This is a genomic window from Pseudoalteromonas arabiensis (assembly GCF_001550155.1).
Taxonomy (GTDB): Bacteria; Pseudomonadota; Gammaproteobacteria; order Enterobacterales; family Alteromonadaceae; genus Pseudoalteromonas; species Pseudoalteromonas arabiensis.
On sequence record NZ_LRUF01000005.1, the window covers coordinates 173,015 to 230,685 of the forward strand.

Annotated in this window: 57 protein-coding genes and 1 tRNA gene (2 of these 58 running past the window's edge); 43 read left to right on the top strand and 15 right to left on the bottom strand. The window is 41.4% G+C overall.

Annotation, left to right across the window (positions count from 1 at the left end; genetic code table 11):
* Positions 1-910, top strand: the 3' portion of a protein-coding gene (locus tag PAARA_RS01505; RefSeq protein WP_167346328.1) for an EAL domain-containing protein. Its footprint begins 746 nt before the window's first position; the window shows 910 of its 1,656 coding nt (coding positions 747-1,656); its start codon lies beyond the left edge, outside the window; it ends in the stop codon at positions 908-910.
* Between the two features lie 6 nt (positions 911-916).
* Here the strand turns inward: PAARA_RS01505 and PAARA_RS01510 are convergent, their stop codons facing one another.
* Positions 917-1,813, bottom strand: coding sequence for a 1-aminocyclopropane-1-carboxylate deaminase/D-cysteine desulfhydrase (locus PAARA_RS01510; RefSeq protein ID WP_062567317.1), 897 nt, complete (start codon positions 1,811-1,813; stop codon positions 917-919).
* Between the two features lie 236 nt (positions 1,814-2,049).
* Between PAARA_RS01510 and PAARA_RS01515 the strand changes: the two genes are divergently transcribed.
* From PAARA_RS01515 to PAARA_RS01565, 11 genes are all read left to right on the top strand, one after another.
* Positions 2,050-4,074 (top strand): SUMF1/EgtB/PvdO family nonheme iron enzyme, encoded by a 2,025-nt coding sequence (locus PAARA_RS01515; RefSeq protein WP_062567318.1) that lies wholly within the window; start codon positions 2,050-2,052, stop codon positions 4,072-4,074.
* A gap of 129 nt (positions 4,075-4,203) precedes the next feature.
* Entirely contained in the window at positions 4,204-5,247 is a 1,044-nt protein-coding gene (locus PAARA_RS01520; RefSeq protein ID WP_036973172.1) for a rod shape-determining protein, read from the top strand.
* The gene (mreC, locus tag PAARA_RS01525; RefSeq protein ID WP_193988248.1) at positions 5,247-6,089 is read left to right on the top strand and encodes a rod shape-determining protein MreC; all 843 of its coding nucleotides are present in this window, start codon (positions 5,247-5,249) and stop codon (positions 6,087-6,089) included. Before PAARA_RS01520 ends, mreC begins: the two co-directional genes overlap by 1 nt.
* Positions 6,082-6,561 carry a rod shape-determining protein MreD gene (mreD, locus tag PAARA_RS01530; protein WP_062567319.1) on the top strand — a complete coding sequence of 160 codons (480 nt, stop codon included), beginning with the start codon at positions 6,082-6,084 and terminating at the stop codon, positions 6,559-6,561. The genes mreC and mreD overlap by 8 nt, the downstream gene beginning before the upstream one ends.
* Positions 6,561-7,130 carry a Maf family protein gene (locus tag PAARA_RS01535; protein ID WP_062567320.1) on the top strand — a complete coding sequence of 190 codons (570 nt, stop codon included), beginning with the start codon at positions 6,561-6,563 and terminating at the stop codon, positions 7,128-7,130. Before mreD ends, PAARA_RS01535 begins: the two co-directional genes overlap by 1 nt.
* A gap of 1 nt (position 7,131) precedes the next feature.
* Positions 7,132-8,604 carry a ribonuclease G gene (rng, locus tag PAARA_RS01540; RefSeq protein ID WP_062567321.1) on the top strand — a complete coding sequence of 491 codons (1,473 nt, stop codon included), beginning with the start codon at positions 7,132-7,134 and terminating at the stop codon, positions 8,602-8,604.
* On the top strand, positions 8,604-12,464 hold the full coding sequence (locus PAARA_RS01545; protein ID WP_062567322.1) for a YhdP family protein: 3,861 nt from the start codon (positions 8,604-8,606) through the stop codon (positions 12,462-12,464). The genes rng and PAARA_RS01545 overlap by 1 nt, the downstream gene beginning before the upstream one ends.
* 1 nt (position 12,465) lies before the next feature.
* Positions 12,466-13,284 (top strand): carbon-nitrogen hydrolase family protein, encoded by an 819-nt coding sequence (locus PAARA_RS01550; protein WP_237128031.1) that lies wholly within the window; start codon positions 12,466-12,468, stop codon positions 13,282-13,284.
* On the top strand, positions 13,281-14,720 hold the full coding sequence (gene tldD / locus PAARA_RS01555; protein ID WP_062567324.1) for a metalloprotease TldD: 1,440 nt from the start codon (positions 13,281-13,283) through the stop codon (positions 14,718-14,720). The genes PAARA_RS01550 and tldD overlap by 4 nt, the downstream gene beginning before the upstream one ends.
* 219 nt (positions 14,721-14,939) lie before the next feature.
* Positions 14,940-15,434, top strand: a complete 495-nt coding sequence (locus tag PAARA_RS01560) for a DUF2799 domain-containing protein (protein WP_228074393.1) — start codon at positions 14,940-14,942, stop codon at positions 15,432-15,434.
* 18 nt (positions 15,435-15,452) lie between these two features.
* A complete protein-coding gene (locus PAARA_RS01565; protein ID WP_228074395.1) occupies positions 15,453-15,707 on the top strand; it encodes a hypothetical protein in 255 nt (84 codons plus the stop codon).
* A 53-nt stretch (positions 15,708-15,760) separates the two neighbouring features.
* Here the strand turns inward: PAARA_RS01565 and PAARA_RS01570 are convergent, their stop codons facing one another.
* The 3 genes from PAARA_RS01570 to PAARA_RS01580 form a co-directional block, all read right to left on the bottom strand.
* Positions 15,761-16,495, bottom strand: coding sequence for a glutaredoxin family protein (locus PAARA_RS01570; protein WP_062567326.1), 735 nt, complete (start codon positions 16,493-16,495; stop codon positions 15,761-15,763).
* Between the two features lie 125 nt (positions 16,496-16,620).
* The gene (locus tag PAARA_RS01575) at positions 16,621-18,402 is read right to left on the bottom strand and encodes a hypothetical protein (protein WP_157066147.1); all 1,782 of its coding nucleotides are present in this window, start codon (positions 18,400-18,402) and stop codon (positions 16,621-16,623) included.
* A gap of 91 nt (positions 18,403-18,493) precedes the next feature.
* The gene (locus PAARA_RS01580; RefSeq protein WP_157066148.1) at positions 18,494-19,540 is read right to left on the bottom strand and encodes a helix-turn-helix domain-containing protein; all 1,047 of its coding nucleotides are present in this window, start codon (positions 19,538-19,540) and stop codon (positions 18,494-18,496) included.
* A 244-nt stretch (positions 19,541-19,784) separates the two neighbouring features.
* Between PAARA_RS01580 and PAARA_RS01585 the strand changes: the two genes are divergently transcribed.
* Entirely contained in the window at positions 19,785-20,375 is a 591-nt protein-coding gene (locus tag PAARA_RS01585; protein ID WP_157066149.1) for a hypothetical protein, read from the top strand.
* Between the two features lie 107 nt (positions 20,376-20,482).
* Here the strand turns inward: PAARA_RS01585 and gorA are convergent, their stop codons facing one another.
* The gene (gorA, locus tag PAARA_RS01590; RefSeq protein ID WP_062567330.1) at positions 20,483-21,844 is read right to left on the bottom strand and encodes a glutathione-disulfide reductase; all 1,362 of its coding nucleotides are present in this window, start codon (positions 21,842-21,844) and stop codon (positions 20,483-20,485) included.
* Positions 21,845-21,980: 136 nt separating this feature from the next.
* Here gorA and prlC point away from each other — a divergent pair, with 136 nt between their 5' ends.
* The 4 genes from prlC (at position 21,981) to PAARA_RS01610 (ending at position 28,161) form a co-directional block, all read left to right on the top strand.
* Positions 21,981-24,032 carry an oligopeptidase A gene (prlC, locus tag PAARA_RS01595; protein ID WP_062567331.1) on the top strand — a complete coding sequence of 684 codons (2,052 nt, stop codon included), beginning with the start codon at positions 21,981-21,983 and terminating at the stop codon, positions 24,030-24,032.
* 110 nt (positions 24,033-24,142) lie between these two features.
* Positions 24,143-25,321, top strand: coding sequence for a response regulator (locus PAARA_RS01600; RefSeq protein WP_062567332.1), 1,179 nt, complete (start codon positions 24,143-24,145; stop codon positions 25,319-25,321).
* A gap of 43 nt (positions 25,322-25,364) precedes the next feature.
* On the top strand, positions 25,365-26,120 hold the full coding sequence (locus PAARA_RS01605; protein ID WP_062567333.1) for a class I SAM-dependent methyltransferase: 756 nt from the start codon (positions 25,365-25,367) through the stop codon (positions 26,118-26,120).
* Between the two features lie 115 nt (positions 26,121-26,235).
* Positions 26,236-28,161, top strand: coding sequence for a methyl-accepting chemotaxis protein (locus tag PAARA_RS01610; RefSeq protein ID WP_062567334.1), 1,926 nt, complete (start codon positions 26,236-26,238; stop codon positions 28,159-28,161).
* Positions 28,162-28,330: 169 nt separating this feature from the next.
* Here the strand turns inward: PAARA_RS01610 and PAARA_RS01615 are convergent, their stop codons facing one another.
* Together PAARA_RS01615 and PAARA_RS01620 are read right to left on the bottom strand one after the other, a co-directional pair.
* Positions 28,331-28,714: a VOC family protein gene (locus PAARA_RS01615; protein WP_062567335.1), complete on the bottom strand. Its 384-nt coding sequence runs from the start codon at positions 28,712-28,714 to the stop codon at positions 28,331-28,333.
* Complete coding sequence (locus PAARA_RS01620; protein WP_062567336.1) at positions 28,707-29,348, bottom strand: RNA polymerase sigma factor; 642 nt, start codon at positions 29,346-29,348, stop codon at positions 28,707-28,709. The genes PAARA_RS01615 and PAARA_RS01620 overlap by 8 nt, the downstream gene beginning before the upstream one ends.
* A 100-nt stretch (positions 29,349-29,448) precedes the next feature.
* On the opposite strand from PAARA_RS01620, the gene PAARA_RS01625 reads away from it, so the two are divergent.
* The gene (locus tag PAARA_RS01625) at positions 29,449-29,922 is read left to right on the top strand and encodes a peroxiredoxin (RefSeq protein WP_062567337.1); all 474 of its coding nucleotides are present in this window, start codon (positions 29,449-29,451) and stop codon (positions 29,920-29,922) included.
* Positions 29,923-29,984: 62 nt separating this feature from the next.
* On the opposite strand, the gene PAARA_RS01630 is transcribed toward PAARA_RS01625, so the two are convergent.
* Complete coding sequence (locus PAARA_RS01630) at positions 29,985-32,129, bottom strand: S8 family peptidase (protein WP_062567338.1); 2,145 nt, start codon at positions 32,127-32,129, stop codon at positions 29,985-29,987.
* Between the two features lie 322 nt (positions 32,130-32,451).
* On the opposite strand from PAARA_RS01630, the gene PAARA_RS01635 reads away from it, so the two are divergent.
* Positions 32,452-33,636: a BaiN/RdsA family NAD(P)/FAD-dependent oxidoreductase gene (locus PAARA_RS01635; RefSeq protein WP_062567339.1), complete on the top strand. Its 1,185-nt coding sequence runs from the start codon at positions 32,452-32,454 to the stop codon at positions 33,634-33,636.
* Between the two features lie 114 nt (positions 33,637-33,750).
* Positions 33,751-34,344 (top strand): hypothetical protein, encoded by a 594-nt coding sequence (locus tag PAARA_RS01640; RefSeq protein ID WP_062567340.1) that lies wholly within the window; start codon positions 33,751-33,753, stop codon positions 34,342-34,344.
* Positions 34,345-34,503: 159 nt separating this feature from the next.
* Here PAARA_RS01640 and katG read toward each other — a convergent pair whose 3' ends face one another.
* From katG to coaBC, 4 genes are all read right to left on the bottom strand, one after another.
* On the bottom strand, positions 34,504-36,717 hold the full coding sequence (gene katG, locus PAARA_RS01645) for a catalase/peroxidase HPI (RefSeq protein ID WP_062567341.1): 2,214 nt from the start codon (positions 36,715-36,717) through the stop codon (positions 34,504-34,506).
* Positions 36,718-36,906: 189 nt separating this feature from the next.
* Positions 36,907-39,660 carry a S9 family peptidase gene (locus PAARA_RS01650; protein ID WP_062567342.1) on the bottom strand — a complete coding sequence of 918 codons (2,754 nt, stop codon included), beginning with the start codon at positions 39,658-39,660 and terminating at the stop codon, positions 36,907-36,909.
* A 207-nt stretch (positions 39,661-39,867) separates the two neighbouring features.
* Positions 39,868-40,455 (bottom strand): nucleoid occlusion factor SlmA, encoded by a 588-nt coding sequence (slmA, locus tag PAARA_RS01655; protein ID WP_062567343.1) that lies wholly within the window; start codon positions 40,453-40,455, stop codon positions 39,868-39,870.
* Positions 40,456-40,567: 112 nt separating this feature from the next.
* Positions 40,568-41,761, bottom strand: coding sequence for a bifunctional phosphopantothenoylcysteine decarboxylase/phosphopantothenate--cysteine ligase CoaBC (gene coaBC, locus PAARA_RS01660; protein ID WP_062567344.1), 1,194 nt, complete (start codon positions 41,759-41,761; stop codon positions 40,568-40,570).
* Between the two features lie 141 nt (positions 41,762-41,902).
* Here coaBC and radC point away from each other — a divergent pair, with 141 nt between their 5' ends.
* The 17 genes from radC to alr all read left to right on the top strand — a co-directional run bounded on the left by radC (position 41,903) and on the right by alr (position 53,370).
* Complete coding sequence (radC, locus tag PAARA_RS01665) at positions 41,903-42,577, top strand: RadC family protein (RefSeq protein ID WP_062567439.1); 675 nt, start codon at positions 41,903-41,905, stop codon at positions 42,575-42,577.
* Positions 42,578-42,850: 273 nt separating this feature from the next.
* Positions 42,851-43,087 carry a 50S ribosomal protein L28 gene (gene rpmB, locus PAARA_RS01670; protein WP_036973115.1) on the top strand — a complete coding sequence of 79 codons (237 nt, stop codon included), beginning with the start codon at positions 42,851-42,853 and terminating at the stop codon, positions 43,085-43,087.
* A gap of 11 nt (positions 43,088-43,098) precedes the next feature.
* Entirely contained in the window at positions 43,099-43,254 is a 156-nt protein-coding gene (rpmG, locus tag PAARA_RS01675) for a 50S ribosomal protein L33 (RefSeq protein ID WP_022946036.1), read from the top strand.
* 229 nt (positions 43,255-43,483) lie between these two features.
* Positions 43,484-43,825: a 30S ribosomal protein S6 gene (rpsF, locus tag PAARA_RS01680; protein WP_036973113.1), complete on the top strand. Its 342-nt coding sequence runs from the start codon at positions 43,484-43,486 to the stop codon at positions 43,823-43,825.
* Between the two features lie 67 nt (positions 43,826-43,892).
* Entirely contained in the window at positions 43,893-44,195 is a 303-nt protein-coding gene (gene priB / locus PAARA_RS01685) for a primosomal replication protein N (RefSeq protein WP_062567440.1), read from the top strand.
* Positions 44,196-44,207: 12 nt separating this feature from the next.
* On the top strand, positions 44,208-44,435 hold the full coding sequence (gene rpsR, locus PAARA_RS01690) for a 30S ribosomal protein S18 (RefSeq protein WP_002962753.1): 228 nt from the start codon (positions 44,208-44,210) through the stop codon (positions 44,433-44,435).
* A 35-nt stretch (positions 44,436-44,470) separates the two neighbouring features.
* Entirely contained in the window at positions 44,471-44,923 is a 453-nt protein-coding gene (gene rplI / locus PAARA_RS01695) for a 50S ribosomal protein L9 (protein ID WP_062567345.1), read from the top strand.
* Between the two features lie 238 nt (positions 44,924-45,161).
* Complete coding sequence (locus PAARA_RS01700) at positions 45,162-45,593, top strand: type IV pilin protein (protein WP_062567346.1); 432 nt, start codon at positions 45,162-45,164, stop codon at positions 45,591-45,593.
* A gap of 5 nt (positions 45,594-45,598) precedes the next feature.
* Positions 45,599-46,048 carry a GspH/FimT family pseudopilin gene (locus PAARA_RS01705; RefSeq protein WP_083515232.1) on the top strand — a complete coding sequence of 150 codons (450 nt, stop codon included), beginning with the start codon at positions 45,599-45,601 and terminating at the stop codon, positions 46,046-46,048.
* Positions 46,045-46,446 carry a type IV pilus modification PilV family protein gene (locus PAARA_RS01710; protein WP_062567347.1) on the top strand — a complete coding sequence of 134 codons (402 nt, stop codon included), beginning with the start codon at positions 46,045-46,047 and terminating at the stop codon, positions 46,444-46,446. Before PAARA_RS01705 ends, PAARA_RS01710 begins: the two co-directional genes overlap by 4 nt.
* Positions 46,443-46,967, top strand: a complete 525-nt coding sequence (locus tag PAARA_RS01715; RefSeq protein WP_062567348.1) for a prepilin-type N-terminal cleavage/methylation domain-containing protein — start codon at positions 46,443-46,445, stop codon at positions 46,965-46,967. The genes PAARA_RS01710 and PAARA_RS01715 overlap by 4 nt, the downstream gene beginning before the upstream one ends.
* Positions 46,960-48,708, top strand: coding sequence for a DUF7305 domain-containing protein (locus PAARA_RS01720; protein ID WP_245219862.1), 1,749 nt, complete (start codon positions 46,960-46,962; stop codon positions 48,706-48,708). Before PAARA_RS01715 ends, PAARA_RS01720 begins: the two co-directional genes overlap by 8 nt.
* A 132-nt stretch (positions 48,709-48,840) precedes the next feature.
* A complete protein-coding gene (locus PAARA_RS01725; protein ID WP_062567350.1) occupies positions 48,841-49,392 on the top strand; it encodes an RNA polymerase sigma factor in 552 nt (183 codons plus the stop codon).
* Positions 49,379-49,864 (top strand): hypothetical protein, encoded by a 486-nt coding sequence (locus PAARA_RS01730; RefSeq protein WP_193988286.1) that lies wholly within the window; start codon positions 49,379-49,381, stop codon positions 49,862-49,864. Before PAARA_RS01725 ends, PAARA_RS01730 begins: the two co-directional genes overlap by 14 nt.
* A gap of 11 nt (positions 49,865-49,875) precedes the next feature.
* A complete protein-coding gene (locus PAARA_RS01735) occupies positions 49,876-50,817 on the top strand; it encodes a DUF4097 family beta strand repeat-containing protein (protein WP_062567351.1) in 942 nt (313 codons plus the stop codon).
* Positions 50,818-50,911: 94 nt separating this feature from the next.
* Positions 50,912-52,291 (top strand): replicative DNA helicase, encoded by a 1,380-nt coding sequence (gene dnaB / locus PAARA_RS01740; protein ID WP_062567352.1) that lies wholly within the window; start codon positions 50,912-50,914, stop codon positions 52,289-52,291.
* A complete protein-coding gene (gene alr, locus PAARA_RS01745; protein WP_062567353.1) occupies positions 52,291-53,370 on the top strand; it encodes an alanine racemase in 1,080 nt (359 codons plus the stop codon). The genes dnaB and alr overlap by 1 nt, the downstream gene beginning before the upstream one ends.
* A 7-nt stretch (positions 53,371-53,377) precedes the next feature.
* On the opposite strand, the gene PAARA_RS01750 is transcribed toward alr, so the two are convergent.
* The gene (locus tag PAARA_RS01750; protein WP_062567354.1) at positions 53,378-53,617 is read right to left on the bottom strand and encodes a DUF2960 domain-containing protein; all 240 of its coding nucleotides are present in this window, start codon (positions 53,615-53,617) and stop codon (positions 53,378-53,380) included.
* Between the two features lie 115 nt (positions 53,618-53,732).
* Between PAARA_RS01750 and PAARA_RS01755 the strand changes: the two genes are divergently transcribed.
* The 3 genes from PAARA_RS01755 to PAARA_RS01765 are packed head-to-tail and all read left to right on the top strand — an operon-like array spanning position 53,733 to position 55,442.
* Positions 53,733-53,990: a hypothetical protein gene (locus tag PAARA_RS01755; protein WP_062567355.1), complete on the top strand. Its 258-nt coding sequence runs from the start codon at positions 53,733-53,735 to the stop codon at positions 53,988-53,990.
* 22 nt (positions 53,991-54,012) lie between these two features.
* On the top strand, positions 54,013-54,636 hold the full coding sequence (gene pnuC, locus PAARA_RS01760) for a nicotinamide riboside transporter PnuC (protein ID WP_062567356.1): 624 nt from the start codon (positions 54,013-54,015) through the stop codon (positions 54,634-54,636).
* Positions 54,636-55,442: a phosphotransferase gene (locus PAARA_RS01765; protein ID WP_062567357.1), complete on the top strand. Its 807-nt coding sequence runs from the start codon at positions 54,636-54,638 to the stop codon at positions 55,440-55,442. The genes pnuC and PAARA_RS01765 overlap by 1 nt, the downstream gene beginning before the upstream one ends.
* On the opposite strand, the gene PAARA_RS01770 is transcribed toward PAARA_RS01765, so the two are convergent.
* The gene (locus tag PAARA_RS01770) at positions 55,439-55,621 is read right to left on the bottom strand and encodes a hypothetical protein (protein WP_062567358.1); all 183 of its coding nucleotides are present in this window, start codon (positions 55,619-55,621) and stop codon (positions 55,439-55,441) included. The genes PAARA_RS01765 and PAARA_RS01770 overlap by 4 nt on opposite strands.
* Before the next feature lie 219 nt (positions 55,622-55,840).
* On the opposite strand from PAARA_RS01770, the gene PAARA_RS01775 reads away from it, so the two are divergent.
* The 3 genes from PAARA_RS01775 to PAARA_RS01785 all read left to right on the top strand — a co-directional run bounded on the left by PAARA_RS01775 (position 55,841) and on the right by PAARA_RS01785 (position 57,287).
* Positions 55,841-55,915, top strand: a tRNA-Arg gene (locus tag PAARA_RS01775).
* A 332-nt stretch (positions 55,916-56,247) separates the two neighbouring features.
* On the top strand, positions 56,248-56,907 hold the full coding sequence (locus tag PAARA_RS01780; protein ID WP_062567359.1) for a hypothetical protein: 660 nt from the start codon (positions 56,248-56,250) through the stop codon (positions 56,905-56,907).
* Between the two features lie 158 nt (positions 56,908-57,065).
* Positions 57,066-57,287, top strand: a complete 222-nt coding sequence (locus PAARA_RS01785) for a Rho-binding antiterminator (RefSeq protein ID WP_062567360.1) — start codon at positions 57,066-57,068, stop codon at positions 57,285-57,287.
* 6 nt (positions 57,288-57,293) lie between these two features.
* On the opposite strand, the gene zntB is transcribed toward PAARA_RS01785, so the two are convergent.
* On the bottom strand, positions 57,294-57,671 hold the 3' end of the coding sequence (zntB, locus tag PAARA_RS01790) for a zinc transporter ZntB (RefSeq protein ID WP_062567361.1). Its footprint extends 594 nt past the window's final position; 378 of the gene's 972 nt are visible here — the last part of the coding sequence; the start codon falls outside the window, past its right edge; the stop codon is at positions 57,294-57,296.

The following is a 57,671-nucleotide window of genomic DNA, read 5'->3' on the forward strand; positions in this document are numbered from 1 at the left end:
CAGTGACTTGTCCCGCAGTGATGTAAAAATAGGGGTGTGTAATTACCGCACTGGGGCGGATCAAGCGGTTGTTTATCAGTTGACTAAATCGGCCCTTGCGCTAGCAAAACAAAGTGCCTGGCAACATATTCATCGCTTGCCGTTTGGGCACACGCAATCGAGTGTGCTTGCTGATAGCAAAGAACACTTATTTGAATATATAAAGAAAAAGCACTTTATGCTTTTTTTCCAACCATTATTCGATTTGCAGACCGGCGATATCCTTCAGCATGAAGCGTTAATCCGTATTCGTCATAAAAGCCTCGGACTTTTGGCGGCGCGTCATTTTATCCCGCAAATGAGTAGCAAGAAGGATGTACTTTTGCTTGATCAAACGGTTGTTTTGCAGGTAAAAAAAATACTGTTGAGTGAAAGAGGCGCAATGGCCGTTAGTATCAACTTACATGCCCTGAATTGGTTTAATAAAGAGTTTTGGCAGTGGTTGAAAGGTGAGATGCAAAGCTGTGATACGGTCAGTAAGCTGCAATTTGAATTAAATGAGGATGACTTTTTAAAGCGGCGCCACCGATTAGCAGGGCAGTTAGATTGTTTGGGTAAATTGTCGGCAGGAGTGGTTATCGATAATGTACGCAGTGCAGAGCACTTGCCCCTTTACCGTGAGCTTGCTAATTTTTGCGCTATAAAGCTCGCGTTTGAGTTAATACACAATATTGATACTAACAAGCAGCAACAAAAGATCGTGAAGGAAATTATCGCAAAAGGGCATGAATTAAGTTGCCCTGTTTATGCTGTGGGTGTTGAGACACAAAATGAGTTAGCAACGCTGAAAAATTTAGGAGTGGTTGCTGCACAAGGGTTTTATTTTGCTGAACCACTGCAAAAGTTGGCGGATATTACCCCATATAGCTGACCGTCGCTAAATTAAGCCTCTGTACTTTAACCCATTTAGACCTTGTAACCCGCCTGTGTGGATGGCGGTTATTACACTTCCAGATGCAAAGTAACCTTGCTCAATTAACTGCCAAATAGCATACATCATTTTTCCACTATAAATAGGTTCAAGGGGAATGTCGTATTGTTGAGTAAAGGTTTGACAAAAACGCCACAGCTCATCAGAAAACTTGCCATATCCGCCATCATGATAATCACATAAAAGTTGCCAGTTGTGCTGTTCTTTTGCTTTATTACTGAGCTGTTTTATTTCTTCGATTAAATAATCAGCGTGTTTAAGGACAGCAATACCTAAAAGGGTTGTTTGACTGCTCGTTCCTTCTATTAAGCCTGCTAATGTGCCACCGCTACCCGTTGGGCAAATGATATAGTCACTAGCTGGTAAGCTTTGTGCCAATTCCATACAGCCTTTAATCGCCGCAAGGTTTGTTCCCCCTTCAGGCAAGATGTAAGCATTAGGAAACTGCTTTTGTAGTTCGTCTAAGTAATGGGGATCATGACGCTGGCGGTAAGTAAGGCGATTGACCGGATGTAGCGTCATACCAAAGCGCTTTGCATCGTTTAGCGTCGGGTTAGCTTCATCAAGTAAGGGGCCACGGATAATCCCATGAGTTTTGAAGCCAAATAGTTTTCCTGCGATTGCACTGGCGTGGATATGATTTGAGAATGCGCCACCAAAGGTTAACAGCTCTGACTTACCCTGTTGTTGCATTATTTGTAAGTTAAATTTAAGTTTTCGCCATTTATTGCCGCTTATTTCAGGGTGAATCAGGTCATCACGTTTGATAAACAACTGTAAGTTATGCGCTTCTAACAGAGGGTGGAAAATGGGTTGAATGGGTGACTCACAACTAATATTCACGATGCTACTTAGATAAAAAAAGGGGCTCAATTATAGCAAAATCGTCATATAGATAGAAATTAGTTAATTAAACTAAAATGATTATGTTATTTACTGGCATCAACTAAGGTAATAGTTGTAAACTCAGATAATAATTGAACAAAGCTTGTGTTTTGCCTTGCAAGTACATAGCATAAGAGTTTAATTATAAAAAATAATAATGACCAAATAATTGCCGCTTTTTGGGAATGGAATATATGCGAATAGCTCCTTTATCTCTGTTAATTTCAGTTAGTTTGCTAGCAACGAGTGCATTTGCACAAGATACTGCTACGGTAACTGGGATTGAATCAGAGATCAGTAAAAAACAAGCCGAATACGATAACTCGACCGTAATCCTCGAAAAACACCTAAAAGAAGAAAGTCAGTTACAAAAACAACTCGAATTATTACGCGCACGCTCAACTGAGTTAGACAAAGAAAAAAACCAAGCGCTTGATGCAATGAACGAGATGTACCGTCGACTTATTGATGACCCAACATTAGATATCAGTAATGCGCAAGCGCGTTATCAAAAAGCAGTGGTTGATCATAAACAGAACAAAGATGATATTTCGATGCAATTAGCGGCAATTGCTTCACACCGAAAAGATATCGAGCAAATTCGCGTAGCGAAACATACGCAACTAAACACATTAGAAAGCTTAAAAGAGCAGTTGGCTACAGCACGTGTCGAGCGTTTGCGCAATGAGTTTACTCGTGAAGGCACTTTAGAAGTTAATCACACAATTAACTGTAAGCGTACCGAAACACTTGCAGCCTGTGAGCAGCGCGGCCAACAAATGGGCTTGCAAAAAGCCACCAAACGTTTTGTAGACCAAATTTTTGCTAACTTAACCGAAGAACGCCTTGTTGAACCAAAGCGTAATCTTGCTGGCGCACAAGTTAAAATTCTTAGCAGTCATGTTGTAAATAGTGCGTTTAGCGGCCAAGGTAATTACAACGTGAACTTAAGCGTAACGATGCGCGGAGACGTAAATAGTAGCCGTTTATGTAGCTTACTGAATTTGGATAACCGTTTTTGTGCTGATTATGGCACACCGCTGGCGGGCAGCTACCAACCAAACTATACAACGACTTACTCGGATAGTCAGTTAACATTCAGTGACTCTCAGGATAATAGTAAGGTGGTATCGGTTTCTCGTATGAGTGAGGAGCCGGTAAGTGATTATTCTGTAAAAAAGCCAGTAAGGGTTGAACCATTACCTGATCTAAAAAAATCTAAAATGGTTGAATTAACGCTTCGTTCTAATGTCTATGATGATGAAGTGTTTATAGATGGCGTCAGTTTTGGTTCTACTAAACTTACAACATCATTACCTGTTGGCTTTCATAATGTAGAAATTCGTAAGCGCGGCTACAAAAGCTATCAAGTTCGCTTAGAACTTAATAAGTCACAAACAATTCATGCCAAGCTGGTAAAAAAGCCTGAGCCTGTTGTTGCAGCTATTACAACCGCTGAGCAACCATCATCGGCACCAGCGGCAAGTATTGTAAATAAAACGAATACGGCGAGTCTCGTTGTCATTCCAGCAGGTAAATTTAAAATGGGCGATATCAACGGCAGTGGTCTTGCTAATGAGCGTCCAGTGGTAGAGAAAACCATTGCCAACTCCTTTGCGATGCAAAGTAAAGAAGTCAGTGTTGGTGAGTATGAGCAGTTTGTTGCCAATACAGGTTATAAAACAGAAGCCGAAAAAAATCGCGGTTGTGCTTATTACCTAAATGGTGAACCTGTGTGGGAAGCAACCCTAAACTGGCGTAATCCAGGTTTTGATCAAGACAGTGATTTTCCGGCAGTGTGTTTAACCTACAATGATGCTAAAGCATACGCAGATTGGCTATCAGGGCAAACTGGCCAGCTATTTCGTTTACCCAATGAGGTTGAATGGGAATACGCTGCACGTGCAGGTAAAGAAACTGAATACCCTTGGGGTAATGAAATTGGTAAAAACCTAGCGAATTGTGGTTGGTGTGGCAGTGAGTGGTCTAACAAAAGTGCTGCGCCAACAGGCTCATTTTCTCCTAATGCATTTGGCCTATACGATACTGTAGGCAATGTATGGGAGTGGACAAATAAAAAATCGGAACAGTCTGATGTGGCTGTTCGTGGTGGGGCATGGAATTTCGCACCTAGCTTGGCTCGTGTATCTACGCGTTTGATTTTAGCGCCAGATTTTCGTGCAAACTATATTGGGTTTCGTCTAGTACGCGAACGATAAATTTAATAAGGAAGCAATGGATGCTTCCTTTTTTAACAAATAAAGAAGGTAGCTGCGCTTTTTCATGGTGAGCATGATAGAGTGAAAGCAGCTAATATAAGAACGTATTTTCAAAGGTCATCCAGCCTCATGTTTAAAAAACTTCGTGGTATATTTTCAAACGATCTATCGATCGACTTGGGTACAGCCAATACCCTAATCTATGTAAAAGAAGAAGGAATCGTATTAAACGAGCCTTCAGTTGTTGCTATTCGCCAAGAGCGCGCTGGTGGTCCTAAAAGCGTTGCCTCTGTGGGAACAGAAGCTAAGCAAATGCTTGGTCGTACACCTGGAAATATTAAAGCGATTCGTCCAATGAAAGACGGTGTAATTGCCGACTTTTATGTGACCGAAAAAATGCTTCAGCACTTCATTAAGCAAGTACATAACAACAACTTTATGCGTCCAAGCCCGCGTGTACTTATTTGTGTTCCTTGTGGTGCAACACAAGTAGAAAAACGCGCCATTCGTGAATCGGCAATGGGGGCAGGTGCACGTGAAGTGTATTTAATTGAAGAGCCAATGGCTGCGGCAATTGGTGCAGGTTTACCAGTATCTGAAGCAACAGGTTCAATGGTTGTTGATATCGGTGGTGGTACCACTGAAGTGGCTATTATTTCTTTGAATGGTGTGGTTTATTCATCATCTGTACGTATTGGTGGTGACAAGTTTGATGAGGCAATTATCAACTATGTTCGTCGTAACTTCGGTAGCTTAATTGGTGAAGCTACCGCTGAAAATATTAAGCATCAAATTGGCTCTGCATTTAAAACAGATGAACCAGTTGAGATTGAAGTGCGAGGCCGTAACCTTGCCGAAGGTGTGCCGCGCTCATTCACGCTTAACTCACATGAAATTCTAGAAGCATTACAAGAACCACTGATGGGAATTGTAAGTGCTGTGATGGTTGCTCTTGAGCAGTCTCCGCCTGAGCTTGCATCAGATATTTCTGCACATGGCATGGTATTAACCGGCGGCGGTGCATTATTAAAAGATTTAGACCGCTTACTGATGGAAGAGACGGGGATTCCGGTTGTTGTTGCTGACGACCCACTTACCTGTGTTGCGCGTGGTGGCGGTAAAGCCCTCGAAATGATTGATATGCACGGTGGTGACGTATTTAGTTACGACTAATGAAGTTAATGTTTGGTCGTACAATCTCTTTGCAACTGCGACTTTTTGTCGCAGTGCTTTTGAGTGTCGTTTTGATTGTGGGCGACCGCTATACACAGGGTGGCACAACCATTCGCACCAGCTTAAATACCCTAGTAAGCCCACTTATCTATCTTGCTAACCTGCCTTATGAACTATTTAGTATAGGTGCAAAAAACCTTCACACACGCGATCAACTTCTTACCGAAAATGAAGCACTTAAAAAGAAGCAGCTACTACAAAGCGAACAACTACAACAGTTAGCCTTTTTAAGTCGTGAAAATGATAAGTTACGTGCTTTACTAGGTTCATCGGCTAAGCAATCTAATCGGAAGATCATTGCGCAAGTATTGTCTGTACATTCAAATCCATATAGTCACCAAGTGGTGATTAATCGTGGCACAACCGATGGCTTAAGTGAAGGCCAAGCTGTCATCGATGAAATGGGGGTTGTTGGGCAAATTACGCAAGTTGGATCGACAACTTCCCGCGTATTATTAATGACCGACACCACACACGCTACGCCAGTACGCATTTTACGTAACGATGTACGCACAGTGGTTGAAGGCATTGGTAAGATTAATGTCGTAAAGCTTTCACACGTGCCTCACAGCCTTGATGTACGCATAGGTGACATCTTAGTGACCTCTGGGTTAGGAGGAACTTTTCCTGAAGGTTACCCAGTGGCCGTTGTGACAGAAATCAATCGCGATGAAGGTCACCCATTCGCACAAGTGTATGCTGAGCCTATTGCACAGTTGGACCGTATCCGCTTATTGGTTGTGCTGTGGCGTAACCAGCAGGAGAGCATAAGTAATGAATAGTCGCTATTCCTTGCTAATCGCAATTAGTATCTTCTTTGCACTGGTGATGGCATTGATGCCATTGCCTATTTCATTTGAACCTTATCGACCTGATTGGGTGTTAATGGTGCTGATGTACTGGTCGCTCGCTGTACCACATCGTCTTAATATCGGCACGGCTTGGGTGGTGGGGTTACTCATGGATTTGGCTTCGGGTTCACCACTTGGCGTGAACTCATTAACTTACTCTGTGTGTATTTTTATCACGGCAAGTAACTTTCAAAAAATTAGAAACTTTTCTCTATGGCAGCAGAGCATATTAGTGGCTCTGTTTTTAACGCTTTACCACCTTATGCAATTTTGGCTTAATCATTTCTTGATGGGGGTTTATTTCAGCCCGCATTACTTATGGCCAGTGCTAACCGGCATGCTTTGTTGGTGGTGGATTTTCTTAATATTGCGTAAATACCGCCGTCATTTCAGGATTAGATAATGCAAACCGCAATTTATTTGGCGTCTGCATCACCGCGTCGAAAAGAGTTGCTCAGCCAGCTTGGTATCGAGTTTTCTCAATTTAGCGTTGATGCAGATGAAAGCCAATTCCCGAACGAGTCTCCTCGTGATTATGTTGAGCGTTTAGCGAGACTCAAAGCACAATCTGGTGTCGCAATGGGTTACACTGACCGCCCTGTGCTTGGCAGTGATACCGTGGTGGTGATTGATGACACCGCACTTGGCAAACCGATTGATAAAGCAGACTTTATCGCAACAATGAAGCGCCTATCAGGGCGTACTCACCAAGTTATGACCGCCGTAGCTATTGCTGACAGCCAGCACGTAAAAAGCAGTCTTGTTGTCACTGATGTGACTTTTAAACAATTAAGCGATGACGAAATCGATGCATATTGGCACTCCCAAGAGCCACAAGATAAAGCCGGTGGTTATGGTATACAAGGTCTAGGCGGGCGATTTGTGAGTCACATTTCGGGTAGCTATTTTGCTGTTGTCGGCTTACCTTTATATGAGACAGAGCTGTTATTAAACGAATTTTTAAGAGGGTAACATGAGCACCGAATTACTGATCAACGTTACACCGAGTGAAAGCAGGGTTGCGCTGATTGAAAATGGCGTACTGCAAGAAATTCAACTAGAGCGAATTGGCAACCTAGGGATTGTTGGTAATATTTACCTCGGCAAAATTAGCCGTGTATTACCAGGCATGCAAGCTGCATTTGTAGATATTGGCTTAGACAAAGCGGCTTTTTTGCACGCGTCTGACATTGTTAACAGCGCCTCTATTGTTGAAGGTGTTGATGAGCAACCCATCAAGAAAGTACAAGATATTCGCGAGCTTGTTCGCCAAGGACAGCACATCATGGTGCAGGTGGTCAAAGATCCTCTTGGTACTAAAGGGGCGCGTTTAACGACTGATATTACGATTCCATCTCGTTACTTAGTGTTTATGCCTGATGCGACACACGTCGGTGTGAGCCAGCGTATTGAAACCGAAGAAGAACGTTTACGCTTGAAAAAAATTGTTGCTGAATACGGCGATGAAGATGGTAGTTTTATTGTCCGTACTGCTGCCGAAGGGGCAAGTGAAGCTGAGCTTCGTCACGATGCTGAGTTTCTAAAAAAGCTGTGGCAAAAAATTGTTACTAAGCGCAAAAAAGTAAGCAAAGAAAGTATTTTGCATGAAGACCTTACACTGGCGTTTCGAACTCTTCGTGATTATGTTGGCGAAGATATGGAGCGAATTCGTGTTGACTCTAAATTAACGTATCAAGAACTAAAAGAATTTACTGAAGAGTTTGTACCAATTCTATCCGGCGCGCTTGAATATTACCCAGGTGAGCGACCAATCTTCGACTTATTTGATGTTGAAACCGAAATTCAAAAAGCCTTGCATCGTAAAGTAGAGCTTAAATCGGGCGGTTATTTAATTATTGACCAAACTGAAGCGATGACCACCGTTGACGTAAATACCGGCGCGTTTGTAGGCCATCGTAATTTAGAAGAAACTATTTTTAACACTAATATTGAAGCAACATCGGCGATTGCCCGTCAGTTACGGTTACGTAACTTAGGCGGCATTATTATTATCGACTTTATCGATATGGTCAGCGACGAGCACAAACGCCGAGTGCTTCATTCACTTGAGTCAGCATTGGCAAAAGATCGCGCTAAAGCCAACATAAATGGCTTATCTGCACTAGGCTTAGTGGAGATGACTCGAAAGCGTACCCGTGAGAGTTTAGAGCATATTTTATGTGATGTTTGCCCTGCGTGTTCTGGACGAGGCTCACAAAAAACGGTTGAAACAGTCTGCTACGAGATTCTGCGTGAAATTGTGCGGGTTAATCGCGCTTATGCTGCTGATAAATTTATGGTGTATGCTGCGCCATCGGTCTCTGAGGCACTTATTAATGATGAGTACCATAACCTTGCTGAACTTGAACTATTTATTGGCAAGCAAGTCAGTATTCAAACAGAGAGTTTATATAATCAAGAACAGTTTGATGTGGTAATGATGTAATGAACACAAAGACGGTCTGCTTTTATTGTATACGCAAGGTATGGCAAGTATTTGCTATCACCCTTGTGTTGCTGGCCGTTATTGTCTCTGTTTTAAAGTATACACTTCCCTATGCCAATGATTATAAAAGCAATATTGAAACGTTTTTATACGAGCAATTTGATGTCAACCTGTCAATAGGCTCTATCTCTGCGAGCTGGCAAGGAAAGGGGCCATCATTAGTTCTCGAAAATATCTCATTTGAAGACAACCAAACATCGCCTATCGCTTTAAATATTGATAAGGCGAGTCTTGAAGTTAATCTTTGGGAATCACTTAAAACCCGTCAATTAAAGTCGAACTACTTTGTCATTAATGGTTTCCATGCCGATGTCGACTTACCAACAATGCTGGAATTAAGCAGTGAACAACAAAGTAATAGCTTTGAGCAAAAAGAACTTATCGAAAGCTTGTTTTTAGGGAAAACAGGTCACTTTGCTGTGCAAGATAGTAGCCTTAATTTTATGTTAGGTGATGGCAAAGCACGTAAACTCATTCTTGAAAACATTGTTTGGCAAAATACCCCTGAGCAGCATCAAGGCGCTGGTTCATTAGCTTTACCTGGCATCTCCGTGGGGAGCTTTGATGCGCGAATGGCATTAAATGGTTCAACACTTGAAACCATGGCGGGTGATATCTATGTAGAGGCTGCTAATGTAGATGTGTCTAAATGGCTTGCACAATTTATCAATACCGATAAACAGCAATTGCACTCAGATATGAATTTACAAACGTGGGTTAGCCTTGAAAAAGGCTTGATCAGCGATGTGAAAGTGCAGTGGCAACCTAGCTTTGTAAATTGGCAACAAAACCAAGAGTCGCATCAAATCAACCTAAGTAAAGGCGGGTTCCACTTGTTTCCTTGGCAGCAAGGGTGGCGTCTAAAAAGTACCGGTCTGACCTTTGAAAGTGATTTAAAGCAATGGCCGACACTGCAATTTGAAGCCCAACTTGGTAAGCAAAATAAAATTTGGCTTAAGCAATTTGATTTTGCTTTATTAGCCAAACTTGCCCAATTAAGTAATTTTGAAGTACTTACTCCATTTTTGGACCGCCAACCAAATGGACAATTAAGCGATGCGTATGTCGAGTTTGGACAAAGTGAACAATGGCAACTTTGGTTTAAAGGTGACCAACTAAATTGGTTGTCACTAAACGGTATCCCTGGTGGTCAAGCAATTAGAGTCGATGGCTTCATTAATCAGTCTGCTGGTCGCATACAACTTTATGGAGAAAACAACCGCTTATTGACCAACGGTAGCTTTAGCCAAGATATTGCCTATAACCAACTCAATATTGAGCTCGATTTACACCATTACACCGACGGCTGGCGTATCAGTAGTGATAATTTATGGCTTGATAACGACGAGGTGACGCTTGCAGCTGAAATGATGTTAAGCCTAACAGATGACCCTCGCTTAGATTTATATGCTGAAGCGTATGCACCTGATGCCACAGTAGCAGGGCATTATTTTCCTTTGCCTGTAATGAGTGAGAACTTAGTTAACTATTTAAATGGTGCCATTCAAGGTGGTGAAGTAAATAAAGCGCAAGTGCTCTATTCAGGACCTTTTGAAGGCTTTCCATTTAGGGAGCAACAGGGTCAGTTCGAAGTGTTAGCAAACGTCAATAGCGCAAACTATCAATTCTCACCAAGTTGGCCTGCGGTTGAAGACGCTAACGTAACGCTACATTTTGAAAATGAGCGCATGGATATCTACAGTAAGTCGGGCACGCTTGTTAATTTAGACTTGGGCGATAGCGTACATGTCAGCATTGCTGATTTAATGAATGCCGAAATGCTTAAGGTTGCGATTAATAAACGCGCTCATGGCGAAAAGTTAACGCCTTTTTTTGCTGCAACGCCACTGGCAAAACCTTTAGCAAGTGTTTTTGAAGTTGTGCAAGCTCAAGGGGAGGCGGCCGCAGAAATTGAGTTGTTGGTTAACTTACGCTCAGGGCATGTTGATGCAATAGGTGAAGTTGAGCTTGCAAATATCCCTGTATACCTTGCGCAGCCAGGTATAACCCTTAACCATATGACCGGCATTGTTAAATTTAATAATGACAAAATCGATTTCAATAATGCTAAAGCTGATTGGATGGGCATGCCGCTGACCGCTAATTTCAGCAGTGAGAACGTCGCAGATAATTATCGCGCCGAAATAGCGATAAAGCTTGCTCTTGAAGCAGAGCCATTAATCGAACAAGCACATGGTCTCTTAGCGGGTTATTTAACGGGGCAAAGTGATGTAGACATTAATGTATTACTTAACTTTCTACCAAATGACTTTAACTACCGTGCGGACGTAAGTGGTAACTTAGTGGGTCTTAGTAGTCAATTACCTGCTCCCTATAATAAAAGTAAAGAGCAAACATGGCCACTTACGGCTGTTGTGCAAGGCGACAGAATTTCAAACTTGATCACTGCGAACGTTAATGAGCAGGTTTTCTTTAATGCTATTTTAGATAATGACGAACAAAAATTTAATAACGTACATTTAATTTTGGGTGAGCAAGACCTTGGCCTTAATCGTGACGGTTTTGCTGTATCAATTGATTTACCACAGACAGAACTGACACCTTGGTTTGGTTTAATTGACCAAATTATTGCGCTCACTAAAGTAAAATCAGACTCACCAAGTGTGATGCCTACGTTTAATAACGTAACCGGTAAATTTAATAAGCTTGCACTGCACAATATCGAGTTCAATGATTTTGAGTTTCGCTTAGCACCAAAGCAATCAGACTTAGAATTAAAACTAAATGCCAAAGAATTACGCGCTGATGCACTCATTCCAACCGGTGAAACGCGCAGGCCAATTCAAATTTTTACTGACTACTTACGTATTAATTTTAATGAAGCAGCACCAGAGCAAACCAAAGATGTTGGTGAACCAGAAGACTTAAGCTGGTTAACGCGTATTCCTGCCATCGAGTTTAACTGTGAAGATTGTAAAGTCGCAGATTATCAACTTGATAAAGTCAAAAGTAGTTTAGTCGGTGAGCAAGACACACTGTTATTTACTGAAGTGCTCATTGATAAAGGCGATCATGTACTCAGAGGGAAAGGGCAATTTGCCAATGGCCAAACACGATTTACTGGTAACTTACAAAGTGACGATATTGGTGAGTTATTTGATGAGTTTGATATAACAACCACCGTTAAGGACTCAGACGCCGATATTCAATTTGATTTAGCGTGGCAAGGTGCCCCGTATAACGTTGATATACCAACACTGATGGGAGAGCTAGATTGGCGCTTAGGTGAAGGCCATCTTGCTGAGATAAGTGATGGCGGTGCGCGAGTATTTTCACTGTTAAGTTTAGACTCCTTAGTGCGTAAGCTAAAACTGGATTTCAGAGATGTATTTTCGAAGGGTTTTTTCTATAACAGTATGCAAGGGACTATGCAGCTTGATAAAGGCATTGCTTACACGCAAGATACCAAACTTGACGGTGTACCTGCTGACTTGACTATTAAAGGCCATACTAACCTAAATACCCTTGAAATTGACTATGATTTGGCAGTCGCACCACAGGTTACTTCAAGTATTCCTGTTATAGTTGCATGGATGGTTAATCCTGTAAGTGGCTTAGCGGCACTTGCCATCGATAAGGTTATTCACTCTGCCCGGGTGATCTCAGAAATTAATTTTAAAGTCAGTGGCAGTATGAGCGATCCTGAGGTGACCGAAGTCGATCGTAAAAGTCGAGAAGTTACTTTACCACAAGCTGCACAGAGCCAGCCGCAATCTTCCTCACGGTTAAAATTAAAAGACGCGGCATCATCTGCGAGTTTGCAAACCAATGAAGGCTAATATGTCGGGTCAGGTTTTAGCATTACAAATGTGTTCTGGTATCAATGCAGAACAAAATATGGCGTCTTTGAGGCTGTCATTACAGCAGTTACCTAAAACGCGTCCTTTACTGGTTTGCCTACCCGAAGCTTTTTTGATCTTTAGTAAAAGTAGCCAAGCGAGTTATCAATTAGGGCTTAAAATTGATGGTTACAAAGCACAACTTGCACAGCTGTGTAAGCAACATGATATTTGGCTAGCTGCTGGTACCGTGCCTGTTTCGCAAGATAATGGAAAATACTTAGCTGCCTCATTTTTATTTAATAGCCAAGGTGATGTAGTCGCGCAGTACAATAAAATTCACCTATTTGATGTCGATGTTGCGGACTCCACCCGATGTTATCGTGAGTCAGATGCGACACAAGCGGGTAGCGATATTGTCGTGGTTGACTCACCCTTTGGTAAAATTGGTTTAGCAGTATGTTATGATCTGCGCTTTAGTGGTTTGTTTAGTGCTATGCAGCGACAGGGTGCTGAGCTAATTTTAGTTCCTAGTGCTTTTACTGTTGTTACCGGTGCTGCTCATTGGCATCACTTATTAGCTGCCAGAGCAATTGAAACACAGTCTTATGTAGTTGCAGCTGCGCAGTGGGGAGATCATGAAAATGGTCGGCAAACATATGGCCATAGCATTATAATTTCGCCATGGGGAGATACGCTCAGTGAGCTTCCAAGTGGCACAGGGTTTATCAGTCATGAACTTGATTTAAACCAATTGAATAAGATACGCCAAGACATGCCTGTGCAGTCTCAGCAACGATTTAGAGAGCATTTATTATGAACACGGTTGAACAGCATTTATTACAAGACAGCCAGCTAACACGAGAAGAACTCGAAAAAACGCTCGCCTTTATTCACCAACATCAAGTGGACTACGCCGACTTGTATTTTCAATCAAGTCATCATGAATCGTGGGTACTTGAAGATGGCCTTGTGAAAGAGGGATCATATAATGTTGAGCGTGGGGTTGGTGTTCGTGCTGTCAGTGGTGAAAAAACAGGGTTTTCATACTCAGATGCAATCAACTTAGAAGCGTTAAATAAAGCGGCGACTGCTGCGCGTAGTATTGCAGATGCAGGTGAAAATAAAACAGTTCAAGTGTTTAGTGATGTTGCTGCAAAACAACAATATGCACCGCATCAACCTATTCAAAGCATGAGTGATAGCGATAAAGTAAACTTACTACGTGAGCTTGAAAACTATATTCGTGAATTAGCGCCTGATGCAGAGCAAGTGATTAGCTCAATGTCGGCGGTGTATGAAGAAGTACTTATTGCAGCCAGCGATGGCACATTTGCAACCGATATTCGCCCGCTTATTCGTTTAAACTGCTCAGTATTACTTGAAAAGAACGGTCGCCGTGAACGCGGTGGTGCTGGTGGCGGCGCGCGTTTAGATTATGGCTATTTTAAAGAATTAGTTGACGGTAAGCCTCGTTGGATGGGATACGCTGAAGAAGCGGTTCGCCAAGCAAAAGTAAACTTAGAAGCAATTGATGCCCCTGCAGGCAGTATGGAAGTCGTACTAGGTGCAGGCTGGCCAGGTGTGTTACTACACGAAGCGGTAGGTCATGGCCTTGAGGGGGACTTTAACCGTAAAGGCGCATCAGCGTTTAGCGGCAAAGTAGGTGAAAAGGTAGCATCTGAGCTGTGTACCGTAGTGGATGATGGCACCATTGCTGACCGCCGTGGTTCATTGAACGTAGATGACGAAGGAACCCCTGCAGCCTATAACGTACTTATTGAAAACGGTATTTTAAAAGGCTACATGCAAGATAAGCTTAATGCGCGTTTGATGGGCGTAAACCCTACTGGTAATGCGCGCCGCGAATCTTATGCTCACTTACCTATGCCACGTATGACCAACACGTATATGTTAGGTGGCGAACATAGCCAAGCAGATATTATCAGCTCTGTGAAAAAAGGCATTTTTGCGCCGAACTTTGGTGGGGGCCAAGTCGATATTACCTCGGGTAAATTTGTGTTCAGCGCATCGGAAGCCTATTTAATTGAAAATGGTAAAATCACTCAACCGATTAAGGGAGCTACATTAATTGGTAACGGCCCTGAAGTGATGCAGCAAATTTCAATGGTGGGTAATGACCTAGCGCTTGATAAAGGCGTAGGAGTGTGTGGTAAAGACGGCCAAAGTGTACCGGTAGGCGTTGGTCAGCCAAGCCTTAAAATTGACAACTTAACTGTTGGTGGTACGGCATAAAAACTTAACTTAACGTGTGTTTACGCTAGTACGTAAACACACTGCAATCCCTTATTCTTGAGTTTCTATCAATAATCTTCCCTTTTTATAATTTGTGACCTAAAATAGGTACCTTGCTTATTTTATATCGGTTAGGTCACAGTGTTTCATCGGTTCATTTATTTATGTGTATTCTTGTTGTTGCTATCTGGGTGCAGCAGTTTGTCGCACGAAGAGTGTATGCAAGCTAGTTGGCAAGAATTGGGCTATGACCATGGTGTTCAGGGGTATAGCTATGATCAGGGTAAAGACATTGTCTTTGCATGTAGAGAGTTTGGTATCACGCCTCAGTTAGAAGAGTATAAGAAAAGCTATCAACAAGGACTTGCTGTGTTTTGTGTACCAGAACATGGCTTTACCCTCGGTATTCAAGGACAAGCTTACAATGGCGTATGCAATGATGAGCACTTTAGAAGAGCATGGGAAGAGGGGAATGATCGCTATCAAATTGAAGCAAGAAAAGCAGAAATAGATCAAAGAATAGACACCATAAATTGGCAGCTTCAATCTATTTCGAATGAATTGAGCAATAAAAATAACTCAAGCGAAAAACGTAAAGAGTTGAGATATCGACGGACACAGCTAGAAAGAGAGCGTAAAGATTTAAGAAGAGAAAGGTCACTTTTACCTTTACTCGACAAGCTTCCCTCATTTCATTTTAGATATGAACTGTAATTAATTTAAGAGGATACTATGAAAAAAATATCAGTTTTAATGGCTTTTTTAATGCTTGCCGGTTGTGCCTCAGAATCCAATTTGCAAGACCATGAACAACGCGCTTTACTCGACCATCACTGTTTGGGCGGCGAAGTTGAAGCAAATTATAACTATACATTTTTTAGCACAGATGCTGATGAAATGAATAAAAGCACGGTGGACACAGTGTGTCACCCAGTGAAAACTCAATCTGAACTTGAAAAAGATATAAGAACAGGTGGTTATAACTGATCTATCAATAAAGCCTGCTGCTGCAGGCTTTATCTAGCCTATAAGTAAATAGTTTAAACAGTACTAAGCATCCAGATACCCGCCGCAATCATAAATAAGTTTTCGCTCAGAGAAATAAAACCGAGCGGCACATTACTATCTCCACCTACACAGGCACACTTGAGTTCTCGTTTATCAATGTATACAGCTTTAAACACAGATATAGCTCCAATGCTACCAATAAACAGCGAAAATGGTGCAACAGCTAAGGCGGGTAATTCAGCCACCATACCAATGGCAACATACGCCTCAATAAACGGGTAAATATAGGCATAGGGCACAACACGCATGGCGAGTAAATCATAAGTAATAAATGAATTTGAAAAACTGTATAAGTCTTGCAGTTTTTGAATAGCGAGCACAGCCATTGTCAGTGCAACAAATAGCATTATGTTCTGCATCGACAGTAAAGCGGTGCCACTAGCATAACTAAAACCACAACTCAGTAGCATGGTCACTGCGAAAATGGCTAACACGGGCGTGTAAGTTGTGCCTTGTTGCCCTGCTTCTGGCAGATTAAAAAAGTCGCGTAAATCATCGTAACCACCAATGCGCTTATTATCGATAAAGGTTTGCGGGGTGGTTTTTACATCATGCTGCTGTTTAAATTTATCGGTTTGCTCACGGTTTGTTAAATGACGGTCATCAACATCGTAACCATGACGTTCTAGTAAATCTTTTGATTTTAAACCGAATGGGCAAATATGCTCATCGGTCACCATGCGATATAAAATTGCAGACTTAGACACAGTGCCTCCTTGTAAAAAATGCCTTGTTTCTTCGTAATAATTGCTTAATTACACAGTAAACAAGGGCAAATTGTTGCTATAACTGGTTACTTTATTAACAGTTACAAGGTTTGTGCCAGCACTGTTTATTGCTTAGTTATGGTTAAAACGGCATTCATCACAGGGTCAACACCCGCAAAGTAATCTGTTGCAGATAGTGAAATAGGCAGATCGGGTGCTAACCAAATTCGATGATCTTCCGCACGGCTTTGCTGGTGGAACTGACTCGAAATAAGCCCTGTTTGTTTACTGTAAGGTAAGTTAAACCAGCCCGCTTCACCTACCACATTCGGACGGGTGCCTGATGGTTCACCTACAAAAATTGTTGGCACTATATTGGCAATCTTAACCGCTACATCATGGCCTGCCGAAAACGTATTACGGCCAATTAATATAAATAACTTACCTTGTGGTTTTAATACTTTAAAAAATGCGGCTGTTGCCACCAAAGGAGGGGTAAGCGAGCCATTACCACCACTATTATGGCGAAGGTCCAGCACCATATGTTCAATGTCATCGTGTTTTATTTGTGTTTGTAGTTGCGTGGCAAATTCAGCAAGTGTGAGATCTTTGCTATTACGCACATCATTGAATTGCACATACAGTAATTTATTTGTTTTTATTTGTTCGCTCCAAAATGGCGTGTTGTTTTTCGCTAAGTAACGAAGCGTAGGGTGTTCAGCAAGTTTTGGTAATTTAGGAAAGCCTGCAAATTGCATCGATTTTAGCGCTGGCGTAACAGTGGTGACAGCCCCTTTCGGTGACCTGAGCGTGAGTGTTACCTTATTGCCCTTGCTAATACCAAGCCCGTTTAGTACATCAAGCAAACTTAAATAATATGGGCCTAACCAAAGGGTTTGCATTTCATTATCGCGAGCATTAACACGTTTGGTTAACTCAAGGGCTTGCTCGGCTGGTGTATCGGCTAGTGCTTCAACTTTATAGCCAATATATTGCTGATAATCGCTACTGGCTTTGGTGATGTATAAGCCATCACTAAATTGATAAAACTGAAATGGTAATTGCTGAAAGTTGCCTTTTTCACCCCATGCAGGGATCAATAAATTATGACCATTGCCAAGTAGTGCTATTAGCTCCATAAACTGAAAAACAATTTGCTGATCAGTCAGGTTAGGAATCGATTTATCAATGTCTGTTACTTTTTCTGAAAACTGTTGTGGGCTCATGTTTTGATACATTGCCACGTGTAAACGGTTAATCTCCGCGACTAAAAACGCTAAATCGGCGCGCCATTTTTGATCGCGATTGAGTTCAGTACCGAGGTTATTACCCGCTAGAGATTTAAAGCTGGCTGATTGCGCAAAACGCTCAAAGTGAGGATTAGTGCCTGATTTAAATAAGCTGGTGCCTGCAAGTGTTGGTCGGTCATCCCACCTTGCAGAAAGTGCTTTTTTAAGCCAATATTCGGCTTGTTGTTGGTTATTAAGCTCAGCATACGCCTCTGCAATTTTCACCATTAAATCGTTAGGGTTACTAGCCCCATTAGCAATGCCTTTTAAGCTAGTCCCAATTGCAAGTGCGCGTTGCAAAGCATTGCTGGCATTTAGATAGTCGGCCAATTGAAAGTAACTGAGGCCAAGTAAATACCAAGTATCACCATCATGTTGATATTCATTAATGAGCTTTTTTGTGAGTTTATTCACCAGAGCCCAGTTTTGTTGTTTAGCAAATTCTATTGCCGCTGTTTTCGATTGAAAGTAAGCGATTGGGTCGCTTGCACCAACGCGACTTGGTTGCACTTTTAAGGCTTGATTCGTCACTTCTAAAGAATGATTAGTTGCTAAAGAAAAACTCGAATAGTTCATTAAAAGGATAAATGTTAGTAGTAAAAAATAGGACTTGTACATCTGGAGTCTCAAAGCTGTTTTTTTGTTTAAATTAGCGTTTTGGCTGTAAAAAAGCGTCCTAAAACAGGATTTAGGACGTTTTTTGTCTGTTTTATGAGCAGGTTTTTAGTGTTTGCTTCTTAAATTGACTCGGCGTTAATCCCGTTTCTTTTTTAAACACCGCATTAAAAGTCGATTTAGAATTAAAGCCAGCTTGAAATGCCAGTTCTATCAGGCTGAGTTTTTGAGATGAGTCTTGCTCTATTTCGCGTTTAACATCATTCACTCTATGCTGGTTGATGTACTCACAAAAGTTGTTCCCCGTTGTGCTGTTAATAGCCCAAGATATTTCTTTACTACCGAGCCCAGTTTTATTTGCTAAGTCGTTTAATGACAACCTAGGTTGTCGATAAAGCGATTCATTAATAATCAAGTTATCAATGGTTGAGAAAATTTGCTGCGCAAGTTGCTCGTCAGACGAATCAGTTTGTTCAGCTTCGGGTTCTTCAGGCAATGTGACTGGCTCGAATTGAAAGCTACTTTTGATGGTGTGAAACAACAAAAAGCTAAACATTAGCAGTAACAGTATTTCGTTTAATAAATACCAGTGCATCTTTAAATCGAGCGGCGTGATTGGTTGCACATTCATACGCAGCAAATCGAATACGACAATAATGGCAAAAATAAATAATGCTTTGATCAGCCACTTTAATTTAAGGCTCTCAGCATCTGAGCGAGCATGCATAAGTTGTTTGTGATAGCGCTTTAAAATGCCATAAGCAAAGTAGAAATAACCAAGTTGACTAAGTGAACCAAGTAAAATGATCGCTTGTGTGTAGTGGGTAAAGGCCAAGGAAATAGCCGCAGGAATTAAGTGAACCGCGTAGTGTGATGTTTTAAAGGGTTGCTTACCTGTAATCGACAAGGTAAAAAAGTAAATCATAGGCCCATACAGTAATGTAAATGCTGGGGTGATTAAGTAATCAGAAAACTCTAACCCTTCTAACAGATTAAAGGCGCATACACAGCCTTGAAATGCAAACAACAGCACCAAGGAACGACTTTGTTTTTGGCTATTAATTAATAATGCACCAAATAACATTTGAAACAGAAAGATACTCTGTACAAGGTGTACAGGGAATAAAGTGATTGATTGCAAAGTAGTTTACGTTTTTATTATTTTGACTGAGTTTAACAACTCACCCTCACTTTGTAATCATAGGCATAAAAAACTTGTGGCAGCATCATAAGTTTTTTGTTTCAATAATAAATACAAGTTGCTTTTTGTTTAACCATTTTCTTATTACTTGATGTGATTGCTAGTTACAAGAATCTGACAAGTGGTAGATGAAGCCTTTTTTATCTAGTTGGATAAATAACTTTTTAACAAGGAGTTAGATAGTTTGAAGAATATATTTTTGTGTGTACTTTTAGTGAGCACATTTGTCGTTTCTGGATGCAGTAGTATGTCGCTGGCATCAATGTATAAAATGATGAGTTTCGACCCTTTAGAAGTTGAGCCAAGCGAGGTAGTTGTTGCTGTTCAAGTTCCTGTAGGAATTGTTATTAATAATAACGATGTAGTAATTAAATTTAACGTAAAAGCTGATGATCCTAACTATAGTTTTGAGCATGAATACTTTGTCAATGTGAATGAAAAATATGAATTACCTGATGAGTTAAAACAAAAAAACAAGGTGAATAGTAACATTTTTATTTTACAGTTGAATAAAAATGACGCACTAGAAATGCGGCATGATCAGGATGTAGTAAAAGATTATAAAAAGAATAGTATCACGGGTACTATTAATATGAGTGTGAACGTCAACTCAGCATGTAAAAACAGCGACTTTTCATCTGAAAATAGTGAGTTAAATGTCTATTTGAAACTTAATAATAGGGATGATTTTTTTGCATTTATGGAAGATGTAAACGTGTTCGAGTTGGAAAGGAATGAGAGCGGTTATTATAAACCTATTTCATTTTGTTCGTAGGTGTATTTGGCTCAATTCTATAAGCTCCACTTCTATGAAAAATCGTGAGTTTTATTAAAACCTTGTGACAGCACCACAAGGTTTTAATATTGACTCGCAACGCGAGTTTATCTCATAGTAACAAACTCTTCAGACCCAGTTGGGTGAATCGCTACAACAGCATCAAAGTCTGCTTTGGTTGCGCCCATCTTCATGGCAACAGCAAAGCCTTGAATCATTTCATCTACGGTAAAACCAATGCCGTGTAAGCCAACAACTTTTTCGTTATCACCTGCACATACTAGCATCATGTTGCATGCTTGGCGGTGTTGTGTAACCGCGGTATACATTGCTGCAAAGCTTGATTTATAAACTTTAACGTTTTCTTCGCCATATTGCGAAATCGCTTCTTGCTCCGTTAAACCAATTGTACCGATTGGTGGGTGACTAAATACCACGGTAGGCACTAGCTCGTAGTCCATCTTTAAATCATCAGGTAATTCTTTATTGAATAAACGCTCAGATAAAATACGGCCTGCTTTAACGGCTACAGGTGTAAGTTCGATACCGTTTTCGATGATATCACCCACTGCATAGACGTTCTTAGCAGTGGTGTTTTGGAATTCGTCTACTTTTACATAACCACCTTCATTGACTTCAACTCCCGCAGCTGCAAGATTGATCTTATCAGTTGTTGGTGTACGGCCAATGGCCCAAATTACTTCATCAACGTTTTGGCTGTGGCCATTTTCAAAATGAATCGTTAAGCTGCCATCGCTTTCTTTAACGACTTCTTTCGGCGTGCAATCTGTATGAAGAGTTGGGCCTTCTTTTGCCATAATATCGACTAGGGTATCAACGATGTATGGGTCAAAAGTACGCAGCGGTTTGTTTTTACGAACAAACAAGTGGGTTTCTGTGCCAAGGCTGTGGAGTACGCCTGCGATTTCAACGGCAATATAACCCGCACCAATAACAGCTACACGTTTTGGCTGTTCGTTTAATTCAAAGAAGCCGTTTGAGTCAATACCAAGCTCAGCACCTGGGATATTAGGAATAGTAGGGCGGCCACCTACGGCAACAAGAATATGGTCAGCAGTGTATAGTTCACCATTAACTTCAACCGTTTTGCTATCAACAAATTTAGCAAAGCCATTGATTACAGTAACGCCATTGCTTGATAAATACTTATTGTAACCTTGGTGAATACGGCCTATGTACGCTTCGCGACTTTCTACTAATTTAGCCCAGCTAAAGCTTTTTAACTCAACATCAAAGCCATAATCAGGTGCGTAAGCATTAATAGCTTCAGCCACTTGTGCACCATGCCACATCACTTTTTTAGGAACGCAGCCCACGTTTACACACGTGCCGCCCATGTGTTTTGCTTCAATAAGTGCCACTTTTGCGCCACGCATTGCTGCTCTGTTAGCAGAAGCGATACCGCCGCTACCGCCACCAATTGCAATGTAATCAAAATGCTGAGCCATAGTTTGTCCTCAAAAATAGATAACTTTTCTTTAATTAATCGATAATAGCATAATAAAGACCAAGGTTAAGCCCCTTGTATTTCATCAATTTGCCCCAACCTCAGAATCATCTTCGCATTAAAAATTGAGAACGAAAATGACAATTGCAGAAAATAATCCACTTATTGGTTTAGAAGGGCTTCCGCCGTTTTCTAAGATTGAACCAGCGCATGTGGTGCCAGCATTAAAAGCGGCAATTAAAGAGTGTCGTTTAACTATCGATAAGGTCTTGGCAGCTAAGTCATATACGTGGAATGATTTGGTGCTTCCACTTGAAGAAGCTGACGATAAGCTATCACGACTATTTTCACCGGTATCTCATATGAACTCAGTCGTGAACAGCGATGAGCTACGAGAAGCTTATGAGCAATGTTTGCCGTTGTTATCGGAGTACTCAACGTTTGTGGGTCAGCATCAAGGTTTATACGATGCTTATAACGCTCTACACAACAGCGATGAATTTAAAGCACTTACCACCGCACAGCAAAAAACGATTACTAATGCGTTACGTGACTTTGAGTTATCAGGTATTGCGCTAAAACCAGAGCAACAAAAGCGTTATGGTGAAATTAGTGCGCGTTTATCAGAGCTTTCATCTAAGTTTGGTAACAATGTAATGGATGCCACACTTGCTTGGCAAAAGCATATTACTGATGAAAGCGAGCTTGCTGGTTTGCCTGAATCTGCATTAGCTCTGGGTGCTGATACGGCAAAAAGTAAAGATCTAGATGGTTGGGTATTCACGTTAGATTTTCCATCTTATTTACCTATCATGACTTACGCAGATAACCGCGAATTACGTGAAGAAACATATACCGCGTTTGTTACTCGTGCGTCGGATCAAGGTCCGAATGCGGGTGAGTTTGATAACTCTGCCATTATGAGCGAAGAACTTGCGCTTCGTCATGAGCTTGCGCAATTACTTGGTTTTAACAGTTATGCAGATATGTCATTGGCAACAAAAATGGCAGAATCACCTGCTCAGGTATTTTCATTCTTAGAAGATTTAGCAGCTAAGTCTAAGCCACAAGCCGAGCAAGAGCTGGCTGAGCTAACGGCTTATGCAAAAGATAAACACGGTGTGACGGAGCTTGCCGCGTGGGATTACGCTTATTACGCAGAAAAGCTTAAGCAAGAGAAATACGCGATTTCTGATGAAGTACTGCGCCCTTATTTCCCTGCAAATAAAGTATTAAATGGCTTATTTACCACAGTAAATCGCTTATTTGGTATTAACGTTAAAGAAGTGAGTGACTTTGATACTTACCATCCTGACGTACGTTTCTTTGAGATTTACGACAGTAGCAACACGCTACGAGGCCGTTTCTATTTAGATTTATATGCACGAGACCGCAAGCGTGGTGGCGCATGGATGGACGATTGCATGGGTCGTAAAGTACGTGCTAACGGCGAGCTACAAACACCCGTTGCTTACTTGGTGTGTAACTTTAATAAAGCGGTGGGTGATAAACCTGCACTGTTTACTCATAACGAAGTAACCACCTTATTCCATGAGTTTGGTCATGGTATCCATCATATGTTAACTCAAGTTGATGCAGCGCCAGTGGCGGGTATTAACGGTGTTGCATGGGATGCGGTTGAATTACCAAGCCAGTTCTTAGAAAACTGGTGTTATGAAGAAGAAGCGCTTAACTTCATCTCGGGTCACTATGAAACAGATGAACCACTACCAAAAGAACTGCTTGATAAATTGCTTGCGGCGAAGAACTTCCAATCAGGTATGCATATGCTGCGTCAGCTAGAGTTTTCGTTGTTTGATTTTACGATTCATCATGACTACAAAGCAGGTGAGCCTTGTAATATTCAAGCTACATTTGATGATGTGCGTAGTAAAACAGCGGTTGTTAAGGTTCCAGAATTTTACCGTTTTCAGCATGGCTTTAGCCATATTTTTGCTGGTGGCTATAGTGCAGGCTATTACTCGTATAAATGGGCAGAGGTTCTTTCGGCTGACGCATTTTCTAAATTTGAGGAAGAAGGGATCTTTAATCAAGAGACAGGGCAGGCCTTCCTTAACAATATTTTAGAAAAAGGAGGCAGCGAGGAACCTATGGAACTATTCAAGAAGTTCCGAGGCCGTGAGCCACAAGTTGATGCACTGCTTAGGCACAGCGGAATTGCAGCCTAAATAGTAAGTATTATTGGAAAGCGCCGAAAGGCGCTTTTTTTATTAATAAACCTTAGCAAAATCAACCCTGCGTACTATGCTTTTTAAAAAGCTATTTACAGGATAAAAGCATGTCGAAACTGGTGTTAGCCATAGATGATGACAAATACGTACATCATGTAATTGAAGAGTCACTTTCTGGCTTTTGCACATTGATCCATGCTAAAAATGGCGATGAAGGGTTAAGACAAGCAATTAAATATAATCCAGACATTATTTTACTAGATGTTGAAATGCCCGGAAAAACAGGGTTTGAAGTATGCAGTGAATTAAAAGCTAACTCTCAAACTAAAGATATACCCGTGATGTTTCTATCTGGGAAAAAGGAACTTCCTGACCGTGTTAAGGGTTACAATTCAGGGGCTTCTGACTATATTGTTAAACCCTTTAATGCTGAAGAGTTAATGGCACGTATCCGTGTTTTGTATGAATACCGACAGCATTCTAAAAAGCTAAAAAGCGATGTGGAGCGCGCGCAAATAACCGCTGAAATCGCCATGACAGACTCGGGTGATATGGGGCGTATTATGCGCTATGTGGGTCAAAGTTATCATGCACATGATATCCAATCGCTGTCAGAATACATGTTTGAGTTTTTTAACCCAATGGAGCTCGATGTAGTGCTCGCTTTTTGGTATCAAGATATCGGGATTTTTTGTGGTGCAGAGGGGGCTGTTTGCCCACTAGAGCGTGAGTTACTCGAAAAACATCGCGATGCTAACCGGTTTGTCGATTTTGGCCATCGTACCATTATTAACTACCCGAAAGTGTCCATGTTAATTAAAAACATGCCACTTGATGATGCTCAGTTGTATGGCCGATATAAAGACTTGTTTCCGCATATTCTTGAAGTGACCAATGCGAAGGTTCAAGATATGGAAGTCAATGAGCGAGCACTCACACAGGCTAAACAAATCGGTAATGCATTTAGCGAGCTGTCGGAGCAAATGTATCAACACAGTTACTCGCGAGAACGGGCTGTCGAAAAGTTTGCTGTGCAACTGAGTGAACTGAATAAGTCAGTTGAACAAAGTAAGTTACTAAATAGCGATGAAATCATTTTTCATTTACAGCACTTACAACAAACCCAGTTACTTTTTGCCTCGCTGAATGATGATCTTGAAGCGATTAAGTTTCAGTTGCTCCACATTATTGAATCGCGTAGTGAGCTATTGGGTCATTTACAAAAAATGGCAGAGCCTAGCCACACAGAAGATGTGACATCACAAACGGATATCGAGCTATTTTAAGCCATGATATACTCATGGCCATTAGTATAGCTCGGAGTTTTACGTGGTAATTCATTGTCCCTTTAAAGAAATGCGTCCTTATTTAGATGCTATAGAGCAGCGCTTTGGTTTAACTGAATGGGCGAACAGTAATGACGGCTTTTCATTGCATTATGATGAGCAAGGTCTGAGCTTAAAAAAGAAAGATGAGCCTAAACTAGGGGCTATCCACGTCGACTTTGTCACAGGAGCGGCGGCGCACCGCCGTAAATTCGGTGGTGGTAAAGGCCAAGCAATTGCCAAAGCTGTAGGGTTAAATAAAGGAGCCACACCCGTTGTCCTTGATGCCACAGCAGGACTTGGGCGTGATGGTTTTGTGCTGGCGTCACTCGGTTGTAAAGTTATTTTGCATGAGCGTCATCCTGTGGTAGCTGCACTATTATTTGATGGCCTTGAACGCGCCTACGGTGATGCTGAAATTGGCGCATGGATGAAAGAAAATATGAGCTTAGTATTCGGTTCGAGCCATACTCTACTTGCTCAGTGTAACGATATACCAGATGTCGTGTACTTGGATCCGATGTTTCCTCATCGTGAAAAATCAGCTTTAGTTAAAAAAGAAATGCGAGTATTCCAAGCGCTTGTTGGCGCTGATAGCGATGCAGATGATCTTTTAGATTTTGCCTATCCGCTGGCGAGTAAGCGAGTCGTGGTAAAGCGGCCTGACTACGCGCCATTTTTAAATGCTGAAACACCCAGCATGCAGATCAAAACTAAAAAGAACCGCTTTGATGTATATGTGAAAGCTGCAATGACCTAACCTACCCTTTTGTACTATTTTTGATTAATAGTTTCTGGATATTAGGTTGGGTTACATCAAATTGTCATAAAAGGTTAATATTCTACACGCGTAATGACTTAGGGGATTATAGTTTATGCGCGTGTCATCATTTACTCGGTTATTGGCCGTTTTACTCACACTTGCTAGTATCTTGTTAGCGGCGACCTTATTTTGGGCAAGCCAAACTCTATTAAGTTTAGAACAACAAAATAACGCTTATAATAAACTCAAAAATACCCTAGTTATTGATTTAAAAAGCCACCTCGATGACTATTTAGAGCAAGGTGATAGTCAATACCTTAATTTATCGTCGGCACTGATTGCTGAGGTCATAAAGCAAGACTTAGCGCATCTTCCTCAAGATTTAAATTCACACTTATCAACTCAACTCTCAGCATTAGATAAAGATATCAATGGTAAATACCGTGCTCTAGGTAAGTTATCGGGTAACGAAATGGCTTTATTGGACAACTCGCTCAGGCAAATGGCAGGCTCTGCCTCCTCGCTAATAGGCTATGCTCGTAAAGCAAAGCCGCAAACAGATTTAGCGCTTGAATATTACCAACTGGGTGCCGACTATTACAACGAAGTGACATCACTTGCTTTATACACCTACAAGCTGGTTTTAAGCTTTGATCAAGACACCAAAGCAAGCCTCAATCAAAGCGTAGAAAATTTAAATGCATTAGCAAGCAAAATTGATGCGCTTGATAACCTAGGAGTGATGAGTGAAGTCGACGAAGATGCTTTATTTTTTGGTGAAGAAGCCGAGGACTTAGCCGGCGATATTAAATCGGAGTTAATAAGTTGGCCTAAGCGTTTCCCTCGTGATTTAGCCTCAACGCTAGAGCAAGCTGAGCAGCGTCAAACGGGTATGCAAGCACTGCGTGAACAAATTGCGGCCTTATCGGCAACGGTGCTTGGGGCTGAGCAAAAACTAAAAGACGAACAAAGCCAGCTTAAACAGCACGTATTTATTGTATTTTGTATTGCGATTGGCATGTTAGTGGTACTTGCAGGCGGTGTTTATTTTGTACAGCGTAATCAAGTTTTAAACCCGCTGCGTCAGTTACGAGATGGTTTCGCATTCTTAATTGAAAGTAATGAGCTTAAAAATATTGAAAGCAAAAATCCAAAAACTGAAATAGGGGAGATAGCTCATTATTTTAATCAGTTAATTGAGCGTCAACGAATTGAAGCGGAAGAGCGTGCGCAAATGCTCAAAGTGATTAATGACTTTATGCTAGAAATGAGTGAACACTTACACACTATTGCTCAAAAGACCGATGCTAGCCACACTCAAGTTGAGCAAAATCAAGGGCTACTAAGCGATATTCAACATATTGGTGAACAAGTTAACACCATTAATAGTCAAGTGGCTGACAACGCAAAACAGACATTTGGTGCCATGGAGCAAAGCTTAGGTTTTGCTGAGAGTATGCTAACAGCAAGCTCACATACTGAGCAGCGTGTTGAGCAAGGGTTAAATAGCTTAAAAGAGCTATTAAAGGGCGTGGATGATGTTGGTCAAGTTATTGAAGTAATTAAAAATATTGCTGAGCAAACTAACTTGCTAGCATTAAATGCCGCTATAGAATCGGCTCGTGCAGGGGAGCATGGCCGAGGTTTTGCGGTTGTAGCTGACGAAGTGCGCAAACTTGCTAGACAAACCCAAGGCTCACTTGATGATATTAACAGTCAGCTTAATCGCCTAAGTGAAAACTCATCAATGGTATCGACACAAATAAGTGCCCTTGCTAACGATGCAGAGTTACAAACACAAAATGCCCAAGAGCTAAAACGTAACTCTGAAGGCGTTGCTGATAATGCACAAGATGCTAACAAGGTCGCGTTTGATGCGATGGAGCTAGCTAAACAGCAAAATGCATTACTCGAAAACTTTAGTCAGTCTATGCAAAGCATGAAAGGCCAAGTGAGTGAATCGAACGTGCTAGTAAGTGATATTCAGCAGCGTTTGCAGCAACAAATGCAGACAATTAAAACCAGCTTAGGATTATAAGTGTTTCAAGTGGACTGAAAAGCACAAAAAATAGCGAGAGTTGCTGCTCTTTCTAATGGGGAATGCAGCGTTTATAGCAGAATCTGTTTTTCAGAACTTTATATTATTTAGTATCTTTTAAACCAAGCGCACAGTGAGCGCACTTGGTTTGAACGGTATTATCTTTACTCTATCTTTTGCTGCGTGGAACATCACTGGATTGATACATTGATATTTGATGATTATCTGGATCTGCGATTTCTGCTGACCAGCCACCTGGTGCATGGCTTACAGGGGTGACAATAGTTACTCCCTTTGTTGCGAGTGTTTCGACTACGTCATCAATCCCACCATCAGCTAACTCAAAAACAATAATGGGTGAGTTTCCGGGCTTTGACTCCTGCTTAAAAAAGAGTAGTTCGATGTCATTTGCTGTTTTAGCAAGCAGCCAACCCTCTCCATCTTCTTCCATTCTTTGAATGTTTATTCCGAGCGTATCACGGTAAAACGCTTCTGTTTTATCTAGATCGCTAATGTAATAACAAATTGCGCCAATTTTACTTTTATCAAGCATGGTTCTTTTCCTGTTTTTTAATAGATATCACCTTATGTTGCCGTGCAAGGTGGTTTTGTGAGGTCATCATAAAAAGATGTCCATCAGGGTCATGGCTTGCGAGTGTCGCTTCATCACGGCATGGCGCATTAAGAAGTGCTTTACGTATTTGCCCAAACGGTAGATCTTCAGCTAAACCTTCAAGTTCAAGTATTTGTTTTGCACCGGTTTGTCGCCAGCGGCGTTTAATCTCAGCTATCCGTTGCCTTAGAGCTGCGTCTGATACTCGCAGCAGCCAGATGATTTCTTTTTTACAATGCCCTGTTAAAACTAAAAGTGCTGTTGTTTTTAGGCTAGGCGGTAATGAATCGATAAAATAGGTTGCTGTTTCGTCGTTGTATGTGTGTGTATTGTTCGTATTGGTGAAAGTTACTTCACGCTTTTTTCTTCTTGCGGCAGAACGCGCATTAAATACAGATTGATTACGCAGTACACCCATAAGCCAGCGACGGTTTTTTATACATGTTAGATCTGAGCGTTTAGCCTCAACGGCAACAAGAAGAGCCGTTTGCAGTAAGTCTTCAGCCTCTTCTTTATGTAATGTCACCTTATGAGCATAGCGTAAAAGGTTTGCGTAATAATTTTTATTATTCATAGCGCTTAGTGATTATAAGTAGAGTTAGCAATTGATATATAGTTTAATTAAACCTTACTCTTTCATACTGCTAATGTATATTTTCTTTCAAGGAATCACGATGATCGAACAAGGCCAAACTTTACCTACTGCAACCCTTAGCGAATTAACCAGCGAAGGCATGCAAACGTTAGACACAGAAGCATTATTTGCTGGTAAAAAAGTAGTGCTATTTGCTGTGCCAGGGGCATTTACGCCTACCTGTTCAAACGCTCACTTACCTGAGTTTGTTACACTGGCTGATAAAATTACCGCCAAAGGCGTTGATGCGATTTACTGCGTCTCAGTGAATGATGCATTTGTAATGAAAGCATGGGGTGAGGCACATAATGCTGAGCATATTCGTATGTTAGCCGATGGTGATGCTAGTTTTACCAAGGCGCTTGGTTTAGATAAGGACACTGCTAGCTTTGGTGGTGTGCGTTCAAAACGTTATGCAATGATCGTCGACGACCAAACTGTAACAGGCTTGTTTGTTGAGCAGGATAAAGAATTTACAGTAAGCCGTGCAGAGGCCGTTTTAGCTAAATTATAAAACTAAAAAAGCCGGACGAGAGTCCGGCTAAAAGTCCCAAGGGTAATCGGGGTTATCAACGATTAAGGTTGATATTGTGCATCAAGTGTGACACCTGAAAAGGTTTGAAATGCATTTAAGCTTAAGTGCCAAGTACCTGCTTGTGGGTTGCTAAAAGTACATGTTTCAGCACTGCCACTTTTGTACGGACGACAGTCATAGCTGCTTGTTGTAGGTTGACTTCCAAATTTAACAAATAAATCTGCATCACCTGTACCGCCAGAGCTAGTCACTGTAAAGCTAGACATATTAGCAGGCACATCAATAGTGTAGTGTTTCCATTGACCAGCGTTAGCCGAAATATTTTCAACTGTACCGCCGCCTGCTTGTGGTGAGCCTGTACCACCAGAAGCGGTTAAGTCACCTACAAGGCTCACACCTGAGTAGGCAGAATAAGCACTTAGCATTACGTGGTATGTACCTGCTGTTGGACTATCGATTGAACATACTTCGTTATTACCGCTTTCATAAGGGCGGCAATCATATGTTGTTGTAGTAGGAGCATTACCTGCGCGAACATATAAGTCTGCATCGCCCGTACCACCACTCATAGTGAAAGTAACATTTGTTGCGCCCGCCGGTACTTCCATTGTGTAGTAGGTTTTGCTGCTTGCTGCGCCACTTAAGCCTGTTAATGCTTGACCATCTTGTAACTCATTGCCTGTAGCTGGCGGCTGAGTTGAACCCGATGCTGCTGCAACTGCAGCGGCTGCATCGACAATACCTGTACCACAGTTATTACATGTAGCAGGGAAAGAGCGAGTCGTTGATTTTAAAATGCTTTCAATTTCATCTGGCGTTGCAGAAGGCTTCGCTTGTTTGATAAGTGCCGCGACACCTGCAACATGCGGTGCAGCCATTGATGTACCTTGTGAGAAGTGATAAGAATCACTGCTTGGGCCAGTTGCGCCTGAGTTATGAGTTGATAATACACCCTCTGAATCATTCGCAAAGCTTTGCGCACCACCAGGAGCTGCAACATCAATATTACTACCAAAGTTTGAGTAATAAGCACGACCACCGTTACGGCCAACAGAGGCAACATTTACAACGCCATTACAGTTACCTGGGTTGTAGTTAGCCGAATTATCATTACTGTTACCAGCGGCGATAACAACAACTGCGCCGTTGTTGCGTGCTTGGTTTATAGCATTTTGCGTTGTTGAGCTACATGCACCCCCACCACCTAAACTCATGTTGATAACATCAGCAGGGTTAGCATTTGCAGGTACGCCAGACACTGAACCACCTGACGCCCAGATAATACCGTCTGCAATATCAGATGTTAAACCACCACATTTACCAAGCACACGTACAGGTACAACCTTGGCATCATAAGCAACACCTGCAACGCCTTCACCATTATTTGTTACCGCAGCAACGGTCCCCGCAACATGAGTACCATGCCAGCTAGAGTCTTGATCTGCCTTTGGTGAGGGATCGCCATTTTGATCTGTACCGCACTCACCACGTACAACTGCATCGCCAGGGTCGCGAGCGTCGCTGTCACGGCCACCACCATCGTTGGCAACAGATAGGTTCGAAATCATGTCGTAGCCAGGTAAGATGTTGGCGTTTAAATCAACATGTGGGCGGTAACCCGTATCAAGTACAGCAACTGTTACACCGCTGCCTGTTGCGCTATCCCATGCTGTAGGTAGATTCAAGCCACCTGCTTGCTCGTAGTAGTGCCATTGGTCAGAATAACGTGGATCATTAGGTGTTGCGAAAGGCTGTAACATTTGGTCAATTTCAATGTACTCAACGTTGCCAGTTGCCATAACTTCTTGCATAAATGCTTGTGCTTCATCGGCCGAAAGCTTTTTATCAGCGCGCATTACGTGGTGGTTGCTCATTGCCATGGCACGTACATACTGAGCTTTTGCTAAGCCTTTTTTACTGCTGAAATTCTTCACAAAGCTTTGTGCTTTTTGGTTCATCATAGCAGGTGTTTGCTCAGCGGCAGACATCGTGGTCATATCAGCGTTGCTATTTTTGTATTTAATAATAAATTGTGTTCCAAAACCGCTTTGACCTTGTAATTTTGCAGCGGTATCTGCCATTGATGGTGGTAACATTTGGTTTGGTGCGGCCATTGCTGCTGTTGTTCCAAATAACGCTGTGAGGCTTAATGCAATTGCGCACTTTTTCAAGTTGTTAGTTGTCATAATGATCCCTAGATTGTTATAAGTTGCTTCGCACGACTTTCCGCGAAGGGGGACAAAGGTAAAATAAATGTAAATATAGTTAAAATATCGTTTTGTTATGTTTGTCTCTATTTTGGTTATAACTAAATGTATAGATGGCTAAATATAACTATTAATTGGTTTTTTTTGCTTTTTTCTAATTATAAAGTTCCAATTTACTGTTATAGAGTTTTTACTTTATTTTGTTTTTCGGGTTTATCTTTTTTCAAAAAAATGACTAAGTTAACAACGAGCGCGTAATATCTTGTTATAATCAGCTAAATTTTTTCAGTGAGAATGAGTAATGACCCAAGTAGATGTAATTGTGATTGGTGCCGGTGCCGCAGGTTTAATGTGTGCAGCACAAGCAGGCTATCGAGGTCGCAATGTTACTGTGCTTGATATGGGCAAAAAGCCTGGCCGTAAAATTTTAATAAGCGGTGGTGGGCGTTGTAACTTCACAAATGAAAACGCAAGCCCAGACAACTACTTGTGTACTAATCCTCACTTCGTAAAATCCTGTTTAAGCCGTTATACCCAACATGACTTTATTGAGCTGGTGGACCGTCATGGTTTGGCTTATCACCATAAAACGCTGGGCCAGCTATTTTGTGATAACAGCGCGCAAGATATCGTTGATATTCTTTTAACTGAGTGTGAGTGGGCTGGGGTAAACATTGCTCTTCGTAACGAAGTACTTAGCGTGATAAAAAACGATGCTGGTTATGAAGTTATAACCGAACAAGACAGTTATCAATGCGAGTCATTGGTGGTGGCATCCGGTGGTTTAACCATGCCGAAACTTGGCGCATCGCCCATTGGTTATAAAATTGCTGAACAATTTGGCTTAACGGTGCTACCAACCATGGCTGCATTAGTGCCATTTACATTGCACCAGCATGATAAAGATCGCTTTGATGGTTTATCTGGGATCAGCATTCCGTGTTTAGTAACCAGTGAAGATGGCACCCAGTTCAAAGAAAATATCCTCTTTACCCACCGCGGCTTGTCGGGGCCCGCTATTTTGCAAATCAGTTCATTCTGGCGCGCAGGGCAGAGTGTTTACATCAACTTATTACCTGAGCTTGATTTAAAACAGCAGCTTGAGCAGTGGCGTCAAAGCCAAGGGCAAAAGTCACTAAAAAATACCCTTGCAACCATTTTACCCAAACGCTTTGTTGAAATGCTGCACGATACAAAAGCGATTCCAGATTGCAATGTAAACCAGTTAACCCATGCACAAGTCGACGCATTACATGACTACATTCACAATTGGCAAATAAAACCCAATGGCACAGAGGGTTATAGAACAGCCGAAGTTACACTCGGTGGCGTAGATACCGATGAGTTAAGCTCAAAAACCTTCGAAGCAAAAAAATCAGCAGGTCTTTATTTTATTGGCGAAGTGACCGACGTCACTGGTTGGTTAGGTGGTTACAACTTCCAATATGCGTGGAGCTGTGGTTTTGCAGCAGGGCAGTATTGTTGATGATTAAATGAAAATAGAACGAAGACATTTTTAATTGTTCGAGTTTTAAGCTGAGCACTAAAAAGGAACAATGCCTAGTTCTATTTTTTCAACTACAGAGTTGTGGAAAGGGTTATGAATTCGTATCGTGTGGAGTTGCCGCAAGATAGTGTGACAGCATTAAACTTAGATTCATTTATATTAGCTAAGCAAATGGTTAAGCACTCAAAGCTCAGTATTAATGAATTACTTGTTAGGCTTCAAAGATTGCCATATGAAAATCAGTCACTTTATTCTCTGTGGGATGGTGAGCATTTGGATTTGACCTTTAATCCCGAATCAACAGATGACTTTGATATAAATATTGTTGGTACATATATTGTTTTAAAAATGTCTGCGTACTCGGTGCTAAAGCCTTTAATAGCTGACTTTGGTGAATTTATAAAAATTAATACTGATCGTGGTGAGATGATGTTATTTAACCTTCTGACCTTTGGTAAAGAAGATCCTCAACTTACAGAAGTTAAATATACAGATGGTTTTGAAGACGGTTTAAAATCCCTTGTTTTTGACAAAGAAGATATTTATAAGAAAAGTTTATACAAATCTAAGCTTGAAGGTGGTGATTTGATTTATTGCAATGAGCAATTTTTTAATGAAGTGAAACTAAATAATCTTACAGGCATTACTTTTTATACAGATTTAATAGGTATGTTTCCTAAGGCTTAGCTTGTGGGGCTTAATAAAGCCGTTCTCTTATTTCTGAAATCTTACTTTTAACTGCCAAATTCCAGCTTTAAGCTCTGCAATTTTTGTTCGCTTGTACACTAGTACTAAATAGTAAAAAAGCCGCTAACTTAGCGGCTTTGTTGGTTGCGAAAATAAGTATTAACGTAGGTCGAATCTGTCTAGCGTCATTACTTTAGTCCACGCTGCTACGAAGTCATCAACGAACTTCTGTTTAGCATCGTCAGAGGCATACACTTCAGCAATTGAACGTAGCTCTGAGTTTGAACCGAAGATTAAATCGACTGGTGTCGCTGTCCACTTAAGCTTGCCTGATTGACGGTCACGTCCTTCGTAAATACCTTCTTCAGAAGACTTAGACCACTTCGTTGACATATCGAGTAAGTTAACGAAGAAATCGTTGCTTAATGTGCCAGGTTTTTTCGTGAATACACCGTGTTTCGTTTGGTCAGTATTCGCGTTAAGGGCACGCATACCACCTAGTAGTGCAGTCATTTCTGGTACTGATAAGTTGAGTAAATCAGCGCGTTCAACGAGCATTTCAGCCGGTGATTTCCATGCTGAGCTGTAGTAGTTACGAAACGCATCTGCCGTTGGCTCAAGTACTTCGAATGATGCAACGTCAGTCATTTCTAATGACGCGTCCATACGACCTGGCTTGAACGGTACTGCGATAGAGAAACCCGCGTCGCTTGCTGCTTTTTCGATTGCAGCCGCACCACCAAGAACAATCATATCTGCGAGTGAAATTTCTTTACCGCCGGATGCGTTTTTGTTGAACTTAGTTTGGATTTTCTCAAGTTTGCTCAGTACTTTAGCCACTTCTTTCGGGTTGTTTACCGGCCAATCTTTTTGCGGAGCAAAACGAATACGTGCACCGTTTGCACCACCACGCATATCTGTGTCGCGGTAGCTTGCTGCTGATGCCCAAGCAACTCGCACAAGTTCAGATACAGATAAACCTGAATCTAAGATGTTTGCTTTAAGTGACGCGATATCTTTGCCATCTACTAGTTTGTGGTCAACCGCAGGGATGTAGTCTTGCCAAATTAATACTTCTTCTGGCACTAAGTCACCTAGGTAACGAGCACGTGGGCCCATGTCACGGTGGTTTAGTTTGAACCATGCTTTAGCAAATGCCAGTTCGAACTCTTTCGGGTCGTTTAAGAAACGCTCTGAAATCTTACGGAACTCAGGATCTGCTTTTAACGCGATATCAGTTGTGAACATGATAGGTGCATGACGCTTACCTTTAATGTGCGCATCGGGCACTAGGTTAGACGCTTGACCATTTTCTGGGATCCACTGAGTCGCACCTGCTGGGCTTTTAGTTTTAACCCACTCAAAGCTGAATAAGTTTTGTAGGTAGTTGATTGACCAACGTGTTGGTGTCACTGTCCATGCACCTTCAAGACCTGAAGTGATGGTATCTTCTGAGTGACCTTTACCACATTTGTTTTTCCAACCTAAGCCTTGCTCTTCAATCCCCGCTGCTGCTGGCTCTTTGTCTAAACACGTCGCTTTTTTCGCACCGTGTGCTTTACCAAAGCTGTGACCACCGGCGATTAGCGCAACGATTTCTTCATCGTTCATTGCCATGCGGCCGAATGATAGACGAATGTCGTCTGCTGCAAGAAGTGGATCAGGGTTACCGTGAGGGCCTTCTGGATTTACATAGATTAAGCCCATCTCAACGGCCGCTAATGGACCTTTAAGTTTGCCTTTTTTGTCACGGCGCTCGTCAGTGAGCATTTTGCCTTCAGGGCCCCAGTATACGTAATCTGGTTCCCAATCGTCTTCGCGACCACCGGCATAACCGAAGGTTTTGAAGCCCATTGATTCAAGCGCAACGTTACCTGTTAGCGCCATTAAATCTGCCCATGAGATGCTGCGACCGTATTTTTGTTTAATAGGCCAAAGTAAACGACGCGCTTTATCAAGGTTGGCGTTATCAGGCCAGCTGTTTAGCGGGTCGAAACGTTGTTGACCACCGCCTGCGCCACCACGACCATCAAAAGTACGGTACGTACCTGATGCGTGCCACGCCATACGGATGAAAAATGGACCATAGTGACCATAGTCAGCTGGCCACCAATCTTGAGAATCAGTCAATACTTTCTCGATATCCGCTTTCACTGCGTTTAGGTCTAACTTTAAGAATTCTTTTTTGTAATCAAAGTAAGGGCCCATAGGATCAGACTCTGCACCATGGGCACGAAGTTGGCTAAGATCTAATTGTTCTGGCCACCAAAATTGGTTTGATTTGATGTCGTTTGTAGCTTGTACGCCTGTTGCCACCAACAGTGATACCGCAACAGCTACTTTAGACAAGGCTGAGGTCGATTTTTTAAACATTGTATAGTCTCCAGTTAGAAGTTGCGTGAAATATAGAGTTGTTCTGATTAACTTTCCACTTACAAACTGGGGTTTAAATCGATTGATAAAATCGAAAAAACAGATGATATGATTGATTTTATAGAACAAAGCCAGCAAAAATGCTGGCTTTGAAGGAGGTGTGCTTTGAGCTAAAATTTAGCTTGTTGCTTATTCCTCAATAAAAGGGATGCCGTTTTTGATCCACTCAGCGGCTGGTTTGCCTTTTAAGTAGTGATCAAAATATTCCATCATACGTACCGAGAAATCTACTTGGTTAGGGAATTTCTTCAAGTGATGTGGTTCACCTTCATATTGTAAGAAGGTGGCATCTTTACCCGCACGGCGAAGAGCAAGGTAGTACTGCACCCCTTCGTGCCATGGCACCGCGTCATCTTTGTCACCAAACATAATGAGGATTGGGGTATTTACTTTATCGGCGAAAAACACTGGTGAGTTTTCGATGTATAGCTCTGGTGCTTCGAATAAGGTTTTACCAATGCGGCTTTGACCTGTTTCGTATTGGAACTGACGCGCAAGACCTGATTTTAAGCGAATACCGCTGTAAGCACTGGTCATGTTAGACACCGGCGCTCCCGAAACAACCGCTTTAAACATATCTGTTTGGGTGATCATAAAGGCGCTTTGATAGCCTGCCCATGAGTGACCTTGTAAGCCAATTTTATCGGGATCAGCAATGCCTAAATCAATTAACTTTTGAGTTGCGTTGATCATGGTTTGTGTTGATGATTTACCAGGATGACCAATCTCAAAACGGATATCCGGTAAGAAAATCGCATAGCCATTTGAGGTAAACATCGGGAAGTTAGGGCGATGATTTAACTCCATTTTCGGGAAGTCATACATGCGTTGGCTCATATAGCGGTAGAAGTACACAACTACAGGAACCTTGTCGCCTTTTTTGTAGCCTGCAGGCTTAATTAATACGCCTTGTAAGTCTTCACCATCAAACCCTTTGTAGCTAATAAGCTCTGGTTTTTCACCCCATGCAAAGTTGCTAATTTGTGGGTTTAGGTTGGTTACACGCTGAGGCTTTTTGAAGCTAAAGTCAGTTTGGTAGTAATCAGGGAATTGCTGATAAGTTTGCGCTGTAAATAGATATTTGTCGGCATTTTTCGCCTTTTTAACAACATCATAGCGCTTTTTACCCGAAAGTACTTTGCTTACTTTATTACTTGTTAAATCAAGTTTAGCAATTTCAGTTTGTTTATCTTGCACATTGGTTGCGCTGAGTAATAAAGTCTCGCCTTTGGCAAAGCCAACTTGGTCTTTATCAAGTTTAATAACACGATACTGGGTATTCGTTTCTTTACCTTGGGTTAAACGCGTTGCCGTTTGTGTCGCGACATCAAAAGCCCAAATATCAAATTTACTGTAAACCAGTACTTGGCTGCTGTCGTTTAACCAGCCAGCAAAGCCATAACCTGGCTGAGGTGACGGGTAGTCATGCTTATCATCGGCAAAAATCGCGTTAATTGCCTTAGATAAGGTCGAAACTTTGTTATTTCCTAAATCTTTAAGTTGAACGTGGCTGTTTTGAAAAAATGCCGCATATTGACCATTTGGCGCAAGGCTGGGTCTAAATGGATAATCGTTGATGATAGCCGTTTGCTTACCTGTTTTAACGTCAACACTGTAATAGTCTGCGTAAAAACCACCGTACATTATGCGTTCTAGGTAAGGTAGGTCTGAATAGCCTAATAGCGTTTCGCGGTGAGTGTTAAGTGAAACCTCAGGCATACTTGGTGTACTTAACTGCACAACCTGTTGACTATTTACATGATACACCGCTTTATAATGACGAAGCTTGTTATTTTCATTCCATTGCTGCTCTTCACGTGGCTTAATTTCAGCGTCTTTATTGTGCCAAACATTGAGGCCTTTATGGTCGCGAATGGTATCGAAATCATATAAAGAGGCTTCGTCTGTGTATTCTTTTGCTTCGATCTTTGCCGTTAATTTCGGATGATTTTCAAAGTATAAACGAGCACCATCTTCAGACCATGTTAATGAGGCTGTTTTGCCAATAGTCCAGCTATTATCAGCTGAGTTTATGGTCGATAGGGCACCATTTTGTAAAAGCTGTAAGCTGTGGTCGCGACGTCGCGTATCATCATTCACATAATTACCAATTAACAGCGCTGCGGTATTGCTGTTTGGTTGCCAAGCTATTTTATTTGCAACCACACCTGGCTCATCAATCAACACACTAGATGCAAAGTCATTGTTAAGCGTAACTAATACAACTTGGTTGTCGGCACCATCACTAAAGCTTTGGCTTGCGAGTAATTGCTCGCCGGTGCTGCTCATTGCATAGCTAAACACATTGTTTAGGGTGTGAGTGGTTTTGTCTTGAAGGTTAACAAGCACTAAATCAAAGCTTTTATCTTTTTTATCTGGTTTGATTTCGCTGCTGTTTTCGTCTTTTTCTTGGTCGTCTTTTTTATCTGCTTTCTTATCGAGTCTGTAAGCAAGCCATACACCGTCATCTGATAGCGCATAGTCTTTTACATCGTTAAATGTCTGTTGCTCACCGTTTTTAGTATTTACTAAAACAAGGTTGTTTTTCAGTTCGTCTTTTTTCTTAGTGGTTTCTTTTTCAAGTAGGGTCGGTACCTGAGTAAACGCCACCCAATTTGCCGCTTTATTAATTGTAGGGCGAGTACCACGCTCAACGCTTGCAAGGAGGGTGTTATTGTTTAATGCATAAACCTGACCTTGTGCATTGCCGCGATAAGGGTCGGCACTGAAAGTAAGAATTTGGCCATCTTCAGACAGTTGGGTGCCTTTTGCGTATTTAAAATCAAACACGTCTTTAAATTGCAGAGCTTCTTTTGCACTGAGCTGTGCACTACCAAGGCTTGCCACTAAGGCTAAGCTCAAAAGTGATAATTGCGCTTTCATTTATCTTCTCGTTGTTTTTAAATTTACGCGTTCAGTGTAGCGTTTTTAGTAAACAATTCGAGTAGATACGATAAGTTGCTTATTTAGGGAGTTGAGCTGTAAGCCTAAAAACTTTTCGGTAGGTTTTGTAATAAGAGGGTGTAGCGGAGTTACCCGCGTACTTTTGATTAGACTGTTGCGCGATATTAAATCGCGCCTACAGCTAACTTATAACCAAATCTTTTTCAGTTCAGGCCATTGTTTTTCAAATTGCGCACTCGGTTTCGCTTTAAAGTCGCTGCGCACGAATTGATTCATCTTACCTTCAACGTAAGCCAGTAAGAAGTTGGCTAACGTTGTTTCGTCAGATTGGAATGCTTTACCTTCACGAAGCTTACGTTCACGAAGAACTTGCTTAAATTGCGTTTCTAGCTTTTCGAATAAGCCTTGCACACGTTCACGTAAGCGCTCTTGCTCACCTTGCAAGGCATCACCAGTTAAAATACGGGTAATACCTGGATTTTTTTCGGCGAATGCTAATAGTAAAAGCAAAATATTGTATACGCGTGTTTGACTCTCTTTTTCATTTTCTAGAATGAGGTTAATACGCGATAGCAGAGTATCTTCAATAAACTCAATCAAGCCCTCAAACATCCGCGCTTTACTCGGGAAATGACGATAAAGCGCAGCTTCAGACACGCCCACTTCAGCTGCTAGTTTGGCAGTAGTGATACGTTGACCTGGGCTGGTTTCTAACATTTGTGCGAGTGCTTGCAGAATCTGCTCTTTGCGATTACTTCTTTTTGTCGCAGGCATGACCATTCCTTTCTTATAATTTATTACTTGCGCTGTATAGACTCAGACAAGCCATTTTTTGTGCAAATGAGAGGCTTATGTTAATGTTTTATTCAGCTTCTTTCCAGCATTTTTACAAACGCTTGGCAAGCTCCGTCATAACACTCATCGCTAAATCTTTTTTGCTACCCACCGCTAAATCTTGCTGCTCATTGTGCCAGAACAGTGTTAAAGCATTATGATCAGAATTAAAGCCAAGGCCTTCTTTTGACACATCATTTGCACAGATCATGTCGAGATTTTTATTTTTTAATTTACCTTGGGCATAGCTTGCAACATCTTGTGTTTCGGCGGCAAAGCCAACCGTGTATGGGCGGTTTTCGTTAAGTGCAGCAACGTTAGCAATGACATCTGGGTTTTTAACTAAGGTGAGTGTGAGTTCATCACCTTGTTTTTTCATTTTTTGATCTTCAATTGCGGCTGCGCGGTAATCGGCAACGGCAGCACAGCCAATAAAAGCATCAGACTGTACAGCAAGTTCCATTGATGCGATTAAAAGCTGCTCAGCGCTTTCAATGTGAGTGAGTTTTGCATTCGCTGGTGCTTTAATTGTCACTGGCCCTGAAATCAGGTGTACCTTTGCACCTAAAGCAAGTGCCGCCTCGGCAAGGGCGTAACCCATTTTTCCTGAGCTATGATTAGAAATATAACGCACGGGATCGAGGGCTTCTCTGGTTGGCCCTGCTGTAATTGTAATGGTTTTGCCAGTAAGTAATGGCTCAATGTCTGGCTGTGTACACAGCGCTACCAGTTCATGCGGCTCTAGCATACGCCCAGCGCCTACATCACCGCAGGCTTGCGAGCCTTTACCTGGCCCCCAAATTGCTACCCCGCGCTCGGCGAGAGTATTAAGGTTAGCCTGCGTTGCAGGATGTGCGTACATTTGTTGGTTCATCGCCGGTGCGACAGCCACTTTGGCTGGCGTTGCTAATAAAAGCGTGGTGAGTAGGTCATCAGCTATGCCCATCGCCATTTTTGCTAATACATTGCTGGTCGCAGGCGCCACTAAAATCAAATCTGCCCACTTGGCAAATTCAATGTGCCCCATTGCGGCTTCAGCTGCAGGATCAAGTAATGAATCAGACACAACCTCTCCACTGACGGCTTGCATCGTCAAAGGGGTAATAAAGTGCTTGGCTGACTCTGTCATAACCACTTTTACTTCGCAGCCTGTGTCTTTTAAGCGTCGCACTAGCTCTGCACATTTATAAGCTGCAATGCCGCCACTTATACCAAGTAAGATTTTTTTATTTGCTGATTTTGTCATTACATGAAATTTAACTTTGGTCGATATGCGCTAACGATAGCAAATCTTTGCCAATTTCATGAAGTTTTCTTTTTTAAAGGAAGGAAAAAAGAAAGTTTTGTTGTACAGTTTAATCTGTTTGTTTCTTTTTGGGGTACTTTGATGTCGTTAAAGGATTTACCACTGTCAGCTCGGCCTCGCGAAAAGCTGCTTTTACAAGGCGCTAAAGCGCTCTCAGATGCAGAACTGTTAGCTATCTTTTTGCGCACAGGTGTTGCTGGTATGAATGCGATTGAATTGGCTGAACACTTATTACGTATTAATAGTACGTTGCAGAATTTATTTAATGCCAGTGAGCAAGCGTTTTGTTCTCAAAGAGGGTTAGGAACTGCAAAGTATGTACAGTTACAAGCGGTATTAGAGTTAAGCAGACGTTACTTGCTTGAGCAATGCCAGCGAGAAGAAGTATTTAGCTCTCCTCAAGCAGTGTATGACTACCTGACTATTCAATTGCGGGGCTTGCAACAAGAAGTCTTTATGGTGCTTTATTTAGATAGCCAAAATCGATTAATAAAAGATGAAGTGCTTTTTTATGGCACTATAAATGCTGCTTCTGTGTATCCCCGTGAGGTGGTTAAGGCTGCTTTAAAGCAGAATGCGGCGGCACTTATCTTTGCTCATAATCACCCAAGTGGAGTCGCGGAGCCTAGTGAAGCAGACAAGTTAATTACTCATAAATTGCAGCAAGCACTCTCGTTAGTCGATATTAATGTGCTTGATCACATCATTGTGGGCGGTAAAAACTGTGTTTCGTTTGCTGAACGAGGATTAATTTAAGCGAAGCGAAGACTGGAGTGTGTTAAAAATGAGCAGTTTAGCGGTTTTTTAGAAATTAGTTTAATTTAAATGCAGTTTTTACTTTCCCTAAGGGCTTTCGATCATTATAATTGGCCGCTATCAAATTTACACATGAGCTGATTGGATAAGATCTGTTACTTGATCTTTGCCTGCATAAGCTGTATAAAGAGCGCCCTTCGATTTATCCCGGGGCACAAATACATGGCCTAAGGGAAAATTAAGCTCGAGCGAAGTTATTGGAGATATATAGACATGTCTAAAGTATGTCAAGTTACAGGTAAGCGTCCAGCGGTTGGTAACCACCGTTCACACGCGAGAAACGCGACTAAACGTCGTTTCCTACCTAACCTACAAACGCACCGTTTTTGGGTTGAAAGTGAAAAACGTTTTGTAACATTACGCACTACGACTAAAGGTATGCGTATTATCGATAAAAAAGGCATCGACGCGGTTCTTACAGAAATCCGTGCTCGTGGCGAAAAAGTTTAAGGAACTGAATCATGCGCGATAAGATCCGTTTAGTTTCAACTGCTGGTACTGGTTTTTTCTACACTACCGACAAGAACAAGCGTAACATGCCTGAAAAAATGGAAATCAAAAAATACGATCCTAAAGCTCGTAAACACGTGATTTTCAAAGAAGCTAAAATCAAGTAATTTTAGTTTTTCAGAATCTCAAAAACCCAGCTTCGGCTGGGTTTTTTGTTTTTACAGCCTAGAAAGCAATAATTCAGTACAAGAATCTAACTTGGCTTGCTGTTTTATCTTGCTTAATTATCAATCTAAGCGTAAAATGCGCGCTCATTTCGGCTTATTAAATTTAATTCCTTGCCTTAAACCGACTGGCCGAAACGGTAGAAGGCTCTATTAACCGTAAGGAATATCCATGCGTCATTACGAAATCGTATTCATGGTTCACCCTGATCAGAGTGAGCAAGTACCTGGTATGATCGAACGTTATACTGGTTCTATCACTGAAGCTGGTGGTACTATCCACCGTCTTGAAGACTGGGGCCGTCGTCAATTGGCTTACCCAATCGACAAGCTTCACAAAGCTCATTATGTTCTTATGAACGTTGAAGCACCTACTGAAGTAATCAGCGAGCTAGAAACTACTTTCCGCTACAACGATGCAGTGCTTCGTAACTTAGTTATGCGTACTAAAGACGCTGTAACTGAAGCATCTCCTCTTGCAAAAGAAGAGAAGAAAGAAGCACCAGCTGCTTAATCGTTTTGAGTCCAAGCATGGCGCTTGCAGTTGAGACAAAAAGATGAGCCAACCGCTTAATCCTTATATGAATCAGCTGACGCTATCTGGGGTTGTTTGTAAAACCCCCAAGTATAGTCAAAGCCCTGCTGGTGTTCCGCATTGTATTTTTGTTCTTGAACATAAATCAATGCAAGTTGAAGCAGACCTTAACCGTAATAGTTATGTCAGGCTTCAAGTGGTTGCCAGCGGTGCGTCAATGCAGCAACAGACTCAACAATTGCACGTTGGGCAACAAGTGCAAGTGACGGGGTTTTTAAACCGTCATGAAGGCCGAAACGGCTTAAGCCAATTGGTCTTGCATGCTCAACATATAGAAAGAATTTTTTGAGGAATTTTACTCATGGCACGTTATTTCAGACGTCGTAAGTTCTGCCGCTTTAAAGCGGAAGGCGTACAACAAATCGATTATAAAGATCTAGCTACTCTTAGAAACTATGTTACAGAAAGTGGCAAAATCGTACCTAGCCGTATCACAGGTACTAGCGCTAAATATCAGCGTCAGCTAGCAACTGCTATCAAGCGTGCTCGCTACTTAGCCCTTCTTCCATACACTGACTTACATAAGTAAGCAGCGGATTAACAGTTTTTAAAAGGTGTAGAGACATGCAAGTTATTCTACTAGACAAGATCGCAAACCTAGGTGGCCTAGGTGACCAGGTTGTAGTTAAATCTGGCTTCGCACGTAACTTCCTTTTCCCACAAGGTAAGGCAGTTCCTGCAACTAAAGCTAACATCGAAACTTTCGAAGCACGTCGTGCTGAGTTAGAAGCTAAGATCGCTGAAGATCTAGCTGCTGCTCAAGCTCGTGCTGACAAGCTAGAAGCATTAGCTGAAGTAACACTAGTTTCTAAAGCTGGTGACGAAGGCAAATTATTCGGTTCAATCGGTACTCGTGACATCGCTGACGCTATCTCAGCTGTTGGTGTTGAAGTTGCTAAATCAGAAGTTCGTTTACCTCTAGGTACTATCCGTGAGACTGGCGAATTTGACGTTGCAATCGCAGTACACTCAGACGTAACAGCTACTATTAAAGTAATCGTTATCGCTGAAGCTTAATAGCAATATTAAGTAATAAAAGCCGTGCTTTAAAGCACGGCTTTTTTGTATCCGCTTCTTTTCAATTGGTACAAAAGCAGTTTTATAGTCTTACCTACATTTTAAAATCTAGTTCTTTTATCTTAATCTCTTCTTCTTAATTAGTATAATTGGTGTACTCAATATGAAATTGCTTAAATTGACACCGACAGCGCTGTCATTTATATTTGATTCGTAAAAAAGTGGTAAGGATTTAAGGTTGAAAAGTAAATTATCATCAAATAATAATTATAAACAACGTGGATTTACGCTCATAGAAGTTCTCATTGTCATCGCTATTTTAGGTATTTTATACAGTGTGGCGTTACCTGCTTATACCGAGCATATGCAGCACAGTAGACGTGCTGATACTCAGCAAGTTTTATTACAGTATGGTGCCAGCCTCGAACGCATATATTCGAGAAATGGTGGCTATCCTAATACATTTGCAACACAAAATACTGATTACTACACCTTCACGTATACGCCAACGAAAAAGGCACCTGGAGCCGTTGTTGATTTTAAAAACCGTGGTTTTAATTTAAAGGCAACACCTAAGTCTGGCTCAGCTCAGGCAGGGGATCGCTGTGGTGAACTCATGATTAAACATGACGGTAGTAACAGTGCTGCTGTAAATGATTGTTGGGAGTAGCTGTTGTGCGTAAAGCGGCTGGGTTTACTTTAATTGAGTTAATGGTTGTGCTTGCGATTATTGGTATTTTAGTCAGTCTTGCTTTTCCGTCATTTAGTCAGCAAATTCTACAAGATCGTATTGTAACGACAGCTAATCAACTCAACAGTGTTTATAAATATGCTCGCAGTGAAGCTGTAAAGCAAGAGCGCCAAATTAAATTGGTGGTAAATAATAATCTCTGGCAAGTTACTTTAAACGAAGCGGGTGCAGATACTGTATTAAAAGAGTTTGCAATTACTAAGGCTGGCGTAACAGTAAACTTAATTGCGCTAACCGTTAGTGCAAGTGGTGAAGTAGACCAGCAAGCCCAAATAGATATTAAAGATAATCACACCAATACCACAGATTATGTAATGTGTGTCCTTAAAAGTGGCCAAAACTGGTTAGCTGAATCATCAAAGGGATGCGCATGAAAAAGCAAGCTGGTTTTTCTTTATTAGAGGTAATGATTTCGGTTGTGATTGCTGGTATCGCTTTACTTGGTTTAGCTGCTGCTCAGTTAAAGTCGCTACAATATGCAACAAATAGCTTTCACTACACTGTGTCTTTAATTCAAGGTCAAAATAGTATTGAGCGGATATGGCCTCGCATTTGTGAAATTCAAAAAACTAACCCCGCACTTTTCCAAGATGTTGATTTCAGAGCAAGTTTGGCCCCCCAAGTCGCTGATTATGAAATTACGATTCCTGCGATTTATAATGATGATATGCAAATTAATGTTGCGTGGGTTGATGAGCGCATGACCGATAATGCAGAAAATCAAATAAGTCTTAATGCCAGTTTTCCTGACTTGTCGGCAGTGTGTTTATGAATAAATTAGCACGCGGGTTTAGCCTTATTGAGTTGATGGTTGCCTTAGCCGCAGGGGCATTTTTACTTGCTGGTGTGAGTTTGTCATATGCAGCAATTAAAGGCACGATTGAAGTCAGTAAAGAGCTTGAAAATGCGCAAGAAGTTATTCGCTATACCAGTAAAGTATTCAATCGCAGCATTAAGCAAACACAGCTTGTACCCTCCATTAGTGCGGATAAATCAACCATAACAATCATACAACCAGAGGGCGTGATTGCATGTAATGGCACTTTAACCACGGGCGTTATGACTGAAGTGTATAGCCTAGATAATAGTAGTTTAATGTGTTCACTCAATGGTGCTGCCGCTGAGCGTTTATTAACGGGCTTAGAAAGCGTGTCGTTTAGCTTATCTGGAGAGCTGGTTAGTATTGTTGTTAAACCCCAAAAACTACCTGCTCAATTTGGTGCAGGAATTAACATTGATGTTGCTCTAACAAACACTATTTTAGTGAACGCATATGGTGGAAATAGTGTCTAAAAAACAACAGGGTTTTACGCTTATAACCGTATTAATTTTAACTGGCATGGCCAGTGTTGTTGTGCTTAGTTCATTACGAGAAAATATTGTTCAAGAGCGATTAAGTGGTAATTTTCAGAAAAAGCTCAATAGCCGCCTATTGGCAGAAAAAGGGGTGTTCGAGCAAGCTAAACTACTGCAGCAAACATTGAACCGTGAAGGTGTGCTGGCCATAGATGAACTAATTGATAAAACGGGTAATGCCAGTGGTGTAGGGGTGATTGGCGATGATGCAAAATTTACTGCTTTACTAAGCAAAAACCTTGATGGTGAACTGGAAATTGCAAGTTTAGGTCAACGTTATGCAGGTGATGCTCAAAGCAATTTAGTCGCCCGTTTTAGTGTGCAAGGGGGCAAAGGGAGTTCGGCATTTACCAATGCAATGGTGGGTTGTAAAGGTGTGAATTTGTCAGGTAGCGGCACCATCGATAGTTACGACTCAAGCCAAGGAAGCTACGAAGAGACAAAATCGAGTGATGGTGATGTATCGACAATTGATGGTGATTCAGATGTTGTTCTTTCAGGGCATTCACCTATTAAGGGCGACGTAAAAGCAACGGGTGTTATTTATTTAAATGGCTCATCTCCGATAATTGGTAATATACGCTCAAATACGGGAGTTAATATTTCATCAGGCAGTGGTTTACGTATTGATGGTAACGTATACACACGAGGTTTTTATATCCATAAAGGTGGTCGGGTATCTGGGGTTGTTAGAGCCAACGGCGATGCTTCTATGCAGTGGTCAACTTATATTGATAATACCCAAGGCGAACGCTTAGATATTATGTATGGTGGAACGGGTAATTTTAAAGATACCTATAATAATCAGCAAGATGGTGTGCACTATAGTAATCGTAAGTTTAACGTGAACCCAAATGTAGAGCCTATTACAGTCGCAGATCCAAGTGCACCAGATTATGACCCTACAAACCCTGATACAAGCTGTGATCCTTTAATCATCCCCGAGAAAATGGCACAGCTGCACAGCGATACTGACAGTTATCATTCGCTATCAATTGGGGCTACCCAACAGTTTAAACTAACCAATGAAAAGGGCTTTTTTAGCCAGAATGGTAGCCAAGTGATACTCCCAGGTTTAAGTGATGTATTTTTATTTGATACCAAGATTCAAAACCAACCACATGGTTCGACAAGTAAGGAATATGTGTTTGCCCTAGACAAGTTAAAATTGACCAGTGATGGAAAAATGGAAGTTTCAGGGGGCGATGTTATTTTATTTATTGATGGTGACTTTTCGATGGAAGGGGACACGCGTTTAACGATAAAAAAAGATAGCAGCTTAACGATACTTATCACTGGCAAAATTAATATAGGAGCAGGTGCGAGTGTGATCACAGAGCAAGAGGGCTTAACGACAAGTGGTCACCCATCGTTGTCATTTTATTCATCATTTACTGGTGTAAATGGTGTGCAATTTAGTGGTGCTGCAAATCTATATGCGGCAATTTACGCACCTTTAACAACAGTAAAATTATCCGGCAGTGGTGAATTGTTTGGTAGTGTTCGTGGTTCAACGATTACTGCTTCAGGGGGCAGTGGTGCTCACTATGATGCTGGCCTTTTAAAAGTGCAAAATGGTGGAAAACCATCAACGCCTGCTCGAATCGTGTTTTTAGGTTGGCGTTATAAAACACCAGAAACTATTCAACAAGACAGTGAAGGCGCGCTTACTAACTAGCTGTAAATAGTGTCAGGTCAACTAGTTGCCCTGACACGTTAAAAAAATTTAATTTCATTTAAACCTTTTGAATCTCCCCTTACGTCTAATACACTAAATTCACAATAATAATCATAAAGGACGACATCCAGGATGTTGATAGATGCAGAACAAGCGTTCGTCCAGCAAAGTGAGCATGCCTTAATTGAACGCGTTAAAAGCGGTGATCAAGGTGCTTATGCAACACTTTATGAGTTGCATGTGAAGCGGGTTTATAGCCTTTGTTTGCGACTACTTGCAGATAAAGAGCACGCCGAAGATGCAACACAAGAAGTGTTTGTACAGTTATGGCACAAAATAGCGAACTTTGATGGGCGTTCACAGTTTTCAACATGGTTACACAGTGTCACCAGTAATATTGCGATTAGCTATATTCGCAAACACAAAAGCTGGTTTCAGAAAGTAGTGAGTTTTGAACAAAGTGGTATGGATGAGCAAAGCGCAGCTGATTGCGACGGTTTTAATGGTCTCGATAAATTAGTACTGAGACTACCTGAACGAGCACGTATGGTTTTTGTGCTTCATGCAATTGAAGGCTATCGCCATGAAGAAATAGCAAGCATGCTTGATATGGCCGTAGGTTCAAGTAAATCGCAATTTCACCGTGCAAGGCAGTTATTAAAAGAGTGGTATGAAAATGAGTAAGCCAGAATTTGAACAATTTTTAAATGACTCGCTTAATCAGAAGCAAGATATTAGCCCAGAAAAAGATCTCTGGCAGGGTATTGAGCGAGCAATTGCAAGGCCGCAAACACAGCAACCTGATAAGCCAACGCGTGGCTGGAATAAACTCGCTGCTGTTGCCGCTTGCTGTATTGCAGCACTTTTAACTGTGCAGCTTTTTGTCGGCCAAGGTGAGTCAAACAGCATGATGGCAATGAGCAATTATTTTACTAAGCAAAAGCAAGGTTTGTTGGTGCAATATCAAAACCAACCTGCATTAACAGATAACTGGCAGCAACAGTTAAAAGAGTTAGAAGAAGCTGAGAGTGCCATCAAACAGGCTCTCGAGAATGAACCAGAAAACCCTGCTTTATTACAAATGCTCTCGCAGGTTTATCAGCAACAATTAGATTTAATTAACAAGGTGCATGCACCTAAGTGGCAAACGATTTAGGAGTAACAATTATGAAATTACTAGTCTTAACATTAGGATTACTGCCACTGATGGCAATGGCAGGACAAACCATTAATGAACAAATTGATGTCCCTGCAAATAAGCGTATTTTTATTGAAAACCAACGTGGTGATGTACGTATTGAAGGGTGGGATAAACCCCAACTTAAAATCGAAGGTGAGCTTGACGATAAAGCACAAGGTTATCGTTTAGAAGTTGAAGGCAGCCGTGTTGAATTTGTCGTAAAAATGCCGCGTAACTTAGGTGCTTGGAATAATGGTGATGGCTCTCGTTTAACTATTTACATGCCAAAAAGCAGTGAGCTTGAATTTGCTGGGGTGAATGTAACGGTTAGTGCCAAAGAGCTTGAAGCGGGCGCTGAGATCGATACCGTCAACGGCGATATTACAGTGCACAATATAAGTGGCAACATGAGTTTTGAAACGGTCAATGGGGATGTAAATGCTCATGACCTGAACGGAGATATTCGCTTTGAAACCGTCAATGGCGAAATTAACGATAAAAACTCACAAGGTGCTTTACGCTTTACCGCAGTAAATGGCGACATTAAGTCAAAAACTAAAGCGCAAGATGTGCGCCTTGAGAACGTAAATGGTGATATTGACTTTGCTTTTGATGCGATTAAAAAGCTGCGTATCAATACCGTAAACGGTGAAGCTGAAGTTCACATCAATAAGCTGCTTGAAGATGCCAATATTCGTTTTGAATCAGTCAGTGGTGATGCAAAGTTTTACTTCCCAACTGATGTATCGGCAAAGTTTGAAATTGAAGCGCATGCTAACGGTAAAATTGTAAATGAGCTCAGTGATGACAAAGCGACTAAAGCGAAATACGGCCCATCAAGCGACTTAGAATTTAGTATTAACGGTGGGGATGCAGATATCGAAATGGATACCATTAGCGGGCGTATTGAACTTCGTAAACAGAAATAACGAACAATAAAGCGGGAAGTTTTCCCGCTTTACTATTTGCACAGCCTTTGCAAGTCGATAGAATAGAGCCATTCAATTTTAGTTTTGTGATGTTATGGCCAAACCAGATAAGCAAGTCGATACCTTAAAAGTCCCTCCCCATTCAATAGAAGCTGAGCAATCTGTTTTAGGTGGTTTAATGCTTGATAATCAAGCGTTTGACCGTGTTGCTGAGTTAGTGGTTGCACAGGATTTTTATACCCGCACCCATAAGCTGATTTTTGAAGCTATGGTGAGCCTTGCTGAAGGTGGTGATCCGATTGACTTAATCACTATTTCTGAAAATTTAGAAAAAAACAATCAGTTAAGCAGTATAGGTGGTTTCGCCTACCTTGCTGAAATAGCGAAGAACACACCAAGTGCGGCAAACATTGATGCCTACGCGAATATCGTGCGTGAGCGTGCTGTTATCCGTGAAATGATTGGTGTTGCAAACGAAATTGCCGAAGCGGGTTTTAGCCCAGAAGGGCGTACCAGCCATGACCTACTCGACTTCGCTGAAAGTAAAGTATTCAAAATTGCCGAGCAGCGTACAAAAAGCACTGAAGGCCCACAAAGCTTACACAGCATTCTAGAAAAAACAGTTGATAAGATTGAAGAGCTTTACCAGTCGCCGCAAGATGGTGTAACGGGTGTTAGTACGGGGTATGCCGATCTAGATAAAATGACGGCGGGTATGCAGCCTTCAGATCTTATTATCGTGGCAGCACGTCCATCGATGGGTAAAACCACCTTTGCGATGAACTTAGCCGAACACGCTGCCATGACACAAGATAAGCCTGTACTTATTTACTCACTAGAGATGCCGTCGGAGCAAATCATGATGAGGATGTTGGCATCGCTAGGTCGAATTAACCAAACTAAGGTTCGTACGGGTCAGCTAGATGATGACGATTGGGCGCGCCTGTCGTCAACCATGGGCTTGTTGATGGAAAAAGGTAAGATGTATGTTGATGATGCATCGGGTCTAACACCAACGGATGTGCGCTCGCGTGCGCGCCGTATTGCTCGCGACCATGGCGGTATTAGTATGATCATGGTCGATTACTTGCAGCTAATGCGTGTGCCAAGCTTGTCGGATAACCGTACCTTAGAGATTGCTGAAATCTCACGTTCACTAAAAGCACTGGCAAAAGAACTGCAATGTCCGGTTATTGCACTATCGCAGCTTAACCGTACCCTAGAGCAACGTGCTGATAAACGCCCAATCAACTCCGACTTACGTGAATCAGGCTCAATCGAGCAGGATGCCGACTTAATCATGTTTATTTATCGTGATGAAGTATATAACGAAGACAGTACAGAAAAAGGCGTGGCCGAAATTATCATAGGTAAACAACGTAATGGTCCAATTGGTAAAGTACGTTTAACCTTCCAAGGTCAATTCTCGCGTTTTGATAACTACGCGGGTCCTGCAATGGATGATGAATATTAATGCGTTTAGCCATTGCTGAAATTAACCTAAAAGCGCTTGCCCACAATTTAGCACAGGTGAAGCGCTTTGCACCTGATTGCAAAGTAATGGCAGTATTAAAAGCGAATGCTTATGGTCATGGCTTAGTTAAAATTGCCCAATACTTAAATGATGCGGATGCATTTGCGGTTGCACGTATTGACGAAGCGCTAGCGCTTCGTGCCGGTGGATTGACAAAACCTATAGTGTTGCTTGAAGGCTTTTTTCATAAAGATGATTTACCCATTCTTTTGGCGAATAACTTTCAAACCATTATTCATGATGAAAATCAGCTAAAAGTGCTTGAAGAAGCACAGTTAGATGCGCCTATTGCATGTTGGTTAAAAGTGAATACTGGCATGCATCGTTTAGGTATTTCACCGTCACAGTTTGAAGGGTTTTATAGCCGCCTAAAAGCCAGTAAAAATGCGCACAATAACATTAAGTTGATGACTCATTTTTCATGTGCTGATGATATTAACGATGATAAAACTGCGCAGCAGATTGCTTTGTTTGATGGCTTGGTTGCAGGAAAAGGTCAGCGTCATTGCTTGGCAAACTCCGCAGGCATTATCGCATGGCCTAACGGACATGGTGACTGGGTTCGACCTGGGCTGATGCTGTATGGGGTGTCGCCTATGCTAAATAGTATTGGCCAACAACATGGCTTAGAGCCTGTGATGCGTTTAAAAACCCGTGTTATTGCGATTCGTGATGTTGACGCGAATCAGTGTGTTGGTTATGGCGGTCGTTGGCACAGCGATAAACCAACTAAGCTTGCTGTGGTCGCGATGGGGTATGGTGATGGTTATCCACGTCACGCAGAGCAGGGCACACCGGTCGTTATTAAGTCACAGCGCTATGGCATTGTTGGCAGTGTGGCGATGGATATGATCACGGTTGATATTGGTGATAACCACGACAATATCAAAGTGGGTGATGAAGTGATCATGTGGGGGCCTGAGCTTCCTGTTGAAGAAATAGCCCAATGCGCGACAACCATTCCTTATGAGTTACTGTGTAATATCACCCCACGCGTAAGCTACGAGTATCAAGAGTAACTTATAGTTACTCTTTAATGAAATACACGTCGCTAAATCCCATTCGTGCAAATTCTTGGTCACGAAAGTTACGCACTGCTGATGAGCCTTTTGAAGTCATTTCGACTTGCTGCTCCATTTTTAAATAATTTGTTAAATCAATACCTTCAGCCGCTGCAATCGCATGGTACATATCGCGGTATTTATCTTTAGCAAAATTGATTTCGCGAGGTTGGTTTTTAAATTTGTAAGTGATGCGGCGTGCCATAATGAATCCTCAAAGTTTATCGGGGCTGATTTTACACTAAAAAATAACCATAGCCATGACTTGTTAGTATAAGCGGGTTACAATGCCATACTTTTCAAAGACTCGGTAAATCATAATGAAACTTTCAGTAGAGATCAGTAAGTACCCACTACATCAAGACTACATTCCGTTTATCAAAGGTTTTATTGACCGTGTAAACAGTTACGAAAATCTTAAAGTAATCACCAATACCTTATCAACTCAGATTTTCGGTGATTATGATTTAGTCATGTCTGTATTGAATACTGAAATCAAACGTTCTTATGAAGAGTTTGGTAAAGCGATTTTTGTGTGTAAGTTTTTACATGGCGATTTATCGCCTAGCGACGATTAATACCACAAGGTTACAGTAAAGCATGGATTTTTTGACAGACACGTTTGCAGGATTTACTGCGATGTCTCTTTGGGAATATATTGCAGTTGCACTGTCAATGGCGTATTTACTACTTGCGATTAAAGAAAGTCTATGGTGCTGGCCAGCCGCTTTTATAAGTACCTTTATTTATACCGTAATGTACTGGAATGGCGCACTTTTGATGGAGTCGCTACTTAATTTTTATTACATGTATATGGCGGTATATGGATGGGTGGTCTGGCGTCGGGGCATGAATAATAAAGATCATCTACCGATTATTTCATGGTCGTTAAAAAGACATGCTGTTATCTTGCTTTTAACCTCATTAATTTCAGTGATTATTGGCTTTGTAATGGCTAATTATACCCATGCAGATTTTGCCTACCTTGATAGTTTTACAACCTGTTTTGCTGTCGTTACGACTTATTTAGTTGCTAAAAAGGTGCTCGAAAATTGGTTATACTGGATTGTGATTGATGCTGCATCAATGTACTTGTACTTTGAAAAAGGGTATTACCCAACACTCGTTTTATTTGTTTTTTATACGGTTATGGCGGCGTGGGGCTTTAAAACTTGGTATGAAGAATACGAGCAACATCAAGCTAAGCCACTTGCACAGCTATAATGAAAACAGAGCAACAAATTCATGCGCTATTTACGCGCTTTAACTCTAGCTTAACGATTACCTCAATTAGCCCGTTGGTTGAGGGATTAAGCAATGATAACTACCTAGTAAAAACATCAACCAAGGCTTTCTTGGTTAAGCATTATCGTGATCACTGGCCGGCGATAGGGCTAGCTGCGCAAGCGCACTTTGCTAAGCAAAGTTGCTGCCCAGCACCCCTTTGGTTAGAGCAGGCAACTGATACTGCCATTTTTGACTACGTGGCGGGTAGCATAGCAAGTGGTGAGTTTTGTAGCAGTTTATTACCTGATTTAGTTAATTTGCATCGCTACCCAGTGCTAACCAAGCCCATGGATATTGCCTATGAAATTAACTATTACCGGCAAACAGCACGGTATCAGCAGCATGCGAGTTTAATTGAGCAATCGCTCGCGTACATCGCTGCTGCGCCAAAAGATATGGGCTTTTGCCATAACGATTTGGTAAAAGAAAATATCATAGTGAACGAATCGGGCATGTTTTTAATCGACTTTGAATATGCCAAAAGTAATGATGTTTATTTTGACTTGGCTGCGCTGGTGGTGAGTTTTGGGCTCAATGAGTCGCAGCAACTGCAGTTGCTTAAAAACTATCAATCACGTGTGTGTGAACACCGTGAATTCAATTTATCGCTCGAAAAGCTCGCTGCGTTTCATGCTGTATTTTTACTATTGTGCATTTGCTGGTATGAACAACGCGGTGCAATGGATAAAGTGGCGCCACTGCTTACACAGCTTAACCACTTTATTGAGGAAGTAAAAAATTAAAGGCCGCCAATTCGCTCGGCAAGTTCTTTATATTTTTTTACATCTTCTGGTTCAAATAAAGGCTCACCTTTGTCATCTTGTGATTTCGAGATTAATAAATGCTCGCGAGCAAGTCGTTTAACACGTTCGACTTTTACACCTAAAAATTCTGCAACTTGCTCTGTAGACATTAAACTCATATTCAAATTCCCCTTACACGGCAATGAGTGCCATTTGTTATTTAATTTATTAAGTATACGTTAATACCGTGGTTCTGCCCGAATGTGAAGTGTTTTAATGCAATTTGCTGAATTTATAAGCATATAGGGCTTTAGATGCTAGCATTTAAGGCAAGATGCCATTATCATTGCCGAGTTGTCATGCTGATATCGCGAGTCAGTATTGATGACGACAAATGTGCTCTCGTGGTGAAATGGATATCACGTGGCCCTCCGGAGGCTAAGTTGCAGGTTCGATCCCTGCTGAGAGCGCCATTTGCTCTGCTATTTATTTCCTTTTAAACTTATCATTACACTATCAAACAGCTTGCTTATGATAGTAAAGCTGCATATTTAAGTAAGCCTGTTCAAACATCATCCCTATAAGTAATTCATTAAATTTGTTTGTATTTTATGTTCCTGCGTTTAAGTCCATTACTTAAAATACTTTATATTTCCTTTTTAATTGCAAATTTAATTGATAATTATTATTGTTAAGGTTGTTTCGGCATCGCTATACGCAAGTGTACTTGGTTTCTCTTGTACTTTTGGTTTCAAACTGCGTTTTATGTTGATAGACACATCATTAAAGCTTAAAAGGAAACTTAATGAACAGCTTAAAGAATTTACTTTTTATTGCTGCACTTATCGGCAGTAGTTTTGCAAATGCACATGAAGTTTGGTTGGTAAAGTCTGCAAAAGGCGATGATATAAAACTGTATTTAGGAGAGCCTGGTGAACCTGAATCTGGCGATAGTATTGCAGGGCTGAAAAATGCACAGGTATTTGTTAATGATAGTCAGTCGACTTTAGCGCTTACTCAACACCAAAACTATTGGTTAGCTGAGGTAAAAGAGCAAGGTGATGTAAGAGCTTTCATAGATGATTTATGGGAGCCTTGGCAAATGGAAAAAACCTCAGAACAAGAGGCGGATAAGCTCCAAGCGGCTAAGCTTTTTGCTAAGGCTGGCCGTCAAGATACCAAAGCTAAACAAGAGCTCGAGTTCGTGCCAAGCAAAGCAAATGGGAACACCTTCACACTTGTTTATAAAAATAACCCTGTTGTTGATCATGCTGTATTAGTGCAAACACCTAGTCAGCAATTAAAAATAACAACCGATAAAAAAGGGCAATTAACTGTTACCAATAAAGAGAAAGGAACCTACATTATTTCCAGTGATTACCCTGTTGAAGGAAAGGCTGTTGTTGCCGGTAATCAAGTTGATAGCACGTATAATATTGTAACGATTAGTTTTCGAGTTGATTAAGTTTAAAATGTGATAAGCATTTTAAACTTACTAGTTCGCTCTTTAATTTTGGCTCCCTAAGTCAAATAGTAGGCTAGCTTGTGAGTAAGAACGTGGTTTGCTGATACTGTTATTATTTTCTACACTAGTCGAACTTGTATTCTTTTAAAGATAAAAATATGACTTATAGTCCAATACCTTGTGCTGACTACGATCAATATGAGCTTTGGTGTATGCAAAACGCTGAGTTGTTGATCACATTAGATTCTGGTGAGCAGCTTCAGGGCAAAGCAGTAAATTTGAAAATAATACACCCCGATGGTGAACACTTAATTATTACAACTGCAAAAGGCGAACATAACGTTCGCCTTGATTTGATTACTTCAGCAGTTGTTGTTTAACACCAGTTAGAGCCATTTTTTATTTTTAAAGTAAATGCCAATACCGACAGTAAGCACGACTAAAAATATTAAAAATACGCTGAATGCATAAGGGTTTTCAGTACCTGGTATACCGCCAACATTCACACCTAATAAGCCTGTTAAAAAGCCCAGTGGCAAGAAAAGTGCCGCGACAACCGACATCACATACATACGTTGATTAAGTTGCTCAGACACTTGGTTAGCAATGGTTTGTTGAATGATTTGCGCGCGCTCAATTGAGCTGTCTAGCTCTTCTAAAAAGCGAATTAACATGTTGGTTGTTTCGTTTAAACGTGCTTTATCATCTTCATCTAACCACTTGTACTTATTGTTTAATAAAGTGATAAGGGCTTCTTTTTGTGG

Coding starts and splice junctions, on each gene's coding strand:
- PAARA_RS01515 (WP_062567318.1), top strand. CDS start 2,050: ATGCGAATAGCTCCTTTATCTCTGTTAATTTCAGTTAGTTTGCTAGCA.
- PAARA_RS01520 (WP_036973172.1), top strand. CDS start 4,204: ATGTTTAAAAAACTTCGTGGTATATTTTCAAACGATCTATCGATCGAC.
- mreC (WP_193988248.1), top strand. CDS start 5,247: ATGAAGTTAATGTTTGGTCGTACAATCTCTTTGCAACTGCGACTTTTT.
- mreD (WP_062567319.1), top strand. CDS start 6,082: ATGAATAGTCGCTATTCCTTGCTAATCGCAATTAGTATCTTCTTTGCA.
- PAARA_RS01535 (WP_062567320.1), top strand. CDS start 6,561: ATGCAAACCGCAATTTATTTGGCGTCTGCATCACCGCGTCGAAAAGAG.
- rng (WP_062567321.1), top strand. CDS start 7,132: ATGAGCACCGAATTACTGATCAACGTTACACCGAGTGAAAGCAGGGTT.
- PAARA_RS01545 (WP_062567322.1), top strand. CDS start 8,604: ATGAACACAAAGACGGTCTGCTTTTATTGTATACGCAAGGTATGGCAA.
- PAARA_RS01550 (WP_237128031.1), top strand. CDS start 12,466: ATGTCGGGTCAGGTTTTAGCATTACAAATGTGTTCTGGTATCAATGCA.
- tldD (WP_062567324.1), top strand. CDS start 13,281: ATGAACACGGTTGAACAGCATTTATTACAAGACAGCCAGCTAACACGA.
- PAARA_RS01560 (WP_228074393.1), top strand. CDS start 14,940: ATGCAAGCTAGTTGGCAAGAATTGGGCTATGACCATGGTGTTCAGGGG.
- PAARA_RS01565 (WP_228074395.1), top strand. CDS start 15,453: ATGAAAAAAATATCAGTTTTAATGGCTTTTTTAATGCTTGCCGGTTGT.
- PAARA_RS01575 (WP_157066147.1), bottom strand. CDS start 18,402: ATGTACAAGTCCTATTTTTTACTACTAACATTTATCCTTTTAATGAAC.
- gorA (WP_062567330.1), bottom strand. CDS start 21,844: ATGGCTCAGCATTTTGATTACATTGCAATTGGTGGCGGTAGCGGCGGT.
- prlC (WP_062567331.1), top strand. CDS start 21,981: ATGACAATTGCAGAAAATAATCCACTTATTGGTTTAGAAGGGCTTCCG.
- PAARA_RS01600 (WP_062567332.1), top strand. CDS start 24,143: ATGTCGAAACTGGTGTTAGCCATAGATGATGACAAATACGTACATCAT.
- PAARA_RS01610 (WP_062567334.1), top strand. CDS start 26,236: ATGCGCGTGTCATCATTTACTCGGTTATTGGCCGTTTTACTCACACTT.
- PAARA_RS01615 (WP_062567335.1), bottom strand. CDS start 28,714: ATGCTTGATAAAAGTAAAATTGGCGCAATTTGTTATTACATTAGCGAT.
- PAARA_RS01620 (WP_062567336.1), bottom strand. CDS start 29,348: ATGAATAATAAAAATTATTACGCAAACCTTTTACGCTATGCTCATAAG.
- PAARA_RS01625 (WP_062567337.1), top strand. CDS start 29,449: ATGATCGAACAAGGCCAAACTTTACCTACTGCAACCCTTAGCGAATTA.
- PAARA_RS01630 (WP_062567338.1), bottom strand. CDS start 32,129: ATGACAACTAACAACTTGAAAAAGTGCGCAATTGCATTAAGCCTCACA.
- PAARA_RS01635 (WP_062567339.1), top strand. CDS start 32,452: ATGACCCAAGTAGATGTAATTGTGATTGGTGCCGGTGCCGCAGGTTTA.
- PAARA_RS01640 (WP_062567340.1), top strand. CDS start 33,751: ATGAATTCGTATCGTGTGGAGTTGCCGCAAGATAGTGTGACAGCATTA.
- katG (WP_062567341.1), bottom strand. CDS start 36,717: ATGTTTAAAAAATCGACCTCAGCCTTGTCTAAAGTAGCTGTTGCGGTA.
- PAARA_RS01650 (WP_062567342.1), bottom strand. CDS start 39,660: ATGAAAGCGCAATTATCACTTTTGAGCTTAGCCTTAGTGGCAAGCCTT.
- slmA (WP_062567343.1), bottom strand. CDS start 40,455: ATGCCTGCGACAAAAAGAAGTAATCGCAAAGAGCAGATTCTGCAAGCA.
- coaBC (WP_062567344.1), bottom strand. CDS start 41,761: ATGACAAAATCAGCAAATAAAAAAATCTTACTTGGTATAAGTGGCGGC.
- radC (WP_062567439.1), top strand. CDS start 41,903: ATGTCGTTAAAGGATTTACCACTGTCAGCTCGGCCTCGCGAAAAGCTG.
- rpmB (WP_036973115.1), top strand. CDS start 42,851: ATGTCTAAAGTATGTCAAGTTACAGGTAAGCGTCCAGCGGTTGGTAAC.
- rpmG (WP_022946036.1), top strand. CDS start 43,099: ATGCGCGATAAGATCCGTTTAGTTTCAACTGCTGGTACTGGTTTTTTC.
- rpsF (WP_036973113.1), top strand. CDS start 43,484: ATGCGTCATTACGAAATCGTATTCATGGTTCACCCTGATCAGAGTGAG.
- priB (WP_062567440.1), top strand. CDS start 43,893: ATGAATCAGCTGACGCTATCTGGGGTTGTTTGTAAAACCCCCAAGTAT.
- rpsR (WP_002962753.1), top strand. CDS start 44,208: ATGGCACGTTATTTCAGACGTCGTAAGTTCTGCCGCTTTAAAGCGGAA.
- rplI (WP_062567345.1), top strand. CDS start 44,471: ATGCAAGTTATTCTACTAGACAAGATCGCAAACCTAGGTGGCCTAGGT.
- PAARA_RS01710 (WP_062567347.1), top strand. CDS start 46,045: ATGAAAAAGCAAGCTGGTTTTTCTTTATTAGAGGTAATGATTTCGGTT.
- PAARA_RS01715 (WP_062567348.1), top strand. CDS start 46,443: ATGAATAAATTAGCACGCGGGTTTAGCCTTATTGAGTTGATGGTTGCC.
- PAARA_RS01725 (WP_062567350.1), top strand. CDS start 48,841: ATGTTGATAGATGCAGAACAAGCGTTCGTCCAGCAAAGTGAGCATGCC.
- PAARA_RS01730 (WP_193988286.1), top strand. CDS start 49,379: ATGAAAATGAGTAAGCCAGAATTTGAACAATTTTTAAATGACTCGCTT.
- PAARA_RS01735 (WP_062567351.1), top strand. CDS start 49,876: ATGAAATTACTAGTCTTAACATTAGGATTACTGCCACTGATGGCAATG.
- dnaB (WP_062567352.1), top strand. CDS start 50,912: ATGGCCAAACCAGATAAGCAAGTCGATACCTTAAAAGTCCCTCCCCAT.
- alr (WP_062567353.1), top strand. CDS start 52,291: ATGCGTTTAGCCATTGCTGAAATTAACCTAAAAGCGCTTGCCCACAAT.
- PAARA_RS01750 (WP_062567354.1), bottom strand. CDS start 53,617: ATGGCACGCCGCATCACTTACAAATTTAAAAACCAACCTCGCGAAATC.
- PAARA_RS01755 (WP_062567355.1), top strand. CDS start 53,733: ATGAAACTTTCAGTAGAGATCAGTAAGTACCCACTACATCAAGACTAC.
- pnuC (WP_062567356.1), top strand. CDS start 54,013: ATGGATTTTTTGACAGACACGTTTGCAGGATTTACTGCGATGTCTCTT.
- PAARA_RS01765 (WP_062567357.1), top strand. CDS start 54,636: ATGAAAACAGAGCAACAAATTCATGCGCTATTTACGCGCTTTAACTCT.
- PAARA_RS01770 (WP_062567358.1), bottom strand. CDS start 55,621: ATGAGTTTAATGTCTACAGAGCAAGTTGCAGAATTTTTAGGTGTAAAA.
- PAARA_RS01780 (WP_062567359.1), top strand. CDS start 56,248: ATGAACAGCTTAAAGAATTTACTTTTTATTGCTGCACTTATCGGCAGT.
- PAARA_RS01785 (WP_062567360.1), top strand. CDS start 57,066: ATGACTTATAGTCCAATACCTTGTGCTGACTACGATCAATATGAGCTT.